The sequence below is a fragment of the uncultured Streptomyces sp. genome (assembly GCF_947488945.1).
In the GTDB taxonomy this organism is placed as follows: domain Bacteria; phylum Actinomycetota; class Actinomycetes; order Streptomycetales; family Streptomycetaceae; genus Streptomyces.
Map to the genome: position 1 here is coordinate 230687 of NZ_CANLBS010000003.1, position 56432 is coordinate 287118.

The 56432-nt window shown below is 72.2% G+C and carries 50 protein-coding genes and 1 pseudogene (2 of these 51 running past the window's edge); 30 read left to right on the plus strand and 21 right to left on the minus strand.

What is annotated here, in order from left to right:
* From Q0994_RS05435 to Q0994_RS05445, 3 genes and pseudogenes are all read left to right on the plus strand, one after another.
* Positions 1 to 153, plus strand: a pseudogene (locus tag Q0994_RS05435) (DUF2252 family protein) (it extends 1057 nt beyond the left edge of the window).
* Positions 154 to 371: 218 nt separating this feature from the next.
* Positions 372 to 1433, plus strand: a complete 1062-nt coding sequence (locus Q0994_RS05440) for a hypothetical protein (RefSeq protein WP_299529752.1) — start codon at positions 372 to 374, stop codon at positions 1431 to 1433.
* Positions 1434 to 1480: 47 nt separating this feature from the next.
* Positions 1481 to 1825 (plus strand): rhodanese-like domain-containing protein, encoded by a 345-nt coding sequence (locus tag Q0994_RS05445; RefSeq protein ID WP_299529754.1) that lies wholly within the window; start codon positions 1481 to 1483, stop codon positions 1823 to 1825.
* Between the two features lie 88 nt (positions 1826 to 1913).
* Here the strand turns inward: Q0994_RS05445 and Q0994_RS05450 are convergent, their stop codons facing one another.
* The 5 genes from Q0994_RS05450 to paaA are packed head-to-tail and all read right to left on the minus strand — an operon-like array spanning position 1914 to position 5528.
* Positions 1914 to 2987 (minus strand): 2Fe-2S iron-sulfur cluster-binding protein, encoded by a 1074-nt coding sequence (locus Q0994_RS05450; RefSeq protein WP_299529756.1) that lies wholly within the window; start codon positions 2985 to 2987, stop codon positions 1914 to 1916.
* Positions 2988 to 3488 carry a 1,2-phenylacetyl-CoA epoxidase subunit PaaD gene (gene paaD, locus Q0994_RS05455; protein WP_299529758.1) on the minus strand — a complete coding sequence of 167 codons (501 nt, stop codon included), beginning with the start codon at positions 3486 to 3488 and terminating at the stop codon, positions 2988 to 2990.
* Complete coding sequence (gene paaC / locus Q0994_RS05460; RefSeq protein ID WP_299529760.1) at positions 3482 to 4183, minus strand: 1,2-phenylacetyl-CoA epoxidase subunit PaaC; 702 nt, start codon at positions 4181 to 4183, stop codon at positions 3482 to 3484. The genes paaD and paaC overlap by 7 nt, the downstream gene beginning before the upstream one ends.
* Positions 4180 to 4470 (minus strand): 1,2-phenylacetyl-CoA epoxidase subunit PaaB, encoded by a 291-nt coding sequence (paaB, locus tag Q0994_RS05465; protein ID WP_299529763.1) that lies wholly within the window; start codon positions 4468 to 4470, stop codon positions 4180 to 4182. The genes paaC and paaB overlap by 4 nt, the downstream gene beginning before the upstream one ends.
* Complete coding sequence (paaA, locus tag Q0994_RS05470) at positions 4467 to 5528, minus strand: 1,2-phenylacetyl-CoA epoxidase subunit PaaA (protein WP_299529764.1); 1062 nt, start codon at positions 5526 to 5528, stop codon at positions 4467 to 4469. The genes paaB and paaA overlap by 4 nt, the downstream gene beginning before the upstream one ends.
* 115 nt (positions 5529 to 5643) lie before the next feature.
* Here paaA and Q0994_RS05475 point away from each other — a divergent pair, with 115 nt between their 5' ends.
* The 3 genes from Q0994_RS05475 (at position 5644) to Q0994_RS05485 (ending at position 8867) form a co-directional block, all read left to right on the plus strand.
* Entirely contained in the window at positions 5644 to 6609 is a 966-nt protein-coding gene (locus Q0994_RS05475; RefSeq protein ID WP_299529766.1) for a DUF5819 family protein, read from the plus strand.
* Positions 6610 to 6665: 56 nt separating this feature from the next.
* The gene (locus Q0994_RS05480; RefSeq protein WP_299530310.1) at positions 6666 to 7943 is read left to right on the plus strand and encodes an HTTM domain-containing protein; all 1278 of its coding nucleotides are present in this window, start codon (positions 6666 to 6668) and stop codon (positions 7941 to 7943) included.
* 147 nt (positions 7944 to 8090) lie between these two features.
* Positions 8091 to 8867: an RNA methyltransferase gene (locus tag Q0994_RS05485; RefSeq protein WP_299529769.1), complete on the plus strand. Its 777-nt coding sequence runs from the start codon at positions 8091 to 8093 to the stop codon at positions 8865 to 8867.
* A gap of 81 nt (positions 8868 to 8948) precedes the next feature.
* Here the strand turns inward: Q0994_RS05485 and paaN are convergent, their stop codons facing one another.
* Entirely contained in the window at positions 8949 to 10664 is a 1716-nt protein-coding gene (gene paaN / locus Q0994_RS05490) for a phenylacetic acid degradation protein PaaN (protein ID WP_299529770.1), read from the minus strand.
* A 124-nt stretch (positions 10665 to 10788) separates the two neighbouring features.
* Here paaN and Q0994_RS05495 point away from each other — a divergent pair, with 124 nt between their 5' ends.
* On the plus strand, positions 10789 to 11385 hold the full coding sequence (locus tag Q0994_RS05495; protein ID WP_299529771.1) for a TetR/AcrR family transcriptional regulator: 597 nt from the start codon (positions 10789 to 10791) through the stop codon (positions 11383 to 11385).
* Between the two features lie 138 nt (positions 11386 to 11523).
* Here Q0994_RS05495 and Q0994_RS05500 read toward each other — a convergent pair whose 3' ends face one another.
* A complete protein-coding gene (locus Q0994_RS05500) occupies positions 11524 to 12081 on the minus strand; it encodes an Lrp/AsnC family transcriptional regulator (RefSeq protein WP_299529772.1) in 558 nt (185 codons plus the stop codon).
* Positions 12082 to 12365: 284 nt separating this feature from the next.
* Between Q0994_RS05500 and Q0994_RS05505 the strand changes: the two genes are divergently transcribed.
* The 7 genes from Q0994_RS05505 (at position 12366) to Q0994_RS05535 (ending at position 21973) form a co-directional block, all read left to right on the plus strand.
* Positions 12366 to 13523 carry a thiamine pyrophosphate-dependent dehydrogenase E1 component subunit alpha gene (locus tag Q0994_RS05505; protein ID WP_299529774.1) on the plus strand — a complete coding sequence of 386 codons (1158 nt, stop codon included), beginning with the start codon at positions 12366 to 12368 and terminating at the stop codon, positions 13521 to 13523.
* On the plus strand, positions 13520 to 14548 hold the full coding sequence (locus Q0994_RS05510) for an alpha-ketoacid dehydrogenase subunit beta (protein WP_299529776.1): 1029 nt from the start codon (positions 13520 to 13522) through the stop codon (positions 14546 to 14548). Before Q0994_RS05505 ends, Q0994_RS05510 begins: the two co-directional genes overlap by 4 nt.
* Positions 14548 to 16167 (plus strand): dihydrolipoamide acetyltransferase family protein, encoded by a 1620-nt coding sequence (locus Q0994_RS05515; RefSeq protein WP_299529777.1) that lies wholly within the window; start codon positions 14548 to 14550, stop codon positions 16165 to 16167. The genes Q0994_RS05510 and Q0994_RS05515 overlap by 1 nt, the downstream gene beginning before the upstream one ends.
* Before the next feature lie 357 nt (positions 16168 to 16524).
* Positions 16525 to 17400 (plus strand): NTP transferase domain-containing protein, encoded by an 876-nt coding sequence (locus tag Q0994_RS05520; protein ID WP_299529779.1) that lies wholly within the window; start codon positions 16525 to 16527, stop codon positions 17398 to 17400.
* Between the two features lie 770 nt (positions 17401 to 18170).
* Complete coding sequence (locus Q0994_RS05525) at positions 18171 to 19502, plus strand: molybdopterin-binding protein (protein ID WP_299530312.1); 1332 nt, start codon at positions 18171 to 18173, stop codon at positions 19500 to 19502.
* Positions 19499 to 20614, plus strand: a complete 1116-nt coding sequence (locus Q0994_RS05530) for a TrkA family potassium uptake protein (RefSeq protein WP_299529781.1) — start codon at positions 19499 to 19501, stop codon at positions 20612 to 20614. The genes Q0994_RS05525 and Q0994_RS05530 overlap by 4 nt, the downstream gene beginning before the upstream one ends.
* 369 nt (positions 20615 to 20983) lie before the next feature.
* The gene (locus Q0994_RS05535; RefSeq protein WP_299529783.1) at positions 20984 to 21973 is read left to right on the plus strand and encodes an NAD(P)H-quinone oxidoreductase; all 990 of its coding nucleotides are present in this window, start codon (positions 20984 to 20986) and stop codon (positions 21971 to 21973) included.
* Between the two features lie 353 nt (positions 21974 to 22326).
* On the opposite strand, the gene Q0994_RS05540 is transcribed toward Q0994_RS05535, so the two are convergent.
* From Q0994_RS05540 to Q0994_RS05550, 3 genes are all read right to left on the minus strand, one after another.
* Positions 22327 to 22872, minus strand: a complete 546-nt coding sequence (locus Q0994_RS05540) for a bacterial proteasome activator family protein (protein WP_299529785.1) — start codon at positions 22870 to 22872, stop codon at positions 22327 to 22329.
* A gap of 143 nt (positions 22873 to 23015) precedes the next feature.
* Positions 23016 to 23702, minus strand: a complete 687-nt coding sequence (locus Q0994_RS05545) for a hypothetical protein (RefSeq protein WP_299529788.1) — start codon at positions 23700 to 23702, stop codon at positions 23016 to 23018.
* A gap of 456 nt (positions 23703 to 24158) precedes the next feature.
* The gene (locus tag Q0994_RS05550) at positions 24159 to 25796 is read right to left on the minus strand and encodes a protein kinase domain-containing protein (protein ID WP_299529790.1); all 1638 of its coding nucleotides are present in this window, start codon (positions 25794 to 25796) and stop codon (positions 24159 to 24161) included.
* Positions 25797 to 26192: 396 nt separating this feature from the next.
* On the opposite strand from Q0994_RS05550, the gene Q0994_RS05555 reads away from it, so the two are divergent.
* Positions 26193 to 27794, plus strand: a complete 1602-nt coding sequence (locus Q0994_RS05555; protein WP_299529792.1) for a protein kinase domain-containing protein — start codon at positions 26193 to 26195, stop codon at positions 27792 to 27794.
* A 24-nt stretch (positions 27795 to 27818) separates the two neighbouring features.
* On the opposite strand, the gene Q0994_RS05560 is transcribed toward Q0994_RS05555, so the two are convergent.
* The 3 genes from Q0994_RS05560 to Q0994_RS05570 form a co-directional block, all read right to left on the minus strand.
* On the minus strand, positions 27819 to 28832 hold the full coding sequence (locus Q0994_RS05560; protein WP_299530314.1) for a phosphotransferase: 1014 nt from the start codon (positions 28830 to 28832) through the stop codon (positions 27819 to 27821).
* Positions 28833 to 28895: 63 nt separating this feature from the next.
* Complete coding sequence (locus Q0994_RS05565) at positions 28896 to 29369, minus strand: pyridoxamine 5'-phosphate oxidase family protein (RefSeq protein ID WP_299529794.1); 474 nt, start codon at positions 29367 to 29369, stop codon at positions 28896 to 28898.
* 217 nt (positions 29370 to 29586) lie between these two features.
* Positions 29587 to 30249, minus strand: a complete 663-nt coding sequence (locus Q0994_RS05570; protein WP_299529796.1) for a response regulator transcription factor — start codon at positions 30247 to 30249, stop codon at positions 29587 to 29589.
* Between the two features lie 359 nt (positions 30250 to 30608).
* Between Q0994_RS05570 and pdhA the strand changes: the two genes are divergently transcribed.
* From pdhA to Q0994_RS05595, 5 genes are all read left to right on the plus strand, one after another.
* Positions 30609 to 31757 (plus strand): pyruvate dehydrogenase (acetyl-transferring) E1 component subunit alpha, encoded by a 1149-nt coding sequence (gene pdhA, locus Q0994_RS05575; RefSeq protein WP_299529798.1) that lies wholly within the window; start codon positions 30609 to 30611, stop codon positions 31755 to 31757.
* A 2-nt stretch (positions 31758 to 31759) separates the two neighbouring features.
* The gene (locus Q0994_RS05580) at positions 31760 to 32740 is read left to right on the plus strand and encodes an alpha-ketoacid dehydrogenase subunit beta (protein WP_299529800.1); all 981 of its coding nucleotides are present in this window, start codon (positions 31760 to 31762) and stop codon (positions 32738 to 32740) included.
* Between the two features lie 52 nt (positions 32741 to 32792).
* On the plus strand, positions 32793 to 34211 hold the full coding sequence (locus tag Q0994_RS05585; protein WP_299530316.1) for a dihydrolipoamide acetyltransferase family protein: 1419 nt from the start codon (positions 32793 to 32795) through the stop codon (positions 34209 to 34211).
* 247 nt (positions 34212 to 34458) lie between these two features.
* Positions 34459 to 35910, plus strand: coding sequence for a PP2C family protein-serine/threonine phosphatase (locus Q0994_RS05590; protein ID WP_299529803.1), 1452 nt, complete (start codon positions 34459 to 34461; stop codon positions 35908 to 35910).
* Positions 35907 to 36338 carry an STAS domain-containing protein gene (locus Q0994_RS05595; protein ID WP_299529805.1) on the plus strand — a complete coding sequence of 144 codons (432 nt, stop codon included), beginning with the start codon at positions 35907 to 35909 and terminating at the stop codon, positions 36336 to 36338. Before Q0994_RS05590 ends, Q0994_RS05595 begins: the two co-directional genes overlap by 4 nt.
* 10 nt (positions 36339 to 36348) lie before the next feature.
* On the opposite strand, the gene Q0994_RS05600 is transcribed toward Q0994_RS05595, so the two are convergent.
* A complete protein-coding gene (locus Q0994_RS05600; RefSeq protein WP_299529807.1) occupies positions 36349 to 36792 on the minus strand; it encodes an ATP-binding protein in 444 nt (147 codons plus the stop codon).
* 233 nt (positions 36793 to 37025) lie between these two features.
* Between Q0994_RS05600 and Q0994_RS05605 the strand changes: the two genes are divergently transcribed.
* Positions 37026 to 37907 carry a helix-turn-helix transcriptional regulator gene (locus Q0994_RS05605; RefSeq protein WP_299529809.1) on the plus strand — a complete coding sequence of 294 codons (882 nt, stop codon included), beginning with the start codon at positions 37026 to 37028 and terminating at the stop codon, positions 37905 to 37907.
* A 5-nt stretch (positions 37908 to 37912) separates the two neighbouring features.
* Positions 37913 to 38101 carry a DUF397 domain-containing protein gene (locus tag Q0994_RS05610; RefSeq protein WP_299529811.1) on the plus strand — a complete coding sequence of 63 codons (189 nt, stop codon included), beginning with the start codon at positions 37913 to 37915 and terminating at the stop codon, positions 38099 to 38101.
* A 76-nt stretch (positions 38102 to 38177) separates the two neighbouring features.
* Here Q0994_RS05610 and Q0994_RS05615 read toward each other — a convergent pair whose 3' ends face one another.
* Both Q0994_RS05615 and Q0994_RS05620 read right to left on the minus strand, forming a co-directional pair.
* A complete protein-coding gene (locus Q0994_RS05615; RefSeq protein ID WP_299529813.1) occupies positions 38178 to 40190 on the minus strand; it encodes a PA14 domain-containing protein in 2013 nt (670 codons plus the stop codon).
* Between the two features lie 151 nt (positions 40191 to 40341).
* Positions 40342 to 41238: a D-alanyl-D-alanine carboxypeptidase family protein gene (locus tag Q0994_RS05620; RefSeq protein WP_299529815.1), complete on the minus strand. Its 897-nt coding sequence runs from the start codon at positions 41236 to 41238 to the stop codon at positions 40342 to 40344.
* A gap of 338 nt (positions 41239 to 41576) precedes the next feature.
* Here Q0994_RS05620 and Q0994_RS05625 point away from each other — a divergent pair, with 338 nt between their 5' ends.
* Both Q0994_RS05625 and Q0994_RS05630 read left to right on the plus strand, forming a co-directional pair.
* Positions 41577 to 42266, plus strand: coding sequence for a GntR family transcriptional regulator (locus Q0994_RS05625; RefSeq protein WP_299529817.1), 690 nt, complete (start codon positions 41577 to 41579; stop codon positions 42264 to 42266).
* Positions 42263 to 43573, plus strand: a complete 1311-nt coding sequence (locus Q0994_RS05630) for a nitrate/nitrite transporter (protein ID WP_299529819.1) — start codon at positions 42263 to 42265, stop codon at positions 43571 to 43573. Before Q0994_RS05625 ends, Q0994_RS05630 begins: the two co-directional genes overlap by 4 nt.
* A gap of 132 nt (positions 43574 to 43705) precedes the next feature.
* Here the strand turns inward: Q0994_RS05630 and Q0994_RS05635 are convergent, their stop codons facing one another.
* Positions 43706 to 44530, minus strand: coding sequence for a maleylpyruvate isomerase family mycothiol-dependent enzyme (locus Q0994_RS05635; protein WP_299529821.1), 825 nt, complete (start codon positions 44528 to 44530; stop codon positions 43706 to 43708).
* 211 nt (positions 44531 to 44741) lie between these two features.
* Here Q0994_RS05635 and Q0994_RS05640 point away from each other — a divergent pair, with 211 nt between their 5' ends.
* The gene (locus Q0994_RS05640; RefSeq protein WP_299529823.1) at positions 44742 to 45518 is read left to right on the plus strand and encodes a carbon-nitrogen family hydrolase; all 777 of its coding nucleotides are present in this window, start codon (positions 44742 to 44744) and stop codon (positions 45516 to 45518) included.
* 97 nt (positions 45519 to 45615) lie between these two features.
* On the opposite strand, the gene Q0994_RS05645 is transcribed toward Q0994_RS05640, so the two are convergent.
* Entirely contained in the window at positions 45616 to 46107 is a 492-nt protein-coding gene (locus tag Q0994_RS05645) for an LURP-one-related/scramblase family protein (RefSeq protein ID WP_299529825.1), read from the minus strand.
* 360 nt (positions 46108 to 46467) lie between these two features.
* Between Q0994_RS05645 and Q0994_RS05650 the strand changes: the two genes are divergently transcribed.
* Positions 46468 to 47937: a hypothetical protein gene (locus Q0994_RS05650; RefSeq protein WP_299529827.1), complete on the plus strand. Its 1470-nt coding sequence runs from the start codon at positions 46468 to 46470 to the stop codon at positions 47935 to 47937.
* Between the two features lie 59 nt (positions 47938 to 47996).
* Positions 47997 to 49841, plus strand: a complete 1845-nt coding sequence (locus tag Q0994_RS05655; protein ID WP_299529829.1) for an NHL domain-containing thioredoxin family protein — start codon at positions 47997 to 47999, stop codon at positions 49839 to 49841.
* Between the two features lie 127 nt (positions 49842 to 49968).
* Here the strand turns inward: Q0994_RS05655 and Q0994_RS05660 are convergent, their stop codons facing one another.
* The 3 genes from Q0994_RS05660 to Q0994_RS05670 all read right to left on the minus strand — a co-directional run bounded on the left by Q0994_RS05660 (position 49969) and on the right by Q0994_RS05670 (position 53621).
* Positions 49969 to 50193: a DUF6458 family protein gene (locus Q0994_RS05660; RefSeq protein ID WP_299529831.1), complete on the minus strand. Its 225-nt coding sequence runs from the start codon at positions 50191 to 50193 to the stop codon at positions 49969 to 49971.
* Positions 50194 to 50341: 148 nt separating this feature from the next.
* Positions 50342 to 51637 (minus strand): M18 family aminopeptidase, encoded by a 1296-nt coding sequence (locus Q0994_RS05665; RefSeq protein WP_299529833.1) that lies wholly within the window; start codon positions 51635 to 51637, stop codon positions 50342 to 50344.
* Positions 51638 to 51794: 157 nt separating this feature from the next.
* Entirely contained in the window at positions 51795 to 53621 is a 1827-nt protein-coding gene (locus tag Q0994_RS05670; RefSeq protein ID WP_299529835.1) for an acyl-CoA dehydrogenase, read from the minus strand.
* Positions 53622 to 53788: 167 nt separating this feature from the next.
* Between Q0994_RS05670 and Q0994_RS05675 the strand changes: the two genes are divergently transcribed.
* From Q0994_RS05675 to Q0994_RS05685, 3 genes are all read left to right on the plus strand, one after another.
* Positions 53789 to 54238 carry an SseB family protein gene (locus tag Q0994_RS05675; protein WP_299529837.1) on the plus strand — a complete coding sequence of 150 codons (450 nt, stop codon included), beginning with the start codon at positions 53789 to 53791 and terminating at the stop codon, positions 54236 to 54238.
* A gap of 242 nt (positions 54239 to 54480) precedes the next feature.
* On the plus strand, positions 54481 to 55437 hold the full coding sequence (locus tag Q0994_RS05680; protein WP_299529839.1) for a pirin family protein: 957 nt from the start codon (positions 54481 to 54483) through the stop codon (positions 55435 to 55437).
* A 114-nt stretch (positions 55438 to 55551) separates the two neighbouring features.
* Positions 55552 to 56432, plus strand: the 5' portion of a protein-coding gene (locus Q0994_RS05685; RefSeq protein WP_299529841.1) for an AI-2E family transporter. The gene runs 235 nt beyond the window's last position; only the first 881 of its 1116 coding nucleotides appear in the window; its start codon is at positions 55552 to 55554; its stop codon lies beyond the right edge, outside the window.

A 56432-nucleotide genomic window follows, 5' to 3' on the forward strand; every position in this document is an offset into this window, starting at 1 on the left:
CGGCTGCTCTCGGGGTACTGCGGCAAGACCGATGAACTGGACGAGGCGGTGGCCGAGTTCGCCGTCGGCTACGCGGACCGCACGGAGGCCGACCACGCCGCACTGCTCACCGCCATCGGGGCGGGACGGGTGGCGGCCGAGCTGGGGGTGTGACCGGCGCCGCTGGTCGGTCGCGCGTGCCGGCCGGGGGCACGGGGCGGCGGGCGGTCGGTCACGCGTGCCGGGGGCACGGGGTGGCGGGCGGTCGGTCACGCCGGGCGGGGGGCACGGGGCGGCGGGTGGCCGGTCGCGCCGGGCGGGCGCGCCGCCGGGGAGGGCCGAGGGGCCGCCGCGCGTCGTCAGGGCCGTCTGCGGGGCCATACGCTGGGCGGGTGACCGACGAAGCCGCCGAGGTGCCGACCACTCGGAACGACGAAGACCGGCAGTCCGCCGACCTGCCCCGGGCCCCGCGCGACGCCACGCCTCCCGACGCCATGCCTGCCGATGCCATGCCTGCCGATGCCACGCTCGCGGACGGTGCGTTGGCCGGTGCCGTGTTCGCCGGTCAGGGCGCAGGGGAGAGGCCCGGGCAGGAGGGGGCCGTGCAGGAGGAGTCTGTGCAGGAGGAGTCCGCACGGGCCCACGCCGACGCGCAGACGGATGGTTCCGCTGGTTCCGCGCCCCGGCCCGAGGCACGGCTTGCCAGGGCCGTGCAGGCCGCCGAACAGGCGTTGATCGAGTTCGAGATCGCCGTCGAGACGTTCCGCGTCGAGGTCGACAACTTCTCCCGGCTGCACCACCAGAAGCTGGGCCCGATGTACGCGCGGCTGGACGAACTGGACGCGCAGATCGCAGAGGCGCGGGCTGCCAGGACGGGTGATCCCGAGGACCTGCGCAAGGCGCGCGACGCCCGTGCGGCCGTCATGCCGATGCCGGGCGTGGAGGAACTCTTCCACGACTGGATGGATTCGGACGGGCTCTACCCCGAGGCGGTGGCCATGCTCACCGACCAGCCGGTGCGCCCGCCGAAGCGGATCAGGCCGAGCGAGGAGGCGCGCAAGCTCTACCGCGAGCTGGCCCGCAGGGCACACCCGGATCTGGCTCAGGACGAGGTGGAGCGGGAGCGCCGGGAGGCGTTCATCACCCGCGTCAACGGGGCCTACGGCCGGGGAGACGTGGATCTGCTCCGGGAGCTCGCCGAGGAGTGGGCGGCCGGGCCGGTGACCCCGCCGGTGCTGCTGAGCGAGAGCGAGGAGCTCTATGCCCGGCTGGAGTGGCTGAGCCGCCGCAAGGAGTTGCTGACGGTGCTCGCGCAGGAGCTGGAGGAGAGTGCGATCGGCTCGATGCTGCGGATGGCCCCGGACGACCCGGACCAGTTGCTGGTGGACATCGCGGAGCAGCTCCTCGGCGAGGTGTCGCGCCGCGAGGCCGAGCTGGCGGAGCTCGTGCAGTAGCGTTTCGGACGAAGGTGTCGCATCCCGTACGAGAGAAGGCCTGACCCATGAACTACGCCCCGCTGCCCTCGGTGGACGTCGCGGCGGTGCCGTCGGACGGCCTCGTGCTGGATGTCCGGGAGAACGACGAGTGGGCCGCCGGACACGTCGAGGGTGCGCTGCACGTACCGATGAGCGACTTCGTCGGCCGGTTCGGCGAGGTCGCCGAGGCGGCCGAGGCCGGCCGTCGGGTGCATGTGATGTGCCGGGTCGGCGGCCGGTCGGCGCAGGTCACCCAGTACCTCGTTCAGCAGGGCGTCGACGCGGTGAACATCGAGGGCGGGATGCTCGCCTGGGACGGTGCCGGTCGTCCGATGGTGACCGAGAGCGGAAGCGCTCCCTTCGTTCTCTGAAGCGGCCCGCAGACCGCAGCGTCCTGTTCGGGACCGCGCCCGCAGGGCCCGCCCCGCCCCGTCCAGGCCCGGCGGCCGTCCGGGCCCGTCAGCGGTCGAAGTCCAGCTCGACCTCCGGGGTCAGGGGATGGGACTGGCAGGCGAGTACGAAGCCGGCCGAGGTCTCGTCGGGTTCCAGGGCGAAATTGCGGTCCATCCGCACCTCGCCCCGGACGAGGAACGCCCGGCAGGTGCCGCACACACCGCCCTTGCAGGCGTACGGCGCGTCCGAGCGACCGCGCAGCACCGTTTCCAGCAAGGGTTCGCCGCTTCTGACCGGCCAGCTTCCGGAGCGCCCGTGGAGGGTGGCGGTGAGCTTGCTCCGCTCGCCGTCCGTCCCGGCAGGGCGGACCACGGGGGTGGACGACGGACCGTCGTCCACGTGGTCCACGTGGAAGATCTCCTGGTGGACATGGGACCGCTCGACCCCGAGCGCCCGCAGCGCGGAGGCGGAGTCGCGCACCAGGCCGTAAGGGCCGCAGAGGTACCAGTCGGCCACGTCGGCGACCGGTACGAGCATCGGCAGCAGGCCGAGAAGGCGCTCGCGGTCCAGCCGCCCCGAGGGCAGGCCTGCGGTCTGCTCCTCGCGGGAGAGGGCCGTCACCAGTCGGAACCGGTCCGGGAACCGGTCCTTCAGGTCCGCCACCTCGTCGAGGAACATGGTGGACGCGGCGGTGCGGTCGCTGCGGATCAGGCAGAACGTCGCCGAGGGCTCGCGGGTCAGCAGGCTCGTCGCCATCGACAGGACGGGTGTGATGCCGCTGCCGCCGACGATCGCCGCGAAGTGCCCGGGGCGCGGGGCGAGGGTGAAACGGCCCGCCGGAGGCATGGCCTCCACCTCGTCACCGACCGCCAGTTCGGTGAGGGCGTACGTGGAGAAGGCGCCGCCCTCGATGGCGCGGATGCCGATGGTCAGCTCCGGTTCCCCGGGGGCACGGACCGCCGGTGAGCAGAGGGAGTAGGAGCGCCGGATCTCCCGGCCGCCCACGGTGTAGCGGACGTTGAGGTGCTGGCCCGGAGTGTGCCGGAAGGTTTCGCGCAGCTCCGGCGGCACGTCGAAGGTGACGGCCACGGCGTCGTCGGTGATCCGTTCCGTCGCGCGGACCCGGAGCGGGTGGAACATTTAGAGCTCCTTGAAGTGGTCGAACGGCTCCCGGCACGAGACGCACCGGCGCAGCGCCTTGCAAGCGGTGGAGGAGAAGCGGCTGAGCAGTTCGGTGTCGGTGGACCCGCAGTGCGGGCAGCGCACGGCGAGCGTCAGCGGCACGGGCCCGGAGCGATCCTCAGCACCGGGGCGCGGCGGTGCTATGCCGGACGCGGCGAGTTTGCGCTGGCCCTCGTCCGTGATGTCGTCCGTCGACCAGGCGGGCGCGAGCACGGTGACCACCGAGACCTTGGTCATGCCGTGGTCGAGGAGGACCCGCTCGATGTCGTCGGTCATCGTCCCGATCGCGGGACAGCCCGTGTAGGTCGGGGTGAGCCGCACCGTCACGCTCGTCGGCCCGTCCATCCGTATCCCCCGCAGGACACCCAGCTCTTCCAAGGTGAGGACGGGTAGTTCCGGGTCGGGCACCGCGCCCGCGACGGCGCGCAGCCGTTCCTCCAGTGCCGTCGTGGTCACCATGTCGCCCCCGGGTGGCTGCGGTGCAGGTGCTGCATTTCGGCGATCATGCGGCCGAAGGGCTCGGTGTGGATGCCCTGCCGACCCGCTCCGGCGGTCCAGGCCCCTTCCCTGGGACCCGTCGGCAGGTCCAGGGCCGCCCGCCCCATCACTCCGGTGACGGTGGCGAGCCAACTACGGTGCATCGCCTCCCAGTCGACGTCGACGCCTTCGACGGGCCGGAACATCTCTCCGGTGTACTTCCAGAGCTCCTGGAGGCCGCGCTCCATGCGGGCATGGCTTTCGTCAGTGCCGTCGCCGAGCCGGACCGTCCACTGCTCCGCGTGGTCCTGGTGGTACGCGACCTCCTTGACCGCCTTGGCGGCAAGATCCGCGAACGGGCCGGAGCCGCCCGCCAACTGCTCGTACAGCAGGCGCTGGTAGACCGAGAAGTAGAGCTGCCGGGCGATGGTGCGGGCGAAGTCGCCGTTCTCCTGCTCGACCAACTGGAGGTTGCGGAAGGCCCGTTCCTCACGGAGATAGGCCAGCTCGTCCTCGTCGCCGGTGAGGGACAGCAGGACGCGGGCCTGGCCGAGCAGGTCGAGTGCGATGTTGGCGAGCGCCACCTCCTCCTCCAGGACCGGGGCGTGTCCCGCCCACTCCCCCAGCCGGTGCGAAAGCACCAGCGCGTCGTCGCCGAGGGCGAGGGCCGCGTTCACAGGTGCTCCACCCCTTCGGGGATCTCGTAGAACGTCGGGTGGCGGTAGGGCTTGTCACCCGACGGGGCGAAGAAGGAGTCCTTCTCGTCCGGGGAGGAGGCGGTGATCGCCGTGGACGGGACGACCCAGAGCGAAACCCCTTCGGCCCGGCGGGTGTAGAGGTCCCGGGCGTTGCGCAGGGCCATCTCGGCGTCCGGGGCGTGCAGGCTGCCGGCATGGGTGTGGGACAGCCCGCGGCGGGCGCGCACGAACACCTCCCAGAGGGGCCAGTCCGTCGAGCTGCTCATGCCGTCGCCTCCTGAGCTGGTGCGGCCGAAGGGGCCGGTCGGTGGGTGTCCGTCGGCCGGGGCGGCTCGGAGTCCTGTCCCGGCCGGTGCTTGGCGGCGTGGGCGGCGGCGGCGTCGCGCACCCACGCGCCCTCCTCGTGGGCCCTGCGGCGACGGGCGAGGCGTTCTTCGTTGCACGGGCCGTTGCCCTTGAGGACCTGCTCGAACTCGGTCCAGTCGATGGCGCCGAAGTCGTGCCGGCCCCGCTCCTCGTTCCACCGCAGCTCGGGATCGGGGAGGGTGAGGCCGAGCGAACGGGCCTGGGGGACGCAGATGTCCACGAAGCGCTGACGCAGTTCGTCGTTGGAGTGGCGCTTGATCTTCCAGGCCATCGACTGCTCGGAGTGGGAGGAGGCGTCGTCCGGGGGGCCGAACATCATCAGTGAGGGCCACCACCAGCGGTTCACCGCGTCCTGCGCCATCTCGTGCTGGGCCGGGGTACCGCGGCTGAGGGCCAGCAGGGATTCGTACCCCTGGCGCTGGTGGAAGGACTCCTCCTTGCAGATCCGCACCATCGCGCGGGCGTAGGGGCCGTAGGAGCAGCGGCAGAGCGGCACCTGGTTGGTGATGGCGGCACCGTCCACGAGCCAGCCGATGGCGCCCACGTCGGCCCACGTCAGTGTCGGGTAGTTGAAGATCGAGGAGTACCGCTGGCGGCCCGCGTGCAGCTTGTCGAGCATCTCCTCGCGGCTGGTGCCCAGGGTCTCGGCCGCGCTGTAGAGGTAGAGCCCGTGGCCGGCCTCGTCCTGCACCTTGGCGAGCAGGATGGCCTTGCGGCGGAGCGAGGGGGCGCGGGTGATCCAGTTTGCCTCCGGCTGCATGCCGATGATCTCCGAGTGCGCGTGCTGGGCCATCTGGCGGACCAGGGTGGCCCGGTACGCGTCCGGCATCCAGTCGCGTGGCTCGATCCGCTCATCGGCCCGGACGGCGGCGTCGAAGGCCTCGGCGAGGGCCGGATCCGCGTCCGCCGGCGTCTGTGCCGGGCTCTGCCACTTCCGACCTGCGGCTACTGCGGTCATGCCCGCCTCCGTCCCGACCGATCGTTCGGTCCATCGGGTTCAATGGTCGGTCGGCGGCCCGTAGGGTGTCAACCCTGTGGATAACTGAGTGGCGAGCGACGGTGGGCGGGGCGGCATGGAATCGGACCACGGGGGACGTACCGGCGGCGCGGGCGGCGGCCGGCCGGAGGCGGTGGACGGACCGGCCGGACAGGCCCCGGGCGGCGGCCTGGGGCCGCACCCGCGGACGGAGGACAGCGGCATATCCGTGCCCCCCGCCGGGCCGGGACGGCAGGGCGCTGACGGGCCGGAACGGGACGGCGTACGGAGCGACGGCAGCGTACGGACCGACGGCACGGGGCCCCGGACCGGAACGGAACCGGAGGCCGACACCGCCCCCGGTGCCCGGCCGGAACCGGAGCAGATGCGTCCCGAGGGGATCGCCGGTCTGTCGCTTCCGTACCGCGTCGTCGCCGCGGCGGCGCTGGCGCTCGTGGGACTGTTCACGGTCGGGCATCTGGCGGTGGTCTTCCTGCACGTCGCCCCCTCGAACACGGTCACCAAGCAGCACGGCGAGGCGATCGAGGACTGGGTCTATCCGGAGTTCGAGCAGAACTGGAAGTTGTTCGCGCCGAACCCGCTGCAGCAGAACATCTCCGTCCACGTGCGGGCGGAGGTCGCCGGGGCGGACGGCCGCCGGACCACCCGTTGGATGAGCCTGTCCGCGGAGGACGGCGACGTGATCCGCGGCAGCCTGCTGCCCAGCCACACCCGGCAGAACGAGCTGCGGCGCGCCTGGGACTTCTTCGTCAACTACCACGGTGACGAGAACAAGGCGAAGACGGTGCGCGGCCGTCTGTCCGAGCAGTACGTACGACGCATCGCGATGCTCCGGCTCGGTGAGCGCGACTACGGCGGGACGATCGAACGGATACAGGTGCGGTCCATGTCGCGCACCGTGGCGGCGCCGTCGTGGAGCACGGAGAAGAGCGACACCGCGCCGCAGTACCAGGAGTACCCGTGGTGGACCGTGACCCCCGAGGACCTTCCGCGGGACGGCGGGACGGCGGGCCCGGGGCTCGGCGAGGAGGCGGACAAGTGAGCGGCACACCCTCCCCGGAGCGGATCGAGGAGACCACCGGGCGCAGCGGGAACCCCGTGCGAAACCGGGGAGCGGACGGCGCGGGGCCTCTCGCTCGCGGTCTCCGGCGCGTCACCGCGTCGCCTCTCGGCCCCTACCAGGCGGCGGTGGTGCGGATCGGTTTCGCCGCCACCTACCTGCTCTTCCTGCTGCGCGAACTGCCGCATCGGCACGAGCTCTACGGGCCGGACAGCCCGTGGAGCTGGGACATGGCCCGCCAACTACTGGACAACAACGGCGCCTTCACCGTGCTCATGTGGTCCGACGGCTCCGCCTGGTTCGAGACCGTGTACGCGATCACACTGCTGTCGGCCCTCGGCCTGCTGCTCGGCTGGCGCACCCGGGCGACGTCCGTGGTGTTCATGGCCGGTGTCCTCTCGGTCCAGAACCGCAGCGTCTTCATGGGCGACGGCGGCGACAACGTCGTGCACATCATGGCCATCTACCTGGTACTGACACGCTGCGCGCAGGTCTGGTCGCTGGACGCCCGCAGGCACTCCCGCGCCGCCGCGCACCGGGCCGACGGCGGCGCGTCCGCGCCGGACGTGGCGGGGCCCGTGCTGTGGGCGCTCCTCGGGATCGCTCTCGTCCACGGCAGTGCGACGGACGGACTGGGTGCGACCTGGTGGCTGCCCACTCTGTTCTGGACCCTCTGGCTGGGCAACGGCCTGTGGTGGACGGTCGACCGCCGTGCGCGGCGCGGCGAGGCGCGCTCGCTGCTCGACGTGATCGCCAACCTGGCGCACAACGCCGCGCTGCTCGTGATCATGGTCGAGGTCTGTCTGATCTACGCGACGGCGGGCTGGTACAAGATCCAGGGGTCGCGCTGGCAGGACGGTACCGCGCTGTATTACCCGCTCAAGCTCGACTACTTCACGCCGTGGCCCGGCCTTTCCGACCTGCTGGCGTCCAACGGACTGATGGTGATGGTGCTGACCTACGGAACGGTCATCGTCCAGGTCGCCTTCCCCTTCACCCTGTTCAACCGGCGCGTCAAGAACGTCCTGCTCGTCGTGATGATGTGCGAGCACGCCGGCATCGCGGTCTTGCTGGGCCTTCCCTTCTTCTCCATGGCGATGATCGCCGCCGACGCCGTCTTCCTTCCGACGGTCTTCCTGGTGTGGCTGGGCACCCGGGCCGCGACCGGGCGCGACCGGGTCATCAGCCGGTTCCACAGCCCGCACACCGGGCACGTGCCCGGCCCGCGCGACCCCGGCGGGCAGGCCCCACGCGACCTCGGCGGGCAGGCCCAGGAGGGGCTGACCGGCGGCGGAGGGCGCACGTCCGTCGGCTGAGGCAGGCGTGGGGGCGTGCAGGCGTGGGGGGCGTGCGGGTCCGGAGCAGGCGGAATCGGCCCGTGCCGCCCCTGCCGGCCCGTACCGGTTCCGGAGCCGGGGGCACGGGGGGACGGCCGGGGCTCGATGCCCCTTTAGGCTGGGACGATGAAGGACGTGGACCCCGCGACACTGGTGCGGCTGTGGAACGAGGAAGCACCCGGCGCCGTCGTGCTGGACGGGTTCCACGCCTTGAAGCACGCACTCCGCTTCGGCGCCGAGGTGCGGCTCGTGGCCACCAGCGACAAGCAGGCCCTGCTGGCGCTCGCGGCCGAACTCGCCGGCGACGTCACCGCGGCGGTCGGCGCGGCGGCCGCCGAGGTGCCCGTCGAGACGCTGCGGACGCTGGTTCCCAAGGTGCACCCCACCCGTGTGGTGGCGCTGGCCGTGCGCCGGGCCGCCACGGAGAATCTGGGCTCCCTGGCCCGGATGCCCCGGCGTTCCCCCGTGGTGGTCCTGGACAATCCGCGGAATCTGGGGAACGTCGGCGCCGTCGTCCGACTGGCCGCCGGGTTCGGGGCGACCGGGGTGGTGACGACCGGCGACCTGGATCCCTGGCACCCGAACGTGGTCCGTGCGGGGGCCGGGCTGCACTTCGCCACCGCCGTCGAACGTCTCGCGGTGCCCGACCTGCCTCCGGGCCCGCTCTACGCCCTGGACCCGGAGGGCGAGGACCTGCGTTCCGTCCGGCTGCCGGATGACGCGCTGCTCGCTTTCGGGTCGGAGCGGCACGGGCTCTCCGACGAACTGCGCGCCCGTGCCACCCGCCTGTTGTCGCTGCCGATGCGTCCCCAGGTGTCGAGCTACAACTTGGCGACCAGTGTGGCGATGACGCTGTTCCACTGGGCTGGCCAGGCCGGTGCGACGGCGCCGGCGGAGTCCTGAGGCCGGGCAGCCCCGCGCGGGGCTGTCGTGCCGCCTCGGGTCCCGGCGGGCGGCTCCTTCGGCGGCGGGGCCTCGCGCCGGTCAGTCGGCGGGCCGGCGCACCTCCACCGTGCGGAACCGGTCGGCGACGAAGGCGCCGTCGCACAGGGCCGCGTTCGCGGCCGGATTCCCGCCCGAGCCGTGGAAGTCGGAGAACGCGGCCGTCTGGTTGACGTAGACCCCGCCGGTGAGGTTCAGCGAGAGTTGCGCGGACTCCTCCATGCAGACCTCCTCGATCGCCCGCTCCACCGCCGGGGACGTCGTGTACGCGCCGACCGTCATTGCGCCCTTCTCCCGGATCGTGCGCCGCAGCAGGGCGAGCGCGTCGTCCGTGGAGCCGACCGCCACCGCGTACGAGACCGGGCCGAAGCACTCGGAGAGGTACGCGGGTTCCGCGTCGGAGTCGTCGAGCGGCTTGGTGGCGTCGAGTCTGACGATGAGCGGCGTGCGCACCACCGCGTCGGGAAATTCAGGATGGGCCACCGGCCGGGAGGCCAGTGCGACGTCGCCGGCCTCGCCGGCCGCCTCCAGCCGCGCCTTCACCTCGGGGTTGACCAGCGCGCCCAGCAGGGCGGCCGCGCGGCCGTCGTCGCCGAGGAGGCCGGCCACCGCCGCCGCGAGGTCGTCGGTGACCTCGTCGTACGACTTCGGGCCGTCGTCGGTGGTGATGCCGTCCCGCGGGATCAGCAGATTCTGCGGAGTGGTGCACATCTGGCCGCTGTAGAGGGACAGGGAGAAGGCCAGGTTGGCGAGCATGCCGCGGTAGTCGTCGGTGGAATCCACGACGACGGTGTTGACGCCCGCCTTCTCGGTGTGGACGCGGGCCTGCCGGGCGTTCGCCTCCAGCCAGTCGCCGAACGCGGTGGAGCCGGTGTAGTCGATGATCCGGACCTCCGGGCGGAGGGCCAGGGTCTTCGCCGACCCCTCGCCGGGCCGCTCGGCCGCGAGCGCCACCAGGTTCGGGTCGAATCCGGCCTCGGCCAGCACGTCGCGTGCCACCCGGACCGTGAGGGCCAGCGGCAGTACGGCCCGGGGGTGCGGCTTGACGAGGACGGGGTTGCCGGTAGCCAGCGAGGCGAAGAGGCCGGGATAGCTGTTCCAGGTGGGGAAGGTGTTGCAGCCGATCAGCAGGGAGACACCCCGGCCGACGGGCACGAAGGTCTTGTGGAGCCGCAGCGGGTCGCGGGAGCCCTGCGGCTTGGACCAGTCCGCGGCGAGCGGAGTCCTGGTCTGCTCCTCGTAGGCGTACGCGACGGCTTCCAGGCCCCGGCCCTGGGCGTGCGGCCCGCCCGCCTGGAAGGCCATCAGGAACGCCTGGCCGCTGGTGTGCATGACGGCGTGGGCGAACTCGTGGGTGCGGGCGGAGATCCGGGCCAGGATCTCCAGGCACACCAGTGCCCTCGTCCCGGCGCCGGCGTCCCGCCAGGCGGGCGTCGCCGCACGCATCGCGGGCAGCAGCACGTCGGGGTCGGCGTGCGGATAGGTGACGCCCAGCGCGGGGCCGTACGGGGAAGTCTCGCCGCCCACCCAGTCGTCGGTGCCCGGCTGGCCCAGGTCGAACCTCCCGCCCAGTACGGCGTCGAACGCCGCCTTGCCCTCGGCCGCCCCCAGACTGCCCGGTGCGCCGCCGTCCCCGTACGCCTTCGGGTGTTCCGGGTGCGGGGACCAGTAGGCGCGGGTGCGGATCGCTTCGAGGGCCTTGTCGAGGGTGGCCCGATGTGTCTCGGACAGCTTCTGCGGGGTGAGCTCGGCGGCCATGGCGGACCAACTCCTCATCGAGCCGGGCAAGGACGGGCGGACGGAGCTAGAGTAACCGAACGATCGGTCGGGGCAAGGGGGTCCGGGGCCGCCTGTGGACAACCGATGGGGGAGGATCGCTCTCATGACCACGGCCAAGCGGGACGCGTACACGCCGGAGACGTTGCTGGCGGTCGCCGTCCGTGTCTTCAACGAGCGCGGTTACGACGGCACGTCGATGGAACACCTCTCCCGGGCGGCGGGCATCTCCAAGTCGTCCATCTACCACCATGTGGCGGGCAAGGAGGAACTGCTCCGCCGTGCGGTGAGCCGGGCGCTGGACGGGCTCTTCGGCATCCTGGACGAGCCGGGCGCAGCGACCGGGCGGGCCATCGAGCGGGTCGAGTACGTCACCCGCCGAACGGTCGAGGTGCTGACGACCGAGCTGCCGCACGTCACCCTGCTGCTGCGGGTCCGGGGCAACACCAGGACGGAGCGCTGGGCGCTGGAGCGGCGGCGGGAGTTCGACCAGCGGGTGTCCGACCTGCTGAAGGACGCGGTCGCGGAAGGCGACCTGCGGGCCGACGTGGACATACGGCTGGCGACCCGGCTGCTTTTCGGCATGGTGAACTCGATCGTGGAGTGGTACCGGCCGCAGCCCGGCGGGTCTCCGGACGGCGACCAGCTCGCGGAGACCGTCGTCAGGCTGGCCCTCGACGGGATGCGGGCACCGGGCCGCTGACCGGTCGGACGCACCGCATGGGCCGGCAAGCGCCGGTAAGCGTCGGCAGGAAACAATCCGCATCGGTACGGGCCGAAGCTGCCGGGCCCGCCCCGGAGGCCGGGCGCGCGCGGGGCGCCCCGGTTGCGTGCGGCCGGTTCAGCGCGCCCGGTCGGACGGAGGCGCGCCGGGCGCTCCCTGCTCGGCGGCCGGCTCGAAGGGCGTCGGCCCGTGCCGGCCCAGTTCCGTCTCCTCGAAGACCAGCAGCGTCCGCGTGGAGAGCACCTCGGGAATCGCCTGGATCCGGGTGAGGACCAGTTCGCGCAGTGCACGGTTGTCCTCCGTGTGCACCAGCAGCAGCACGTCGAAGTCGCCGCTCACCAGCGCGATGTGGGTGGCGCCGGGCAGCGCCTCCAACTCCTCGCGCACCGTGCGCCACGAGTTCTGCACGATCTTGAGGGTGATGTAGGCGGAGGCCCCCTGGCCGGCCCGTTCGTGGTCGATCCGGGCGCTGAACCCCCTGATCACCCCGTCCTCGACGAGCCGGTTGATGCGCGCGTACGCGTTGGCGCGCGACACGTGGACCTGCTCGGCCACGGACCTTATCGACGCCCGGCCGTTGGCCCGCAGCAGCGCGAGGATCTCCCGGTCTACGGCGTCCAGCGGCCGCGGCGGGGCGGGCGGGCCGGGATCCCCGGCCATTCGTTCAACTGTCATGTCCCCGCGCCTTCCTCCGTTGGACGACCTGCTTCCATCCCAGGCTGTGGATATCCGTTTGTCCACAGGCTCGGGGGGCCTGTAGCCAAAATGCATCCACGACCGAACAATCGGTAGGGGAGGCGCGCCGCCCCGCCGGGGTCGTCGGCCGGTGACGGCCGGCTCCGGCAGCCCTCGCACGTCCGCCGTTGCACCGTGACTTTTGTTCCGCTTCGTCTGTCCGCTCGTCCACGTGTGGCGAAAGTTCCCTTTCCTTTCGACCCTGATGCCAGGAGGTGCCTCTCATGACCGTCCAAGAGCTGCCCGGCACGACCGCCTACCGGCCCGTGCCGCCCCCGGCGTGGAAGCCGCTCACCGATCCCTCGCCGCTGCTGCCGGACCGGGAGCCGTTCCGGGTGCTGGGTACGCCCGCCGCGGCCGGGGTGGAGGCCGCGCTGCTCGTGCGGATCCACGCCGAGCTGGTGCGAGGACGGCGGTTCAACACCCAGGCCACCGCGCTGACCAAGCAGGGAAGGCTCGCCGTCTATCCGTCGAGCACGGGCCAGGAAGCGTGTGAGGTGGCTGCGGCACTGGTCTTGGAGCAGCGCGACTGGCTCTTCCCGAGCTATCGCGACACCCTGGCGGCGGTCGCCCGGGGACTCGACCCGGTGGAGGCGCTGACCCTGCTGCGCGGGGACCGGCACAGCGGGTACGACCCGCGCGAGCACCGTGTGGCGCCGCTGTGTACCCCGCTCGCCACCCAATTGCCGCATGCCGTCGGACTGGCTCACGCCGCGCGGCTGAAGGGGGACGACGTCGTCGCGCTCGCCCTGGTGGGAGACGGCGGGACCAGCGAGGGCGATTTCCACGAGGCGCTGAACTTCGCCGCCGTGTGGCGGGCCCCCGTGGTGTTCCTCGTGCAGAACAACGGCTTCGCGATCTCGGTGCCGCTGGCGAAGCAGAGCGCCGCGCCGTCCCTCGCGCACAAGGGCGTGGGGTACGGCGTCCCCGGGCGCCTGGTCGACGGGAACGACGCCCTCGCCGTCCATCAGGTGCTGGGCGAGGCGGTGGCACGGGCCAGGCGGGGCGACGGGCCGACGCTGGTGGAAGCCGTCACGTACCGGATGGAGGCGCACACCAACGCGGACGACGCCACCCGGTACCGCTCGGACAGCGAGGTGCTCGCCTGGCGCGACCATGATCCGATCCGGCTGGTGGAGGACGAGATGACGCGTCGGGGTCTGCTGGACGAGGAGACCGCGGGACGGGCGCGGGACGCGGCGGAGCGGATGGCGGCCGGGCTGCGCGAGCGGATGAACACCGACCCGGCCCTGGACCCGGCGGGACTCTTCTCCCACGTGTTCTCCGGGCCCACCTCTCAACTGGCGGAGCAGGAAGCTCGGTTGCGCGCCGAGCTGGCAGCGGAGCGCGACGAGGCCGACGGCGCGGAGGCGGGACGATGACGACGGCGGCGACGGAGGCCCCGGCGGTACGGAGGGCGAAGCCGGCCACCATGGCACAGGCCCTCGGCCGCGCGTTGCGCGACGCGATGGCCGAGGACCCTTCGGTCCATGTGCTCGGTGAGGACGTGGGCACGCTCGGAGGGGTCTTCCGGATCACCGACGGTCTGGCGAAGGAGTTCGGCGACGACCGCTGCACGGACACGCCGCTGGCGGAGGCGGGCATCCTGGGAGCGGCCGTGGGGATGGCCATGTACGGTCTGCGGCCCGTCGTGGAGATGCAGTTCGACGCCTTCGCCTACCCGGCCTTCGAGCAGTTGGCCAGCCATGTGGCGAAGATGCGGAACCGGACGGGCGGCGCGATGCCGATGCCGCTGACGGTGCGTATCCCGTACGGCGGCGGCATCGGGGGCGTCGAGCATCACAGTGACTCCTCGGAGGCCTACTACATGGCCACGCCGGGACTGCATGTCGTCACCCCCGCGACGGTCGAGGACGCGTACGGCCTGCTGCGGGCGTCCATCGCCTCGGACGATCCGGTGGTGTTCCTGGAGCCGAAGCGCCTCTACTGGTCGAAGTCCGACTGGTCGCCCGAGGAGCCCGCGCCGGTGGAGCCGATCGGCCGGGCGGTGGTCCGGCGGCCTGGCCGGAGCGCGACCCTGATCACCTACGGCCCCTCGCTGCCGGTCTGCATGGAGGCCGCCGAGGCGGCGGTGGCGGAGGGATGGGACCTGGAGGTCGTCGATCTGCGGTCGCTGGTCCCGTTCGACGACGGGACGGTGGCCGCGTCCGTGCGGCGCACCGGACGTGCCGTGGTCGTCCACGAGTCGACCGGCTTCGGCGGCCCCGGCGGGGAGATCGCCGCCCGGATCAGCGAACGCTGCTTCCACCATCTGGAGGCTCCGGTGCTGCGGGTCACCGGCTTCGACATCCCGTACCCGCCGCCGATGCTGGAGCGGCACCATCTGCCGGGAGTGGACCGGGTGCTGGACGCGGTCGCCCGGCTCCAGTGGGAGGCGAGGAGCTGATGCCCCAGGTGCTGGAGTTCAGGTTGCCGGACCTCGGTGAGGGGCTCACCGAGGCAGAGATCGTCCGCTGGCTGGTGGAGGTCGGCGAGGTGGTGGCCGTCGACCAGCCGGTCGTGGAGGTGGAGACCGCAAAGGCCGTGGTGGAGGTGCCCTGTCCCTACGGCGGGGTGGTGACCGCCCGGTTCGGCGAGGCGGGTGCGGAGCTGCCGGTGGGGGCGCCCCTGCTGACGGTCGCCGTCGCCCCGTCCGAGGACGTGGGCCCGCCCGTCCCGGCGCGGACGGCCGCCACGGGCGGAAGCGGGCAGGACGGCGGCCGGCCGGCTGCGGATACGGAGGCCGACGCCGCTTCGGAGGGGTCGGGGAACGTCCTCGTGGGATACGGAACGGGCGCTCCGGCCGCCCGGCGCCGGCGGGTCAGGCCGGACCTGATGCCCCTGACACCGGCCAACGCGAACGCGAACGCGGACGGGGACGTGGATGCGGACGCGAAGGGGGGCGCGGCGCGGGGCGCTCTCCGCGCCGAGGTCGCGGAGGCGGCGGGGCGGCACGCGCCGGGCGCGCTCCAGGAGGGCCGGGGCGCGACGGCACCGAAGACCGGGCACCCGACCGCCCGGGCTTCGCAAGGCCCCGTGGCGGTGGTCTCCCCGCTGGTGCGCCGGCTGGCCCGGCAGCACGATCTTGACCTGCGGACGCTGTCCGGCTCGGGTCCGGACGGGCTGATCCTCCGGGCCGACGTGGAACGGGCCATCCGGATGGCGACGGCGGTGGGCGGGCCGGAGATCACCGGCGTGCCGGGCGTCTTGGCACCCGAACCGGTGTCCCCGCAGCACCGGTCGCTCTCCTCCCCACACCGGGCGGTGTCCCCGGAACATCGCTCGGCGTCCCCGGAGCACCGGCCGGCGGACACGGCCGGACGGGGAAATGGTGCCGTCGGGGAGCGGATCGCGTTGCGCGGGGTGCGTGGCGCCGTCGCGGAGAAGCTGACACGCAGCCGCAGCGAGATTCCTGATGCCACCTGCTGGGTGGACGCGGACGCCACCGAGTTCATGGCGGTGCGGGCGGCGATGAACCGGACCGACGGGCCCAAAGTGTCGGTGCTCGCGCTGCTGGCCCGGATCTGCACGGCCGCCCTGGGCCTCCACCCCGAGTTGAACTCGACCGTCGACACGACGGCCCGCGAGATCGTCCGGCTGCCGGGCGTGAACCTTGGCTTCGCGGCCCAGACGCCCCGCGGGCTGGTCGTTCCGGTGGTCCGGGACGCACACCTGAAGAACGCCGAGTCGATCGGTGCCGAACTTGCCCGGCTGACGGAGGCGGCACGGACCGGAACGCTGACCCCGGCCGAGCTGACCGGGGGCACGTTCACGCTGAACAACTACGGCGTGTTCGGCGTGGACGGCTCGACGCCCATCATCAACCATCCCGAGGCAGCCATGCTCGGCGTCGGCCGGATCATTCCGAAGCCCTGGGTGCACGAGGGTGAGGTGGCGGTCCGTCAGGTGGTGCAGCTTTCGCTCACCTTCGACCACCGGGTTTGCGACGGTGGGACCGCCGGGGGCTTCCTCCGGTACGTGGCCGACTGCGTGGAACAGCCGGCGGTACTGCTCCGCACGTTGTGACGGCGGGGGCGAACCGGGCCGGGGTGAAGGGCGGACCGGGGGCGGACCAGACCGGACCGGGAGTGTGCCGGCTCGGCGGGAGCGTGCCGCACGGGCAGGCGGGCCGGGGCGTGACCGGGCGTCGGAGCGTGGGCAGGGCGTCGGCCGGGACCGGCTCGTTCGGGAAGGCGCCCTTTCCGAAGATGCCTTGCCGGGCTGTGCGGGCGCCGCGGCGGGTCGCGCCGTGCCGTGACGGGGCGTGCGGCACCTTGACGGTGTCGTCGCGCCCGACTCCGTCCCGCGCTGGCCGGGGGCGGGCGCCAGATGTGTCCGCCCCCGGCCCGACCCCGCAGGGACGGGTCGGCCCATACTCGACGCATGACCGCCTATGACGCCATCGTCCTCGCCGGAGGGTCCGCGAAGCGGCTCGGGGGAGCGGACAAGCCGGGGACGCGGGTTGGCGGCCGTTCGCTGCTCGACCGCGTCCTCGCCGCCTGTGCCGGAGCCCGCGCCACTGTTGTGGTGGCCGGGGCACGGTCCACATACCGTCCGGTGACCTGGGCCCGTGAGACACCGGTGGGCGGCGGACCCGTCGCGGCCCTCGACGCCGGACTCCGCAAGACCACCGAGGCGTTGGTCCTGGTGGTATCGGCCGACCTGCCGTTCCTTGGGGCCGACACCGTGGCGGCGCTGGTCGGCGCAGCGGACGGGAGCGGCCGGGACGGAGCCCTGTGTGTCGATCCGGACGGACGCGAACAGCCCCTGGTCGCCGTCTACCGCACCGAGCCGTTGCGCCGGGAACTCGGCCTGCTCGCTTCCGAGCACGGCGGTCTCTCCGGCCTGCCGCTTCGACTCCTGACGTCCGAGTTGGATCTGGCTCGTGTCGGGACGGACGCTCTCGCGTCCTTCGACTGCGACACTTGGGCGGACATCGAAGTGGCGAGGGCACGTATCAGGGAGCATGGGGCCGTGCTGGACGAATGGATCACCGCAGTAAAGAACGAACTCGGCATCGAACTCGACGTGGACACGAGCGTGCTGCTCGATCTCGCGCGCGATGCCGCCCACGGGGTGGCGAGGCCCGCCGCCCCGCTCACCACGTTTCTGGTCGGCTATGCCGCCGCGCGAGCGAGTGAGGGCGCGAGCCCCGAAGCAGCGGCCGAGGCGGTGGCCGAGGCCTCCCGCAAGGCGGTCGCGCTGGCGTTGCGGTGGGAGAAAGAGTCGGGGGAGTCCAAGGGGACGTCCACTCCATGACTCCGCGGCGGGACGAGACCGAGGTTCCCCTGTCGACCGACGCCCCTCCCGGCCCCGGCCCCGGGTCCGTCGGTGCTGGTGCTGGTGTCGGCACGGGTGACGACGATCGTACGGTCGCCGGTCCTGTCTCCGACCTCGGCTCGGGTCTCGGCACGAACCTCGGCTCGGGTCTCGGCACGGGCCGGGCGCACGAGCGGGAGGCTGCCCGGTTGCGTGCCGAGGCGGAGGAAGAGCTGGCCGTCGCGCAGGCGTTGGCCCTGGTCGCCCCTCTTGATCTGGCCGGACCCCTGGGCGTCCGCAGCGAGCTCCCCCGGACGGTCGCCGGGTGCGCGGCGGTGCCCGACGCCGGTCCCCACGGCGGGCATCCGGAACGTGCGACCGCCCGGTCCGGGCCCTCGAACCAAGCCGCACACCAGACCGCGCACCTGCCGCATGACTCGCGCGACCCGAAGACAGTCCGCCCCGAAGCGCCCCACCCGGACGCATCCCACCTGGAGACGTCCGACCCGGGGACGTCCGATCCGGGCGCGCTGCACCCGGCCATCCCGTACCCGGACGTACCGTGCCGCGACGTTCCGGCCCCAGAAGCCTCCCGTCAGCGTCCCCACCACCCCGCTCCAGCGCCGGTGGAGCCCGGCCCGACTGGCCCCACCGGCCGTCTCGCCGCCGGAACCCCCGTCCCCGCCGTACTGGACACCCGTATCGGGCCGGCTTCTCCCACCGATCCCGTGGTCACCGCGGCGGCCTCTCCCACCGACCCGCCCGAAGAGGTGGCCTCGCCCTCCGTGAACCCATCGCACCATGCCAGTCACGCCAGTCACGGCAGTCGTGCCAGTCGTGCCAGTCAAGGCAGTCACGGCAGGCACGGCCATCGCGGGGATGCGATGCCCTGGGACCGGGCACGGGCCGTCGCGGAGCGGGCCGGGCGAGGTGGGCCGACGGCTGCGGTACGGCTGACACTTGACCGGTCACTGGGGCACGTCCTCGCCGAAGGACTCGGTGCGCTCACCGATCTTCCGTCGTTCGACACGTCCGCCATGGACGGCTGGGTCGTGGCGGGGCCGGGCCCCTGGCGCGTCCGCACGGGCGCCGGGCTGCTGGCGGGCCGGGAAGCGCCGGAGCGGCTGCCGGACGGTGAGGCGGTACGGATCGCCACCGGCGCCCGGATTCCGGCCGAGGGCACGGCGGTCCTCCGGAGCGAACACGCCCGAGTCGAGCGGGGAACCCTGCACGCGCAGAAGACGGTGGTGCAGGGCCAGGACATCCGGCCGCGCGCCCAGGAGTGCCGTACCGGGGACCAACTGCTGCCCGCCGGGACGGTGGTGACCCCTGCGGTGCTGGGGCTGGCGGCGGCCGCAGGATACGACGCGCTGGCGGTGGTACCCCGTCCGCGCGTGGAAGTCTTCATCCTCGGCGACGAGTTGCTGACCACCGGACTTCCCCACGACGGGCTCATCCGGGACGCGCTGGGCCCCATGCTCGGCCCCTGGCTCCGGGCCATGGGCGCCGAAGTGGGTGAGCCGGCCAGGCTCGGGGACGACGCCGACCGGCTGCGGGAGGCCGTCAGCGGCTCCGACGCCGACCTGATCGTCACCACCGGCGGCACTGCGGCCGGGCCCGTCGACCATGTGCACCCGGTGCTGGCCGGCCTCGGTGCGGAGCTACTGGTCGACGGTGTCGCCGTACGGCCTGGGCATCCGATGCTGTTGGCCCGGATCGCGGTCGGCGGACCCTGGCTCGCGGGACTGCCGGGCAATCCGTTGGCCGCCGTCTCCGGTCTGCTCACGCTGGCCGGGCCGGTTCTCGGCGGGCTGGCGGGACGTCAGCAGCCTTTGCCTTACCGGGCGCTCGTTCGGGACGACGTGCAAGGCCACCCGACGGACACCCGACTCGTCCCCGTCGTCCACCGTGCCGGGCCCGGTGGTGCGAGGGACCACGTGGTCCCTCTGCACTACAACGGCCCCGCCATGCTCCGGGGCATCGCCGCCGCTGACGGGCTGGCCGTCGTGCCGCCGGGCGGGGTACGGTCCGGCACCGAGGTGGAGATCCTCGATCTACCGTGGGCCCCGGCGACGCCGTGGACTGAAGGGTGTTTCACGTGAAACTTCCCGGCCACGACGCGATGGCCAGGCGGGCGGACGAACATGTCGCCCCCACCCGCGTCATGCTTCCGCGCAGGATGGTGGACGGACCGGCCCGGCAGGTCGCCAAGCGGTTGATGATGGCCCTGCTGGTGCTGGCCGTCACTGTCGTCATCGTCTGGATCGACCGTGCGGGCTACAACGACAACGCCGACGGCGAGGTCGATCTGCTCGACGCCGTCTACTACGCCACGGTCACCCTCTCCACCACCGGTTACGGCGACATCACCCCGTACAGCGACGGTGCGCGGCTGGTCAACGTGGTGCTGGTGACGCCGCTGCGGGTCCTCTTCCTCATCATCCTGGTCGGTACGACCCTCGAAGTCCTCACGGAACGGACCCGCGAGGACTTTCGGCTGAAGCGTTGGAGATCCAACTTGCGTGACCACACGATCGTCGTCGGCTTCGGGACGAAGGGCCGTTCGGCCATCCAGACCCTGTGTGCCACCGGCCTGAGGAAGGACCAGATCGTCATCATCGACCCTGCGGGGAAGGTGATCGAGGCGGCCAACGCCGAGGGCTTCACCGGGGTGCTGGGCGACGCGACGCGCAGCGAGGTACTGCTGCGGGCCGAGCTCCAGAAGGCACGTCAGATCATCATCGCCACCCAGCGGGACGACACCGCGGTCCTGGTCGCGCTGACGGCACGCCAGCTCAACCGGGGGGCGAAGATCGTCGCCGCCGTCCGGGAGGAGGAGAACGCCCCGCTGCTCCGCCAGTCCGGTGCCGACGCGGTCATCACCAGCGCGAGCGCCGCAGGCCGGCTGTTGGGCCTCTCCGTGCTGAGTCCCAGCGCGGGCACCGTGATGGAGGACCTGATCCAGCAGGGTAGCGGTCTCGATCTCATCGAACGCCCGGTGATAAAGGCCGAGGTGGGCAAGGGCGTGCGCGAGACCGACGACCTGGTGGTGAGCGTCGTCCGCGGCCACCGGCTGATCGGTTACGACGACCCGGCGGCAAGCCCGCTGCAGCTCACCGACCGTGTGATCACGATCGTGCGCGCCTCCCCCCGCCCGAGCCCGCCCACCAACCTCCAGCCCCCGCACGGCCAAGGCGGCGGGCGGGGCCACTGACCTGCCGGGCCCCTGACTCGCCGGGATCACTGACCAGCCGCGTTGCCGACCAGCCGCGTTACCGACCGGCCGGGACTTCCGGGGCCGTCGCCCGGGACGGGCCTCCGGTACCCCCGGGACCGGCCTCCGGTACCCCCGGGCGGACTCGGCGCCCCCAGCACCGTCAGTGGCGGCCCCGGCACCCAGCCCGGCCCCGGCACCCGGCTCCGTCACTCAGGACCTCCTGACGCCAGGTCCCGCACCCGCCCAGGCCCGCACCCTGCCGACCGCCCCCGCCCCGCCGTCCCGCTCCCCCGCCCGCGCTCTTCCTTCCCCACCCGCGCTCCTCCCTCCCCGGTCCCGGCGGCGGAACGGAGTAGCCTCGCCGCCATGTATGCGATCACGATCCCCGAACCCGGTGGCCCCGAGGCGCTCGTCTGGGCAGAGGTCCCCGATCCCGTACCCGGCGAAGGCGAAGTACTCGTCGACGTGGTGTCCAGCGCCGTCAACCGCGCCGACGTCCTCCAACGCCAGGGCTTCTACAACCCTCCGCCCGGCGCCTCCCCGTACCCCGGCCTCGAATGTGCGGGCCGGGTCTCCGCGATCGGCCCCGGCGTGACCGGCTGGGCGGTCGGTGACGAGGTCTGCGCGCTGCTCGCCGGCGGCGGATACGCGGAGAAGGTCGCGGTCCCCTCCGGCCAGCTGCTGCCCGTGCCCGAGGGGGTCGACCCCGCGGTGGCGGCGGCGCTTCCCGAAGTGACGGCCACGGTCTGGTCCAACGTCTTCATGGTGGCCCATCTGCGTCCTGGCGAGACCCTGCTGGTGCACGGCGGGTCCAGTGGCATCGGCACGATGGCCATCCAGCTCGCCAAGGCGATCGGGGCCCGGGTGGCGGTGACGGCTGGCGGTCCCGAGAAGCTGGCGCGCTGTGCGGAGCTGGGCGCGGACATCCTGATCGACTACCGCGAGCAGGACTTCGTCGAAGAGGTGCGCAAGGCGACCGACGGGGCCGGAGCGGACGTCATTCTCGACATCGTCGGGGCGAAGTACCTGGAGCGGAACGTGGAGGCACTGGCCGTCAACGGACGCCTGGCGATCATCGGGCTCCAGGGCGGCGTCAAGGCCGAGCTGAACCTCGGTGTCCTGCTCAACAAGCGGGCCGCCGTCACCGCCACCTCGCTGCGCGGGCGCCCGCTGGCGGAGAAGGCGTCGATCGTGGCGGCGGTACGCGAGCACGTGTGGCCGCTGATCGCCGACGGTACGGTCCGCCCCATCGTGGACCGGACCCTGCCGATGTCGGAGGCCGCCGAAGCGCACCGGGTGCTGGAGTCCAGCACGCACATCGGCAAGGTCCTGCTGACCACCCCGGCGGCCGACTGACACTGCGTACCGGCGCCGCCTGGACCGGTACAGGCGGCCCGGCGCAGACATATCGGCATCGGCGGCCACGCGGAAGAGGCCCGCCCCGCACGCATGAGGTGCGGCACGAGCCCCTTCCCGTGAGCAGGGGGCCCTCTGCGGGCCGCGCCGGAACCGGCTCACCGGCACTCCCGGACCCGTACCACCGGGACCGGCCGGTGGGTCGGCCGTGCCGCCACGACGGCCGCCGGCGGACCGGGCGTGCCACCGGGACCGGCGGGTCAGCCGGCGCTTCATGTCCGTCCTACAGCTCCAGCCCTACAGCTCCGGCCCTACGGCTCCGGCCCTACAGCTCCGGCCCTGTCGCTCCGGTCCTACAGGTACGGCCCCGAGCGCAGCGGGCCGTGCGGGTCGGCGCCGCCTTCCTCCTCCTGGCCGGAGCCGGGCGGCAGCGCGCGTCGCATCTGTTCGAGCTGGGCGCGGGCGGCCATCTGCTGGGCGAACAGCGCCGTCTGGATGCCGTGGAAGAGGCCCTCCAGCCAGCCCACCAGCTGTGCCTGGGCGATCCGCAGCTCCGCCTCGGACGGAATCGAGTCCTCGGTGAAGGGGAGCGACAGCCGCTCCAGCTCCTCCACCAGCTCCGGGGCGAGTCCGTCCTCCAGCTCCTTCACGGAACCGGCGTGGATCTCCTTGAGCCGGACGCGGCTCGCCTCGTCGAGAGGAGCCGCCCTGACCTCCTCCAGGAGCTGCTTGATCATGCTGCCGATGCGCATGACCTTGGCGGGTTGTTCGACCATTTCCGTCACCGGGACCTCGCGCGACTCGTCGTCACCGGTTCCGCCACCGATGGCCATCCCGTCCTGTCCCACGACGAGGACTTGGGGGTGCTCCTGCGACCGGTCATTCCTCGGCATCTCCATAACGTCATTGTCTCGCACGTCGGCCTCGTACCGAGGTGGTGCCCCCGAAGTCGGGTGATCCACCGCGCGGATCAGGTCGAAAATCCCGCTCTGCGCCGAAAAGGGGGCCCGCCCGGAACGGACGCGGCTCATCGCCGGGCTTCTCAGCCGGCCCGGCGCAGCCGGAAGGCCAGGAAGGCCAGGCCGAGGCCCACCAGGGAGATCCCCACACCGAGCGACGCGTCGCGCAGTTGTGCGGCGGCGGGGCCGGACAGTGCTTTCGGCGGGGCCGTGGTGACGGCGTCCTCGGTCGCGTCGGACGGCGTGGCGGCGACCCGCGCGTCGTCGGGTTCCTCGAACTCCTCCGGCTCCTCCTCGGCGTCGTTCGAGGCCCGTTCCAGCGCGGCGGCGGCCCGTGCGAGTTCCTGCGGGCTCAGCGACCGCCCCGGCCGGGGCCGGCCCTGCGCGGCTTCCCGCCCGGCCAGCGGAGGCGTGGAGGACCCGGCCTCGGCCGGTCCGGCACCGGGCGTGCCGCTCGCTTCCGCGTCGTCCGACGGGGCCGACGGGACGGCGGCGGGACGTGCCGCCGAGGAGGGACCGGCGGCCGGTGCGGACGACGGAGGCGCGGAGGGAGAAAGCGCCGGGTGCGAGGAAGGTCTGGCGGGCGGCGTGGTCGGGGCCCCGGACGGATCGGAGTCGTCCGGGGGCGGTGCGCCGGGTGTGCGGGACGGTTCCGGAGGCTCGCCGGGCGCCGAAGGCGTGCCGGGAGCGGGTGTGGCGGAGGAGGCCGGAGCCCCGTCGGGGGCCGGGGCCGCCTGTGCGGTGCCGGGGAGTCCCAGCGCCGTACCCATGAGCACGACCGTGCAGGCCAGGCGGCCCGGTGCCGAACGCCACCCTGAGGGCGGCCGTGACGGCGGCGCGGGGCGGAGTGCTGGAACCATGCGATCAGCGTCACACGCAGCGAAATATCCGGCATCCGCTACGGGCCCCGGGCGTCACGTACGGGGGAACCGGGGCGCAAACCGCCACGCCCCCGGCCGGAAGGCCGTACACGGCTCCCGCGCTGTCCAGAACCTCCCGCGCGACCCTGGTGCCGTCCGTCCGGACCTCGGGCGCGACGTCAGTGCCCCCAGTTCCCGGCCCCGATACGCCGTACCGTCCAGGATTCCGCGTGTCCCGGAAGCGGCGACCCGTCCGGCGCACCCTGAAGCATGCGCCCGCCGGCCCGTCGGCCCGTGCGCCGTGCGCGCCCGGCAAGACCGCAGACGCGCGCCCGGCGAAGCCGCACAAGACGGCCGCCGGGACGCTCAGGCCGGGTCGCCCGTGGACACCCGGAGCTCGAAGTGCGCGCCTTCTTCGTCGATCGCCGCGCCCTCGGACGGGAACTGGTTGACGACCTGGTCCTCGGCGTAGGTGTTGCCCGGCTCCTCGACGACCTTGATCGTCCAGCCCGCCGCGTCCGCGCACGCCTTCGCGGACAGGATGTCCTTGTACCGGAAGTCGGGCGCCGAGACCTTCTCCGGGTCCCGGACGTCCTCCATGGCGTCCGTGCACTCGTCGGTCTCCATGGTGCGGTTGCGCTCGGGCGCCTTGTGCTCGCCCGCCACGCCCGCCGACTCGCTCGTCCCCGGATCCGGGTCCTTGCCCTCGTCGCCCGTGCCGCCGCCCTGCGACGCGATCACCGCGATGAGACCGCCGATCGCGAGCAGCGCCACCACGATCGAGCTGACGAGCACCGGCATGTTGCGCTTCGGACCGCCGCCGGACCCGGAACCCGTTCCGCCGGCGTGCGTGGTGCCGGCGTACGGCGGCGGGGTCGGGTGCCCCATCGGGGCCGGGGAGGGGTAGCCCGTGGACTGCTGCGGATAGCCGTACCCCTGGGCCGGGGACGGGGTGGCGTACGGGCCGGGCTGCGGGTGCTGCGGCTGGTAGGGCGTCTGGACGCCGTACGGGGACGGGCCCGTCTGCGCGGCCTGGTCGACCGGGGGGAACACGGCGGAGGCGACGCCGGAACCGCTGTTGGCCGGGCCGCTGCCGCCGACGATCACCGGGGAGCCGCCGGTTCCGGGAGCGTTCAGGACGCGGGCGATCTCGTCGCGCATGGCGGCGGCGCTCGGGAACCGCTCGTTCGGGTTCTTCTTCAGCGCGCGGGCCACGAGCGCGTCCATCGCCGGGGTGACCGCCCGGTTGATGCTGGAGGGCACCGGCGGCGCCTCCTGGACGTGCGCGTACGCGATCGCCAGGGGTGAGTCCGCGTCGAACGGGAGCCGGCCGGTGAGGAGCTGGAAGAGCATGATGCCGACCGAGTAGAGGTCGGACCGGGCGTCCACGCCGCGTCCGAGCGCCTGCTCGGGGGAGAGGTACTGCGGGGTGCCGACGACCATGCCGGTCTGGGTCATCGAGGTGACCCCGGACTGCATGGCGCGGGCGATACCGAAGTCCATGACCTTGACGACGCCGCGCTTGGTCATCATGACGTTGCCGGGTTTGATGTCGCGGTGCACCAGGCCCATCTCGTGGCTGGTGTCCAGGGCCGCCAGCACGTCGGCGGTGACCTTCAGCGCCTTCTCGGCCGGCATCGCGCCGTACTGGCGGGTGTCCTCGCGCAGCACGGACCCGAGCGGCCGGCCCTCGACGTACTCCATGACGATGTAGGGCATCAGCGCACCGCCGAGCTCGTCCTCGCCGGTGTCGAAGACCGAGACGATGTTGGTGTGCTGGAGCTTCGCGACGGCCTGCGCCTCGCGGCGGAACCGCTCGCGGAAGGACTGCTCGCGGCCGAGCTCGGTGTGGAGCGTCTTGATCGCGACGAGGCGGTCCAGGGCGGAGTCGTACGCCAGGTAGACGGACGCCATGCCGCCCTCGCCCAGCAGATCGCGGAGCTGGTAGCGGCCGCCGGCGACGGAGCCGCCCGCGTAGCGCCCCTGTGTGCCGTCCTGGCTCATGACTGCTCCCCCTCGGCGTGCGGCGGACGCGCACCCGTCCCGTCTCGCGGAGATCCGTCTCGTGCGGAGATCCAACGAGGGATCCGGCCTGAAGATCCCGTAAGTACGCGCCAAGTCTGCCCGAGGGGTACGTCACGTCAAGCCGGGTGCCCGTTCCGTGACCGTACGCACAAGAAGCGTCTCGGAAGCGTTACAGGGCGCGGGTCCGATTTGCCCGGACGGCACGCCGAACGCTTGGATGGTCGGTCGCTTCGGGAACCGGCGGTGGTGGCGGAAGCTGTAGCGTGGCGTGGCAACGCAGTGCGGCCCCCACCAGTTGGACGGGCCGCGCCGGGCAGAGACCCAGGCACCCGTGAGGACCCGCGGACGCGCGGACAGATACGACGGCGAGGACTGATGGCACCCGATTCCGAAGCAAACGGCGGCGGAGTCTCGGATGGCACCGACTCCTGGGGCGTCGGCGGCGTCGTCGGAGACGGGCGTTACCGGATGACCCACCGCCTCGGCCGAGGCGGTATGGCGGAGGTGTACGCGGCCGAGGACGTCCGGCTCGGACGGACGGTCGCGGTGAAGCTGCTGCGTTCCGACCTCGCCGAGGACCCGGTCTCCAAGGCCCGGTTCACGCGCGAGGCGCAGTCGGTGGCGGGACTCAACCACCACGCGATCGTGGCGGTGTACGACTCCGGCGAGGACGTCGTGGGGGGTCAGACCGTCCCCTACATCGTCATGGAACTGGTCGAGGGCCGCACCATCCGCGACCTGCTGATCAGCGCGGAGGCGCCGCCGCCCGAGCAGGCGCTCATCATCGTCTCCGGGGTGCTGGAGGCGCTGGCCTACTCGCACCAGCACGGCATCGTGCACCGCGACATCAAGCCGGCCAACGTGATCATCACCGACTCCGGTGCGGTCAAGGTCATGGACTTCGGCATCGCGCGTGCCCTGCACGGCGCGCAGTCCACGATGACGCAGACCGGCATGGTCATGGGCACGCCGCAGTACCTCTCGCCGGAACAGGCGCTCGGCAAGGCGGTCGATCACCGCTCCGACCTCTACGCGACCGGCTGCCTGCTCTACGAACTGCTGGCGCTGCGGCCCCCGTTCACCGGTGAGACGCCGCTCTCCGTGGTGTACCAGCACGTCCAGGACATCCCGGTGCCGCCGTCCGAGGCGGCGCAGTCGGTGCCGCCGGAGCTTGACGGTCTGGTGATGCGTTCGCTCGCCAAGGACCCGGACGACCGGTTCCAGAGCGCCGAGGAGATGCGCGGGCTGGTCCAGTACAGCCTGCAGATGCTCCAGGTGCAGGGCGGCCACAACGGCACGTGGAACACCGGCCCGGTGATGCCGCACGAGTCGGGCGGCACCCCGGCACTCGGCGTCGCGGGGGCCACCAAGGCCATGTCGGCCTACCCCTCGCACGGGGACACCTCGCAGGGCCCGATCCTGCCGCCGATGAACCCGAACGACGGGGGCTACGACGGCGGCGGTTCGCGGGGCGGCGGCCGGGGCAAGACGTGGCTGTTCGTCGCGCTCGCGCTGGTCGCGGTGGTGGCCGGCGTCGCGTTCGCGCTCAGCGCCGCGAACAACGACGACGCCAAGCACAAGGCCCCGGTCTCGCCCTCCACGTCCAGTTCGCCGTCGCCCTCGAAGTCCTCTCAGAAGCCGTCCGAGAGTCCTTCGGACGAGTCGTACGACCCCGACTCGTCGTCGGGCGGAGACTCGGACTGGAGCGAGGAGCCGAGCTACACGCCCTCCGTGACGCCGACCCGTCCGTCCTACACCCCGTCACCGTCCGCGTCCTCGCAGGACACCGGCACGAGCGGGGGCACCACGACCGACGGCGGTTCGACCGGCGGCGAGGAGACCGAGGAGCCCACGGACCCGGCGACGGATCCGGCCACGTCGGACGGCGGTACGGGCGACGGCGGCAGCACCAGCGAGGGCACCGGGCTCATCGAGGGCAGCACGGCCGGTGCCGACGCCGGCGCCACAGCCGGGTGACGGAGCGCCGCCACCGGGGGCGCGTCACCCCGTGAACGCCTCGGACACCGCGTCGTAGGCGCGGGTCCACCACACCGCCAGGGCCGACACCGCAGGGAACTGCGGGTCGGCCCTGCGGTCGTTCAGGCCGTAACGCCAGCGAAGTATCCAGAAGTCGTTGAGCCGTTCCCACCACACCCGGTGGACCGCCGCGGCCACCTCGGCGGCGCTCGCGCCCGCCGCCCGCCGGTACGCGCGCGCGTACGCCCGCACCTTCCCCAGCTCCAGCTTTCCGGCCGGCTGTACGAAGAAGATCACCGCGGCCCGGACCGCCTCCTCCGCGCGGGGCTGTACGCCGAGCCGGTCCCAGTCGACGATCGCCACCGGGTCCTTGTCGCGGTAGAGCAGGTTGAGCGGGTGGAAGTCCCCGTGCACCCAGCCGTTGGCGGAGCCCTCCGGGGTCGGCGGGCGGCGGTGGGCGTGCTGTTCCAGCAGGGCCCGTCGCTCGACCAGGCGGTGCACGGCGAGTTCGTCGAAGGCGTCCAGCGGGGTGTCCCGGGGGCGCAGGCCGCGGGCGGCGTCGAGGAGTTCGTCGATCAGCGCGAAGGTGTCGGCGGGATCGGGACTGCCGTGCGCCCGCCGGGACCGGCCGCCGCCGGACGGCATCACCTCCTCCAGGCCGGTGTGCACGGCCCCCAGCAGCGCCCCGAGCCGCCGGGACTCGGCGAGCGTGAGTTCGGCGCCGACCCGGTGCAGTCCGTCGATCCAGGGGTGGAGGGCGTAGCGGCGGCCGTCGATGACGGTGACGGTGTCGCCGTCCGCGTCCGTCAGCGGCGGGGCCACGGGGACGCCGAGGGACTGGAGCCGCTGGGTCGCCCGGTGCTGGCGGACGATCGCGGCGTGGTCGCCGCTGGTGTCGTCGAGGTGCTGTTTGTCCAGGTGGTGCTTGAGGAAGAACGAGCCGCGCGTGGTGGAGACGCGGTATCCGTGGTTCAGCAGGCCTTTGGTGAGCGGCTCGCAGGCGAGCGGCTCACCGGCCTCGGGATAGCGGCGTAACACCTCGCCGACCGGAGGGCGGGGCGGGAGGGTTACATATGAGCGCGGCACTTACCAAATGGTAGATTACGCGACCTGGCGTATTTCCGGACTTGCGTCGAAGCCCATGGTGTGCAAAGAGACGAAGTGCGGGCGCAGCCGGAGGTAGGCCGGATCGAAGGGTTCGCCGTTCACCTCGACGGGTTCCGGGCCGAAGAGGGCGAGCTGGGCGGCGTCGGGACGCAGGAGTTCGGCGGTCCCGGTGAACTGCACCGACCACAGGCCGGCGCCCTCGCGTGCCCGGCACCCGCCGGGGAGCGGGACGGCGGGGCCGAATCCGGCGCAGGGCGCGTTGAGGTTGTCGGCGCCGTACGCCACGACGGAGCCGTCGCAGGACTCGTGGTGGCCGAATCCCTTGTGCAGCCGCAGGACGACGGTGCCGTCGCCGCTCACGACGTGGCGCGCCGCCACCAGGAAGGGCAGCGCGCGCATGCTGGTCGCCAGCCGGCCGTACGGGACGTTGCCGAGCAGGCCGATCGCCAGTTCTTCGTCGGGGGACATGCATCCACTCTCGGCCACGCCGGAAGCCGGCCGTTAGAGGCGGCGGCCCCGGTGGCCGGGGGACCAAAGTCACCGGGGCGGAGTCACCGGGTCGGAGTCACCGGGCCGGCGACCGGCTCGCGCCCCCGGACGCTTCGGCTCGCGCTCCGGCTGCCCCGGCTCGCACCCCGTCTCCCTTGCGGAAGGCTGCTCGGCCCCGGCGTTCCGGGGTGCGGCGTCAGCGGCGCTCTTCGGCCTGGATGCGCGCCACGTACGCGGCGGCCTGCGAGCGGCGCTCCATGCCCAGCTTGGAGAGCAGACTGGAGACGTAGTTCTTGATCGTCTTCTCGGCGAGGTGGAGACGCTCGCCGATGACCCGGTTGGTGAGGCCCTCGCCGATCAGGTCGAGGATCTTGCGCTCCTGCTCGGTGAGCTTGGCGAGCTTGTCGTCGCCCTTGCCGTCCTTGCCCTCGCGCAGCCGCTCCAGCACCCGCGCGGTGGCGACCGGGTCGAGCAGCGACTTGCCGGCGGCCACGTCGCGGACCGCGTTCAGCAGTTCGTTGCCCCGGATCGCCTTGAGGACGTACCCGGAGGCGCCGGCCATGATCGCGTCGAAGAGCGCCTCGTCGTCGGCGTACGAGGTCAGCATCAGGCACTTGATGTTCTCGTCGCGGGAGCGGATCTCCCGGCACACCTCCACCCCGCTGCCGTCGGGCAGGCGCACGTCGAGGACCGCCACGTCGGGGCGGGTCGCCGGGACGCGCACCAGCGCGTCGGCCGCCGTCCCGGCCTCACCGACCACTTCGATGTCGTCCTCCATGGACAGCAGCTCGTGGACGCCCCGTCGGACGACCTCGTGGTCGTCCAGGAGAAATACAGTGATTTTTCCTTCTTCGCGCACCTTCGCAGTCTCACACACCCGCTTGTTGATCGCCCTTCCCCGCGCTCTTCCCTGCGCCGTTCGGCCGGGATAACGTGCCGTTGTTCCGGCGGGCTGTGAAGCTGTGACCAGTGCTGTGACCAGCGCGTGTTCGCGGTTTTCGCGATTTACTTGGAAATCCAAGCAAAATCGCAGGTCAAAGAGGGTTTCGCAGATGTAGTGGGCACTGGGTAACGTGCCTATGACAGGACGCTCGCCGGGGCACCTGTCACGCCTGTCTCCGGCCGAGCGGCACCCACCCCGTGCACGGGTCGGAACACAGGCGAGCCGCACTGGTTCCCGGCAGACCCCGGGGGCCGGACCGACGGAGGAGCACGCACGTGACCGTGGAGAGCACTGCCGCGCGCAAACCGCGACGCAGCAGCAAGCGGACCAGCGCCGCGAAGACGCCACAGAGTTCCGAGCCCCAGCTCGTGCAACTGCTGACGCCCGAGGGTGAGCGCGTCGAGCACCCCGACTACCGGATCGACCTGAGCGCCGACGAGCTGCGCGCGCTGTACCGGGACATGGTCCTCACCCGCCGGTTCGACGCCGAGGCCACCGCGCTCCAGCGTCAGGGCGAGCTCGGCCTGTGGGCGTCGCTGCTGGGTCAGGAGGCCGCGCAGATCGGCTCCGGACGGGCGCTGCGCGACGACGACTACGTCTTCCCGACCTACCGCGAGCACGGCGTCGCCTGGTGCCGCGGGGTCGACCCGACCAACCTGCTCGGGATGTTCCGCGGTGTGAACCACGGCGGCTGGGACCCGAACAGCAACAACTTCCACCTGTACACGATCGTCATCGGCTCGCAGACCCTGCACGCCACCGGCTACGCCATGGGCGTCGCCAAGGACGGCGCGGACTCCGCCGTGATCGCGTACTTCGGCGACGGCGCCTCCAGCCAGGGCGACGTGGCGGAGTCGTTCACCTTCGCCGCGGTCTACAACGCGCCGGTGGTGTTCTTCTGCCAGAACAACCAATGGGCGATCTCCGAGCCGACCGAGCGCCAGACGCGGGTCCCGCTCTACCAGCGCGCCCAGGGCTACGGCTTCCCGGGCGTCCGGGTCGACGGCAACGACGTGCTGGCCTGCCTCGCGGTCACCAAGGACGCGCTGGAGCGCGCCCGCCGCGGCGAGGGCCCCAGCCTGGTGGAGGCGTTCACCTACCGGATGGGCGCGCACACCACCTCCGACGACCCGACGAAGTACCGGGCCGACGAGGAGCGGGCGGCGTGGGAGGCGAAGGACCCGATCCTGCGGCTGCGCACCTACCTGGAGAAGCAGGAGTTCGCCGACGCCGCCTTCTTCGCCGCGCTCGACGAGGAGAGCGAGAGCCTCGGCAAGCGGGTCCGTGAGGCGGTGCGGGCCATGCCCGACCCCGCCCCGCTGGCCATGTTCGAGCACGCCTACGTCGACGGGTCGCCGCTCGTCGACGAGGAGCGGGCCCAGTTCGTCGCCTACCAGGCATCGTTCGCCGAGGAGGGCAACTAGCCATGGCCGTGGAAAAGATGTCGATCGCGAAGGCGATCAACGAGTCCCTGCGGCGCGCCCTCGACGCCGATCCGAAGGTCCTGGTCATGGGGGAGGACGTCGGCAAGCTCGGTGGCGTCTTCCGGGTCACCGACGGACTCCAGAAGGACTTCGGCGAGGGCCGGGTCATCGACACCCCGCTCGCCGAGTCCGGGATCGTCGGCACCGCGATCGGCATGGCCCTGCGCGGCTACCGCCCGATCGTGGAGATCCAGTTCGACGGATTCGTCTTCCCCGCGTACGACCAGATCGTCACGCAGCTCGCCAAGATGCACGCCCGCTCGCTCGGCACCATCAAGCTGCCGGTCGTCGTCCGCATCCCCTACGGCGGCGGCATCGGCGCGGTCGAGCACCACAGTGAGTCCCCGGAGGCGCTCTTCGCGCACGTCGCGGGGCTGAAGATCGTCTCGCCGTCCCACGCCCACGACGCCTACTGGATGATGCAGCAGGCCGTCCAGAGCGACGACCCGGTCATCTTCTTCGAGCCGAAGCGCCGCTACTGGGACAAGGCCGAGGTCGACACCGAGTCGATCCCCGGCCCGCTGCACGGCGCGGCCCGCGTCCGTGAGGGCTCCGACCTGACGCTCGTCGCCTACGGCCCGATGGTGAAGGTCTGCCTGGAGGCCGCCGCCGCGGCGCAGGAGGAGGGCAAGTCGGTCGAGGTCCTGGACCTGCGGTCGATGTCCCCGATCGACTTCGACGCCATCCAGGCGAGCGCCGAGAAGACCGGCCGCCTGGTCGTGGTCCACGAGGCGCCGGTGTTCTACGGCTCCGGCGCGGAGATCGCGGCCCGCATCACCGAGCGGTGCTTCTACCATCTCGAAGCGCCCGTGCTGCGCGTCGGCGGCTACCACGTGCCGTACCCGCCGGCCCGTATCGAGGACGAGTACCTGCCGGGTCTCGACCGGGTGCTCGACGCCGTCGACCGCTCGCTGGCGTACTGAGGAGAGGGCCGTGACCGTGACCGATACGCCTGTTCGCTTCCGTGAGTTCAAGATGCCCGACGTGGGCGAGGGACTCACCGAGGCGGAGATCCTCAAGTGGTACGTCCAGCCCGGTGACACCGTCACCGACGGCCAGGTGGTGTGCGAGGTCGAGACCGCCAAGGCGGCCGTCGAACTGCCCATCCCGTTCGACGGGGTGGTGAAGGAACTGCGGTTCCCCGAGGGCACGACCGTCGACGTCGGCCAGGTCATCATCGCCGTCGACGTGGCCGGCGGCCCGGACGCCGACGCCGGGGCGGCCCCGGCGCAGGAGACGGTCGCCGACGAGCCGACGGGCCGGCAGCCCGTCCTGGTGGGCTACGGGGTCGCCGAGTCCTCCACCAAGCGGCGCGCCCGCAAGGCCCCGGCCACGCCGGCCGCCGAACCCGCGGCCGCGCCGGCCGTGGAGCCCCCACCGGCCGTTCCGGCCCCCGACCCGGCCCCCGCGCCCGTGCTGAACGGCCACGGGACGGCGGCGAACGGCACCCGGCCGCTCGCCAAGCCGCCGGTGCGCAAGCTCGCCAAGGACCTCGGCATCGACCTGGCGTCGGTGACGCCGACCGGCCCGGACGGCGTCATCACCCGGGAGGACGTCCACGCGGCCGTCGCCCCGGCCTCCGCGCCCGCGGGCGTGGCCGTGGTGCCCGAGCCGGTGGCGGCCGGGGCCGCCGCGCCCGCGGGGACGGCCGAGGAGGCCCCGGCGGCGGAGCGGTCCGCGGCGGAGCAGGGCGCGCGGGAGACCCGTATCCCCGTCAAGGGCGTACGGAAGGCCATCGCGCAGGCCATGGTGGGCAGCGCGTTCACCGCGCCGCACGTGACCGAGTTCGTCACGGTCGACGTCACGCGGACGATGAAGCTGGTGGCGGAGCTCAAGGAGGACAAGGAGATGGTGGGGCTGCGGGTCAATCCGCTGCTCGTCGTCGCCAAGGCCCTCCTGGTCGCGATCAAGCGGAACCCCGGTGTCAACGCGAGCTGGGACGAGGCCGCCCAGGAGATCGTCCAGAAGCACTACGTCAACCTGGGCATTGCCGCGGCCACCCCGCGCGGGCTGATCGTGCCGAACATCAAGGACGCGCAGGACAAGACCCTGCCGCAGCTCGCCCGTGCCCTGGGCGACCTGGTGGCCACCGCCCGCGAGGGGAAGACGACCCCGGCCGCCATGGCGGGGGGCACGGTGACCATCACCAACGTCGGCGTCTTCGGCGTCGACACCGGCACCCCGATCCTCAACCCGGGCGAGTCCGCGATCCTGGCGATCGGCGCCATCAAGCTCCAGCCGTGGGTCCACAAGGGCAAGGTGAAGCCCCGGCAGGTCACCACGCTCGCACTTTCGTTCGACCACCGCCTGGTCGACGGTGAGCTGGGCTCCAAGGTTCTGGCGGACGTCGCCGCGATCCTGGAGCAGCCGAAGCGGCTGATCACCTGGGCCTGACGGCTCCGGCAGGGTGACGGACGCAGTACGAGAAGGGCCCGTGCGCCGACGCACGGGCCCTTCCGTGCGTCGGGGACGGAGCCCGGACTGTCCGCTCTTCGCCCGTTCCGGTGGATATCGCACGGGCATGGATTTGCGCCGACCGGCAAGAAGTCGTGGACGAACGGTGTGGGCGCCGCCCGCTGCCGAGGCCGGAATGCGAGGACCGGCCGCCTGGACCCTTCCTCGCGGGGAGCAGGGCCGAGCGATGCCCGTTGCGACGACGCCTCCGGGCGACCGGCGGCCGGGACGTTCCGGCGCGGTCGACACCGAGGCCGCCCGGCTCTCCGCCGTGCGGAGCTACGACATCCTCGACACGCCCCCCGAGGGCGCCTTCGACCGGGTCGCGTCGGTCGCCGCCCGGCTCTTCGACGTGCCCATGGCGAGTGTGACGTTCGTCGACGCGGATCGGGTCTGGTTCAAGGCGTCCCACGGCCTGGACGGCATCCGGGAGATCCCGCGCGAGTCCGGGCTCTGCGCGTCCGCGATCCTCGGCGAAGGCGTCCTGATCGTCCCCGACACCCTCGCCGACCCCAGCGCCCGTGACAACCCCCTGGTCACGGGAGCTCCGGGCGCGCGCTTCTACGCGGCCGCGCCGATCGTCACCGCCGACGGCCACCGCGTGGGCACGGTCAACGTCATGGACACCGTGCCACGGCAGATCACCGAGTCCGACGCGGCGACCCTGACCGATCTCGCGGCGATGGTGCTGGACGCGCTGGAACTGCGGCTGACCGGTGCGCGGCTGCTGCGGGCCGAACGGGAGCGGCGGAGATCACTGGAGCGGGAGCGCGACCACGCCGACCGCCACACCGAGGCGCTCACCGTCTTCGCCACCACCCTCCAGCGGACGCTGCTGCCGCCGGCCCTGCCCACCGTTCCCGGGCTCGAACTCGCCTGCCACTACCAGACCGCCTCTCCGCGCGACGTCGGCGGCGACTTCTACGACGTGTTCCCGCTCGGCGAGGGGCGGTGGGCGTTCTTCCTCGGGGACGTCTGCGGCAAGGGCGCGGAGGCCGCCGTGGTGACCTCGCTGGCCAGGTACACCCTCCGGGAGGCGGCACAGCACCACCGCGAGCCGACCGACGTGCTCGACGCGCTCAACAGCGCGCTGCTGCTGGACCCGTCGATCGGGAGCCGCTACTGCACCTGCGTCTTCGGCACCCTGGAGGCGGTTCCGGAGGGCGGCTTCGCGGTCACGCTCGCCATGGGCGGTCACCCGCCGGTCTTCCACGTGCGGTGCGGCGACGACGGCGCGGTGACGGCGGAGAGCGTGCGACCGGCGGGCGGGATGCTCGTGGGGGCGCTCGAAGGGGCCCACTTCGCCTCCCTCGACCTGCGCCTGGCACCGGGCGACGGCCTGCTGCTCTACACGGACGGTCTCACCGAGGCGCAGCTCGCCGACGGCACCATGCTCGGCGAGGACGGCGTTGCCGGGCACCTCACCGAGCGGGCGTCCTCGGACGCCGACAGCATGGTCGCGGACGCGGTGGAGCTGATCGCGGGGCTCCCCGGCGGTGCGAGCGACGACGTGGCCCTCCTGGCGCTGTCCGTGCCGCACGAGCCGGACGCCCCTCCCTTCGCGGTGTCGCTGCGCACGGTCCCCGTGCCCGCCCCCCGCGACGCAGAACCCCCCGTCCGTCAGGAGAACCGCCCGTGACCGCCGGCCTCATCCACCTCGCGCCCACCCACCTCACCGGCCCGCTCGCCGTACTCGCGGTCGGCGGCGAGATCGACCTGGAGACGGCTCCGGCGCTGCGCGACGAAGCGCTGGTCCTGATACGCGAGGGACACACCCAGCTCGTCCTGGACCTGGGCGAGGTCTTCTTCTGCGACTCCTCCGGCCTGAACGCCCTCATCGGCATCCTGCGGTGCGCCAAGGCGGCCGGCGGCTCGCTGACCCTGGCCGCCGTGCCCGACCGGGTGACCCGGATGCTCGCCGTCACCGGGGTCGCCGCGGTCATCGCCTCGTACCCGGACGCGGACGCGGCGATGACCGCGCTCGGGCTCCCCCCGGCCCCGGCCCCGGCCTCGGAGCCGGTGCCGTCTCCGGAGTCGGCGCCGGAGCCGTCCCGGGAGCCGATCTGACGCGCTGCGCTCAGACGGGGGCCGGGAGGTTCCTGCGGAGGTTCAGCTCCGCGAAGACCGCCTTGCCCACCGTGCACTGCTCCACGCCCCAGTCGTCGGCGATCCGGTCGACGATGATCAGGCCGCGTCCGTAGGGATCGTCCGGAGCGATCCGCCGCAGATGGGGCAGCCGCTCCCCGCGCGGATCGGTGACCTCGATGCGCAGGAGGGCCGCGGTGAGCATGAGGTGCACCCGGATCAAGCGGCCCCTGACCGCGCCGTGCAGCAGCGCGTTGGTCGTCAACTCGCTGACCAGCAGCCCGGCGTCGGCGGCCGACAGAGGATGCCCCCACTGCCCGACCAGCCGCGCGGCACGCTGCCGGGCCATGGTCACGCTGTGCGCGGTCGGGGTGTAGCTGACCCGGTCCTCGCGGAGCAACTGCGGCGGTACACGCCGGGGTTCGGTTGCGGTCATGGACGCACGCCTCCTGGATGTGGGCGGTGGCGATGTCGCGCGTGCGTCTGCGTGCGGGCAGGGCAGGCCGGTGCACTTCCGCCGGATGATTCCGCTGTGCAAGCGGGGTGAGACAGACGGTAGTGGTGTCGATGTGCGGGCAGCAAGCTGTTCGGGCAGAAAATTCTCTGCCCTAGTTGGTGTTCGATGGGGAGGGGTCTCAGACTGGGGCGATTCAGTGGGAGGGGTACGTCGTGGCAGGTAACAGTCCGGACCGGGGACGCACGGTTTCGACCGTGCTCGGGCGCCGTCTCGGCGGTGAGCTGTTGCGACTGCGGGAGGCACGCTCGTTGCGGCAATCGCACGCCGCTGAGGCGCTGACGGCTTCGGTCGCCAAGGTGGCCAAGATCGAACGGGGCCTGGTGCCGATACGGGACCCCGATGTCCGGGCTCTCTGCCACCTCTACGGAGAAGTCGATCCCGTCGTGGTCGGAAGGCTTCTGGCTGTCGCCAAGGCTGACCGTGAGAGGCGGAAGGCGAGCGGATGGTGGAACCAGTACCCCGGACTCGAGTCCATGGCGGAGTACGTGGCTCTGGAGGACATCGCCACGGCGCTCCGCACCTGGCAGCTCGCGATCGTGCCCGGCCTGTTGCAGACACCGGACTACGCGAGGGCGCTTGCCGTGGGCAACGGCTCTTGGAAGGATCCTGACGAGATCGAACCCTTCGTCGAGTCCCGCATGGCCCGTCAGGCCCGGTTGGGCGGGGACAACCCGCTCGAACTGTGGGCAGTCGTGCACGAAGGGGCTCTGCGCCAACTGGTCGGCGGACAGCAGGTGATGCGTGAACAGCTCGGCCACCTCATCGAGATGAGCCGTCAGCCGAACGTCAAGCTGCAGGTCATGCCCTACATCGCAGGTGCCCATCCAGGCATGACCAGCGCCTTCACCATCGTCTCGTTCGCCGAGCCGGGAGCGTTGGACGTGGTGCACATGGACACCACGTCCTCGACGCTCTGGCTGGAGAGCGATGACGACGCTGATCGTCACCAGACTCTGTTCGACCGCATGACGCGTCTCGCGTTGGCTCAGCGCAGCTCGGCCGGACTCATCCACGAGATCGTCAAGGAGCTGTAGGCCGCATGCCTGGATACGAGTTCGTCAGGTCCAGCTACAGCGGGGGCAACGCGGGTCAGGAATGCGTCGAGGTCGCCCGCAACATCCCCGGTGCCGTCGCTCTCCGCGACTCCAAGCGCTCCTCCGGCCCCGTCCTCGTCGTCACCCCCGCCGCCTGGGAGGCGTTCCGGGCGGGTGTGTGCGAGCAGGGCTGAGGGCACGCGAAGGGCGGCACGGTGGAGGTCCACCGTGCCGCCCCTTTTCCGTCGCGGGTGCGTCCCGCCGACCGGACTACGCCGGCGGCAGCACCGCGTACGCCGTGCCGGGGACGGACTCGGCGCCGTCTTCGTACACGGCGGTCACGCGGTAGAAGTGCGTGGTGCCCGCCGTCGCCGTGGCGTCGGTGTACGAGGTGGTGTCGGAGGAGGCGATCCGCTCGTACGCGGAGGTGGCCGGGTTCCAGCGGTGGACCAGGTAGCCGGTGGCGCCGGGCGCGGCGTTCCAGGACAGGGCTGCCCCGCCGCCGTCGGACCGGTCCGCGGTCACCGTGAGCGGGGAGCCCTCCGGGGTCCCGACGGTGGGCGTCAGGTCCCGTTCGGTGACGACCACGACGGGATTGGCCTCCGGGTCCCGCATGCTGTTGTTGCCCGAGGTGTCCTGCACGTCGACGAAGTAGCAGCGCTCCTCGCCGTCCGGCAGCCGGACGTCACGGTAGGAGCCGGCGGCGGGCCCCACGTACTCGGACGAGACCGCGTAGCAGACCGAGGTGCCCTCCTCCTCGTCGGTGACCAGCTCGCCGATCAGGACCCGCTGACGTGCGATGTCGGGTTCGGAGCCGTTCTTCCAGCGGAGCTCGACACCGTAGTCCGTGGCCTCGGCGGTGAGATCGGTGACGGGGGCCGGCGGGGTGTAGTCCTCGGCGGCCGTGGTGGCGGTGACGGCCGGGGTGGCGACCGACTCCTTGGCCGCGCCGTCGTACGCCTTCACGACGTAGTGGTACGTCGTCCCCGACCGGATGGACCGGTCGGTGCAGGTGTATCCGGTCCGGCCGTCCGCGGCGGGGGCGGGGACCGGGGTGCAGGCCGCGGGAGCCGTCGTGGTGTTCACCGGCAGGGTCTCGGAGCGGTAGACGCGGTAGCCGGCGACGCGGCCGTCCTGGGCTTCCTTGTACCAGCTCAGCGTGACCGCCGATGCGGCCGGTGCCGCGGTGAGTCCGTGCGGCGCCGCGACCAGCCGGTGGGCGAGGGCGGCGCGGTCGGTGGCGGAGGTGTACGCGGAGGTGCGTCCCGCCCCGTCCACCGCGGCGATCCGGTACTGCCAGTCGGCCGAGCGGGCGACGGCGGTGTCCGTGTAACCGGTGCCGGTCACATAGCGGTTGCTCGTCGCTCCGGAGGGGCCGGTGCCCGCCAGGCGGTACCGGGTCGCTCCCGTGACGGCCTTCCAGGCCAGCTTGATCCCGGTGTCCGTGCCGGTCGCCGTGAAGCCGGCCGGAGTCGTCATCGCGGGGGCGGTCACCGGGGCGTCGACGCTGCCGGTGGAGGTGTTGCCCGCCTTGTCGTAGGCGCGGACCTCGAAGTAGTAGGTCTTGCCGGCCTCCGGGGTGAGGCCCGCCCAGGAGGTCGCCGTGGTCGTCTTCACCAGGGTGTAGGCGGTGGTGTCCTTCAGCCGGCGGTAGACCCGGTAACCGGCCAGGTCCATCTCCCTGTTGGCCGTCCAGCTCATCTTCGCCTGGGCGGTGGCGGTGTCCAGCGCGAGCTTCACGCCGGTCGGCTGGAGCGGCTTGACCTTGTCGACCGTCTTGGAGGTGCGGGGCGCGTATCCGAAGACGACCTTCGCGGTGCCCGTCCAGTTGACGTAGTCGACGCGCAGGGTGTGCTTGCCGGACGGGATCGTCAGGTTGACCGACTTCGACACCGTGGCGGAGCCGTTCTTCCAGACGTCGATCTTCCGCTTGCCGTCGAGGTAGACGCGGACGCCGTCGATGGCGGAGGCGGACAGGGCGAAGGGACCGCCGGAGCCGAAGTCGCGGGTCACCGACCAGCGGACGCCGAAGTTGTCCGAGGGGATGCCGGAGACCGGGGCGCCGGTCCAGGTCTGGCTGATCGCGTTGTCGCAGTCCGTCTTCTTCGAGGTGCCGGAGAAGGCGGTGTTGGCGAAGAACTGCCGCGTGAAGTTCGGCGACGAGCAGGCCGCCGTGGCTGCTGCGGCCGGAGCGGCCGTGGCCACGGTGAGCAGCGAGCAGGAGGTGGCGGCGACCGACAGCGCGGCGACGGAACGCAGTCGCGCGCGGGACGGGATGGTCACGGGGCGGGGCGACCTTTCGGGGAACAGGAACAGGAACGGGGACGGGGCGGGTGACAGCGGTCGGGGCCGTGGCGGCGGGGACCGCCGCACGGCGAGAGTCCGGGAGGGGCCCCGCGGTGCGGAGCCCCTCCCGGCGTGCGACGTACGGGTGTTACTTCTTGAAGCCGTAGTCGATGATCTTCTTCATGTCCGACGTGCGGGTGGTCTCCGAGGTGGAGGCGAGCACCGCGCCGATGATCGTCTTGCCGTTGCGGGTGGCGGCGAAGACCAGGCAGTACTTGGCGACGCTGCCGGAGCCGGTCTTGACCCCGATGGCGCCGCTGTAGCTGCTGAGCATCTTGTTGGTGTTGGTCCACGCCATGTTGCGGGCGCCGCCGGACTTGGTGACGACCTTCTGCGTCGTCGACTTGGTCTTGACGACGGTGCGGAAGGTGGAGTTCTTCATCGCGCTGGACGCGATCTTCGTCAGGTCGCGCGGGGTCGAGTAGTTCGATCCGTTGCTTATGCCGTCGAACGAGTCGAAGTGCGTGTTCTTCAGGCCGAGCGACTTCGCCGAGGCGTTCATCTTGGCGATGAACGACTTGGTGCGGGCCGCGCGGGTCGTGCCGGACCCGAACTTGTCGGCCAGCGCGTACGCCGCGTCGCAGCCGGACGGCAGCATCAGGCCGTACAGGAGCTGGCGGACGGTCACCTTGTCGCCGACGATCAGCCGGGCGGAGGAGGCGCCCTTGGCGACGATGTAGTCGCTGTACGCCTTCTGGATGGTGACCTTGCTGTCCAGGTTCAGGTTCTTCTGCTCCAGGACCACCTTGGCCGTCATGATCTTGGTGGTGGAGCCGGTGGCGCGGCGGGTGTCCGCCGCCTTGGCGTACAGACTCTTGGCCGTGCCGTTGTTCATGACGAAGCCGCCCTTGGCGGCGATCGTGGGCGTTGCGACGGCGGCCTGGGCGGTGGAGCCGAGCGCTCCGCCCGCGATGACGGCACCCGCCGTCAGGGAGACCACGGTGGCGACCGAGGCCCGGCGTATTCCCGAAATGCCGTAGATCAACGTAAACGCTCCAAATGCCACTGGAATGCGGCCACATGGGTGCCGCTCGGTGGTGAGACTCCTGAGACGTCCGGATGGATGTGCGCGAGACGGGACGAATTACGGAGACGGGGCGAGCGGGCCCGGCGGGGCGGCCGCGCAGCCGGCCGCAGGGGCCCGGCGGACCCCGGAGCGCGGGTGCCCCTGACGGGCGGCGGGACTCCCGGACGTGGGGCGGCCTTGCGGGTGCATGGCCGAAAAGGGGTGCTCGGCGGGCCTTGTGGCGCGAAATCGCCGCCCGACCGTCCGGATCCCGGACCGCAGGGACAATGCGTCCATGTTGTATCTATGCTGTGCGCATGCCTGCCGCACCCCCTGCCGCCGCCGCGACGCCGCCCGCCCGCACCGCCCCGAAACCGCCGCCCGCCGCCGAGCGGGTCTACGCGCACGTGAAGGAGGCGGTCCTCGACCGCCGCTACGAGGGCGGCACCCTGCTGACCGAGGGCGACCTCGCCGAAGCAGTGGGGGTGTCGCGGACCCCGGTGCGCGAGGCGCTGCTCCGGCTGGAGGTGGAGGGGCTGATCAAGCTCTATCCCAAGAAGGGCGCCCTCGTCCTCGCCGTCTCCGCCCAGGAGATCGCGGACGTGGTCGAGACCCGGTTGCTGGTCGAGGAGTTCGCCGCGCGCAAGGCGGTGCCGGCCTCGCCCCGGCTGATCGCCCGGCTCGAAGAGCTGCTGGAGAAGCAGCGCACTCTCGCCGAGGAAGGCGACCTGGCGGCGGTCTCCGTCGCCGACCGCTGCTTCCACGCGGAGATCGTCCGGGACGCCGGCAACCAGATCCTCTCCCGCCTCTACGACCAGCTCCGCGACCGGCAACTCCGCATGGGCGTCGCCGTGATGGAGGCCCACCCGGGCAGGATCGAGGCCAACATCACCGAGCACGCCGAACTGCTGGACGCGATCCGCTCCGGCGACGCGGAGGCGGCGGCCCAGGTCGTACGGCGCCACGTCGGCCGGGTCAGGGTGCTGGTGCGGGGTGAGGACCGATGAGCTCCGGCATCTCGCCCACCCTGGCCCTGCCCGGCGACCCGCCCGGTGGCAGCCGTGCCGTCCGGATCTGGGGCATCGGCGTCGCGGTCTACTTCGTCGCGATCATCTTCCGCACCAGCCTGGGGGTCGCGGGGCTCGACGCCGCCGACCGGTTCGACGTCAACGCCTCGGCCCTGTCGACCTTCTCCATCCTCCAGCTCCTCGTCTACGCCGGCATGCAGATACCCGTCGGACTGATGGTCGACCGGCTCGGCACCAAGAAGGTCCTCACCATCGGGGCCGTCCTGTTCACCCTCGGCCAGCTCGGCTTCGCGCTCTCCCCCTCCTACGGGACGGCGCTGGCCTCCCGGGCCCTGCTGGGATGCGGCGACGCGATGACGTTCATCAGCGTGCTGCGGCTCGGCACCCGTTGGTTCCCCGCCCGGCGCGGCCCCATGATCAGCCAGATCGCCGCTCTCTTCGGGATGGCCGGCAACCTGGTCTCGACCCTCTTCATCGCGCGGGCGCTGCACGGCCTCGGCTGGACCACGACCTTCGCGGGCAGCGCGCTGGCCGGCGTCGTGGTGCTGGTCCTGCTGCTGCTCTTCCTCAAGGACCACCCGGAGGGCCACGCCCCGCCGCCCGCCGAGCACGCCGGGGCCGCCTACGTCCGCAAGCAGATCGCGGCCTCCTGGCGGGAGCCCGGCACCCGGCTCGGGCTGTGGGTGCACTTCACCACCCAGTTCCCCGCGATGGTGTTCCTGCTGCTGTGGGGGCTGCCGTTCCTGGTGGAGTCCCAGGGGCTCAGCCGGGAGGCCGCCGGCACCCTGCTCACCCTCGTGGTGCTCTCCAACATGGCGGTGGGCCTGGTCTACGGGCAGGTCATCGCCCGCAGCCACGCGGCCCGCGCCCCGCTGGCACTCGGCACCGTGGCGCTGACCGCGCTGCTCTGGGCCTCGACGATCTTCTACCCCGGCGCCCACGCGCCGATGTGGCTGCTCGTCGTGCTGTGCGTGGTCCTCGGCGCCTGCGGCCCGGCCTCGATGATCGGCTTCGACTTCGCCCGGCCCGCCAACCCGCCGGAGCGGCAGGGCACCGCCTCCGGCATCGTGAACATGGGCGGCTTCGTCGCCTCGATGACCACGCTGTTCCTGATCGGCGTCCTGCTGGACGCGACCGGCCAGGACTACCGCGTCGCCTTCGCCTCGGTCTTCTTCCTGGAGGCGCTCGGCGTCGTACAGATCCTGCGCCTGCGGGGGAGGGCGGCGGCCAGGGAACGCGAGCACCACGTGGTCAGCAGGGTCGAAGCGGTGCACGTGCCGGTGTGAGCCGGGCGGCACCGCCCCGTACGCTCCGTGTTCCACGTGAAACATCGCGTGACGCGTCGGCCGGGCGCCCCGTCGCGCACGGTCCGGGGCGGACCGGTCCGGGACGGGCGCCGCCGGGTGTGGGCCGCGTGGCTACGGGGTGACGGCGAAGTGGTGCAGGATCGCGGCGGCCAGGTCCTCGTCGCCCTCGACCTTGAGGCGGTCGGCCACCGCCGAGGGGCGTACCCGGCCGCAGGCGAGCCGGTAGTACGTCTCCCAGTCCATCGCCAGGGTCACGGCGGGGCCCAGCGAGGGGGAGCCGTCGATCGAGCCCCGGCCCTCCGCGTCGACCCGCACGGTCCGCAGGAACTCCAGCGGGCCGTGCACGTCGAGGACGATCGCCGAGTTGGCCGGGGCTCCGGCGTCCTTGGCGACCACCTTGGGCAGACGCGCGAGCAGCGTGTCGCGGGCGACGAGGGCGCCGGGGGAGTCCAGGTTGCCGGGGTGGCCGAGCGCGGTGCGCAGGTCCTGCTCGTGCACCCAGACGTCGAAGGCGCGCAGGTGCAGCGCCAGGTCGAGGGTCTGCTCGGTGCCGAGCGGCGCCCGGACCATCGTCTCGGGGGCGCGCGACTCGTTGCGCAGCTGCCGGGCGCGGCGGATGACCGTGTACTCCAGCTCGGACGTCATCTCGGGCGCGGTGTGGTGGCGCCGGACGTCGACCTGCATCTCCATGTAGCGCTGGATGTCGTTCTGCACGTGGTAGAGGTCGCGCGGCAGCGAGTGGATCGGGCGGGGGTCGCCGAGCTGTTCGCACTCCATGCCGATGACGTGCGAGACGATGTCGCGGACCGACCAGCCGGGGCACGGCGTACGGCGGTTCCACTCCCCCTCCGCGAGTGGGGTGACCAGCTCCGTTATCGACTCGATGGAGTGGGTCCAGGCGTCGGCGTAGGTCTGCAGGCTGGGATGGACGGTCACGGGACCCCTCGTGCGGTTCTGCGGTACATGGGCTGAGAGCGGGAGTTGCCGGCGGGTGGGCCGGTGGCTGACGACGCTGTCGGGCGAGCTGCGTGGGAGGTTCGTTCCTTCGGAAAGGTCCAAGTTACGCTGCGAGCAGGCACCCCGGCAGTGCTTTCGTGTGACGATCGTAGGCCGGTGTGGACAGCTCGATTGCCAGGACGGTGGTAGTGTGCACGCCTCGCTGATCCAGATCGCGGTAAACCCGGACGAATCCGTCAATTCTCGTAGGGAGCGCGCGGCTTCACTGGTCGTCGCGCAGCGGGGGACGGCCGATCTGGTGGTGCTGCCCGAGCTCTGGCCGGTCGGCGCCTTCGCCTACACCGCCTTCGAGGACGGGGCCGAACCCCTCGAAGGACCCACCCACCGCGCGATGGCGGAGGCCGCCGCGGCGGCCGGGGTGTGGCTGCACGCCGGATCCATCGTGGAGCGCGGCGAGGACGGCGACCTGTACAACACCGCCCTCGTCTTCGACCCGCGCGGCGAGCGGGTCGCGGCCTACCGGAAGATCCACCGCTTCGGGTTCGACAAGGGCGAGGCGGTCCTGATGAGCGCGGGCGACACCCTGGTGACCGTGCCGCTGCCGGAGACCACACTGGGCCTCGCCACCTGCTACGACCTGCGCTTCCCCGAGCTGTTCCGGGGGCTGGTGGACGCCGGCGCCGAGACCCTGGTGGTCTCGGCGGGCTGGCCGGAGCGCCGCCGGGGCCACTGGACGCTGCTGGCCCGTGCCCGCGCCGTGGAGAACCAGGCGTACGTGCTCGCCGTGGGCACCGCCGGTACGCATGCCGACGTCCCGCAGGCCGCCCACAGCATCGTGGTCGATCCCTGGGGCGAGGTGCTGGCCGAGGCGGGCGCGGCCGAGGAGGTGCTGACCGTGGAGTTCGACCCGGCGAAGGTGGCACGGACCCGTGAGCAGTTCCCGGCCCTCAAGGACCGCAGGCTCTGAGGCCGCGCGGCGTCAGAGCCCGCGGCCGGTCCGCCCCCGTGGTCATTCCGTGGGCGGGGCCCGCACCGGCGGTTCCTGAGCGGGCGGCCCGGCGGAGTCAGTCCTCCCCCTCCTTCTCGGCGAGGACGACCACGCACATCGCCACCGCGACGAGCAGCGCCGCGTCCGCGTCCTCGCGGACGATGTCGATGCCGTAGGTGTCCCGCAGCGTCAGCCGGCGCCGGGAGATCCGGGCCAGCAGTTCGCCGTCGTAGTCGACGGCGAACTCGCGGTCGAGGATCTTGCCGCTGACGTCCAGTTCGGTGCCGTCCACCAGCGTGACCCGGTAGTGGTTGCGCAGCAGGGACAGCCGCTTCCGCTTGACCCGGGCCAGCTCCTCGCCCTCCCGCTCGATGATCATCGTGTCGCGGAGGCTGAGCAGTTTCTGCCGCAGTTCGATCACCACCCGGCCGTGCGCGTCCTTCAGTTCGAAGGTGTCGCGCACGCGCATGGCCTTGCCGTCCACCAGGAAGACCTTGCGGCCCTCGGTGTCCTCGATCCAGTAGTCGTCGCCGATCGCGAACAGGCGTTCCCGCACGAGAAGTCTCATGGACGACAGGTTCCCCGAGCCGCTCCCCCGACGCCCGCACGACGCGACGGACGGCCCGGACCGGCAAGCGACGGACGGCCCGGACCGGCAAGCGGCGAACGGCCGGACCGGGAAGTGGTGAACGGCCGGACCGGCAAGCGACGGACGGCCCGGACCGGCAAGCGGCGAACGGCCCGGACCGGGAGGCGGCGGTCGGCCGCACGCGGAGGTGTACGCGGGACGCACGGGACCCCGCGAGACCGCCCGGCTCCGCTTCACAGGGTTTTCATGCTCCGTGCATGGAGTGCGGCCCGCCCCGGCGTGACGATGATCCGGTTCTCGCGCCACCAGGCGGAGCCGTCGTCCAGGAGGAGTCCCCCCATGCCCCCCACCCCTCGCCGCGCCGTCGCGCGCCGGCTCCTCCCCGCCGCCACCGCCTGGGTGGTCGGCGCCCTGCTGGTGGCCGGGACTCCGGCCGATGCCGCGTCCGGCTCCCCGTACACCCCCGTGCCGCCGGCCCATCCGTACGCCGGTCCGGTCGGCACCGCGACCATGCACGGCGACACCGGCTCCTCCGACACCACCCCGCTGGCGGGTCCGGGCGCCGGAAGCCTCTCCTCCGCCAGGACCGGGCTGTTCTCCGCCTGCCCGACGATCCTCGTCGGCGCGGACGGCTACCCGGTGGCCCTGTGCACGCCGATCCTCGGCCAGGTGCCGACCGTGCACCTGCTGGACCCGGACACCGGCGCCTCGCTCACCTCCCTCGCCCTCACCAAGGGGTCGCTGCTCGGCGGCGTCTACGCCTACATCGACCAGGACGACCGGCTCGTCGTGGTGGACGGGAGCCGCTCCCTGCTGCGGATCGGACACCACCGCGACGCCGCCGGCGCCTGGCGGCTGAGCGTCGACAGCAGCCTCTCGCTCGCCGCCGCGGTCCCCGCCGACGACGCCGTCACCGGACTCTCGCCCGACTGGCGCGGACGCGTCTGGTTCGCCACCGGCGGGGGCGTGGTGGGCACCGCCGACGACACCACCGGGACGGTCCGCACCCTGGCGCTGCCCGCCGGGGAGAGGATCGCCAACAGCATCTCGACCGCCCCGCAGGGGACCGCGGTCACCACCACCCACGCCACCTACCTGCTCACCGCGGCGGCCGACGGAACCCCGAAGACCGTCTGGCGGCAGGCGTACGACCGGGGGCAGGCGCGCAAGCCGGGCCTGTTGAGCTGGGGCAGCGGTTCCACCCCCACCTTCTTCGGGCCCACGGACGGCACCGACTACGTGACGATCGTGGACAACGCCGACTCCACCGTCCGGCTGCACGTCTACCGCACCTCGGACGGCGCCACCGTCTGCTCGGTACCGGTGCTGGTCGCGGCAGGCGGCCCCGGCAGCGAGAACTCGCCGGTCGGGGCGGGCCGCAGCGTCTTCGTCGCCGGCACCTACGGCTACCCCTACCCGGCCGTGCCCGACGGCGCGGGCGCCAGTGTGCCCGCCTCGGCGGACTTCGCGGGCGGTCTCACCCGGATCGACGTCCGGGCCGACGGCAGCGGCTGCGACCCGGTCTGGGACAACGCCCTGCGCTCGGCCGCCGTGCCCAAGCTGTCCACCGCGGACGGCAGGCTCCGCACCGTGCTGCGCGACCCGGTCATACCGGGGACCAGGGGGACCAGCCTGCTGGACCCGTACCGGTACGCGGAGATCGACCCCGCCACCGGCAAGGTGACCCGGTCCAAGCTGGTCGGCGTCGGTTCCCTCTACGACACCCTTCAGATGGCAGGCACCGTCGCCCCGGACGGCTCCTACCTCCAGGGCACCGTCACCGGAGTGCTGCGGATCACGGCGGACTGACCGTGCCCCGCACGGCCCTGAGCAGGGGTTCGTCGCGCCCGGGTGGCACCCTTGGACCCATGAACGATGCTGCCCCGGCGCCCACCCCCGCGCCCCGCCGTGCCCGTGTACGAGCCCCCGAGCTGATCGGCAAGGGCGGCTGGCTGAACACGGGCGACCGGTCGTACACCCTCGCCGACCTGCGCGGCCGGATCGTGATTCTCGACTTCTGGACCTTCTGCTGCGTGAACTGCCTGCACGTCCTGGACGAGCTGCGCGAACTGGAGGAGAAGCACCGCGACACCGTGGTGATCATCGGCGTGCACTCGCCGAAGTTCGTGCACGAGGCGGAGCACCAGGCCGTCGTGGACGCGGTCGAGCGCTACGAGGTGCACCACCCGGTCCTCGACGACCCCGAGCTGGCGACCTGGAAGCAGTACGCCGTCCGGGCCTGGCCGACGCTGGTGGTGGTGGATCCGGAGGGGTACGTCGTCGCCCAGCACGCGGGCGAGGGGCACGCCCACGCCATCGAGAAGCTGGTCGGCGAGCTGGAGGCGGAGCACGCCGCCAAGGGCACCCTGCGGCGCGGCGACGGCCCGTACGTCGCCCCCGAGCCGGTCGCCACGCACCTGCGGTTCCCGGGCAAGGCACTGCTGCTGCCGGACGGCGGCTTCCTGGTCTCCGACACCACCCGGCACCGGCTGGTCGAGCTGGACGCCGACGGCGAGACGGTCCGGCGGAGCTTCGGGGCCGGCGAGCGGGGCTTCGCGGACGGCGGCCCCCAGGAGGCCCGGTTCAGCGAGCCGCAGGGGCTCGTGGCGCTGCCGGACGGCCGGATCGCCGTCGCGGACACGGTGAACCACGCGATCCGCGCCCTGGACCCGGAGACCGGCCTCACCACGACCCTCGCGGGCACCGGCCGCCAGTGGTGGCAGGGCGGCCCGGTCTCCGGCCCGGCGTGCGAGGTGGACCTGTCCTCCCCGTGGGACGTCGCCTGGTTCGGCGACCGGCTCTGGATCGCCATGGCCGGCGTCCACCAGCTCTGGGCGTACGACCCGGCCGACGGCACGGTCGCCGTCGCGGCGGGCACCACCAACGAAGGGCTGCTCGACGGCCCGGCGGCCGAGGCCTGGTTCGCCCAGCCGTCCGGCCTCGCCGTCTCCGCCGACGGAGAGCGGCTGTGGCTGGCCGACTCGGAGTCCTCCGCGCTGCGGTACGTGGACCGGGACGGCCGGGTCCGCACGGCGGTGGGCACCGGCCTCTTCGACTTCGGCCACCGCGACGGCGCGGCCGGGCAGGCGCTGTTCCAGCATCCGCTGGGCGTCACCGCGCTGCCCGACGGGTCCGTGGCGGTCTGCGACACGTACAACCACGCGCTGCGCCGGTACGACCCGGCGACCGACGAGGTGACCACGCTCGCCACCGACCTGCGCGAGCCGAGCGACGCGGTGCTGGTCGACGGCGACCTGGTGGTCGTGGAGTCGGCCCGGCACCGGCTGACCCGGCTGCGGCTGCCCGAGGAGGCGGTGCGGGTCGCGGACCGGGCGCACCGCACGCAGCGCGCCGCCACCGAGGTGGCGCCGGGCGCGCTCCGGCTCGACGTGGTGTTCCAGGCGCCCGCCGGCCAGAAGCTGGACGTCCGCTACGGCCCGTCCACCCGGCTGCTGGTCTCCTCGACCCCGCCGGAGCTGCTGGCCGAGGGGGCGGGGCAGGGCACCGACCTGGGCCGTGACCTGGTGCTGGCCGACGGCGTCACCGAGGGCGTGCTGCACGTGTCCGCGATGGCGGCGTCCTGCGACGACGACCCGGCCAACGAGTACCCGGCCTGCCACGTGCACCAGCAGGACTGGGGCGTGCCGGTGCGGGTGGCGCCGGACGGCGCTTCGCGGCTGCCGCTGGTCCTCGCCGGGATGGACGAGGGCTGACCGGCGGGCCGGACGGCGCTTCGCGCACCGAACGGCCCGATGAACTTGAAAGGCCCTGACGGGCGCCGGATCTCGACCGGTGCTCGTCAGGGCCTTCTCGCGTGGATCGGGTCGCGTGTCGCTACGTTCACGGGTAGCGGCGCTCCTCCTCCGGAATGACCGTGGTCGTGGTGGGCGGCACGATCATGCGGCGGCGCCGCGCGATGCTCACGTACACGAAGACCCCGATCAGGCCGACGAGCATCATGATCCAGCCGACCAGGTCGACATTGACCGAGTCCATCTGCCAATCGGTGGCGAACGCGAGTATCGCGCCGATTCCGATGAGGGCGATGCAGCCGCCGAGTCCCATGGGTTCCGCCTCCTCGAAGACCCGGTGACTCCGGGCCCGTGTACGGATCGGGTACCCGGGTCCGCGCGGAGCATGTCCCCCGTGTTCCAAGGGGTTTCGGCCCGACGCCGGGTCAGCGGGCGTCGGGCCGGGCGGGGTTGGCGGTGGCTCAGCCGGCCAGGAACGCGGCGAGGGCCCCGGCGAGCAGGTGCGGGTCGTCGGCGCCGCACAGCTCGCGGGCGCTGTGCATCGACAGGATGGCCACGCCGATGTCCACGGTCTTGATGCCGTGCCGGGCGGCGGTGATCGGGCCGATCGTGGTGCCGCAGGGCATGGAGTTGTTGGAGACGAACGTCTGCCACGGCACCCCGGCCCGCTCGCAGGCGGCGGCGAACACGGACCGGCCGCCGCCGTCGGTGGCGTACCGCATGTTGACGTTGACCTTGAGGATCGGACCGCCGTTGACCACCGGGTGGTGGGTCGGGTCGTGGCGCTCGGCGTAGTTGGGGTGCACGGCGTGGCCGGTGTCGGAGGAGAGGCAGACGGTCCCGGCGAAGGCGCGGGCGCGGTCCTCGAAGGTGCCGCCGCGGGCGAAGACCGAGCGTTCCAGCACGGTGCCGAGGAGCGGGCCGTCGGCGCCGGTGTCGGACTGGGAGCCGTTCTCCTCGTGGTCGAACGCGGCGAGCACCGGGATGTACGGCAGGTCCGCGTCCGGCTGCGCGGCGACGGCGGTCAGCGCGGCGGTGCCGGCGTGCACGGAGAGCAGGTTGTCCATGCGGGGGCCGGCGACCAGCTCACGGTCGCGGCCGAGGTAGGCGGGCTTCTCCACGGCGTGCGCCATCAGGTCCCAGCCGGTGACGTCCTCGGGGTCGACTCCGGCCTCGTCGGCGACGAAGCGGATCAGGTCGCCCTCCTCGACGCGGCCGAGACCCCAGATCGGCTGCATGTGCTTCTGCCGGTCCAGCTTGAGGCCGTCGTTGGCCGAGCGGTCCAGGTGGACGGCGAGCTGCGGCACCCGCAGCAGCGGGCGGTCGACGCTGACCAGCACGTCGGTGCCGTCGCGCAGGGAGAGCCGGCCGGCGATGCCGAGGTCCCGGTCGAGCCAGGTGTTGAGGAGCGTGCCGCCGTAGATCTCGACGGCGACCTGCCGCCAGCCGTGCGCACCGGTGTCGGGCAGCGGCTTGACGCGCAGGTTGGGGGAGTCGGTGTGGGCGCCGACGATGCGGAACGGGGTGTGCGCGGCGGCGCCCTCGGGGACGTACCAGGCCACGATCGCGCCGCCGCGCAGGACGTACTTGCCGCCGCTGGTGCCGTCCCAGGCCGCGGTCTCCTCGACCTGACGGAACCCTGCCTTCTCCAGACGGGCGGCCGCGTTGGCGACGGCATGGTAGGGCGACGGGCTCGCCGCCAGGAAGGACATCAGGTCGTCGGTGAGCCCGCGGTCGAAGCGGAGGGGAGCACTCATGCTCTTCACTGTATCGACGGCGTGCGGGCACGATTCACCCTCGTCCTGCGGAACGGCCGCGAACGAGGACGGCCCGCCCCCCGTGCGTGTCGGGGGGCGGGCCGTGCCGGACCGGTGCGCGCCGTCCGCGCGGTGGCGCGGGCGGGCCAGGGCCTGACTAGAAGGCGGCTTCGTCCAGCTCCATGAGGGAGCCGTCGACGTGCTCCGCGAGCGCGCGCTCGGCGGAGACGCCGGGCAGGACGTTGGCGGCGAAGAACTTCGCGGCCGCGATCTTGCCCTGGTAGAAGGCGACGTCCTTGCCGGTGGCGGTGGGCAGCTTCTCGGCGGCCACGGCGGCGCCCTTGAGGAGCAGGTAGCCGACGACGACGTCGCCGGAGACCATCAGCAGGCGGGTGGTGTTGAGGCCCACCTTGTAGATGCTCTTCACGTCCTCGCCGGTGGCGGTGAGGTCGGTGATCATCGTGCCGACGATCGCCTCCAGGTCCACCGCGGCCTTGGCGAGCGAGTCGAGCGAACCCGCGAGCTCGTCGTTGCCCTGGGCCTCGGCGAGGAACTTCTTGATCTCCTCGGAGAGGGTGTTGAGCGAGGCGCCCTGGTCGCGGACGATCTTCCGGAAGAAGAAGTCCTGGCCCTGGATGGCGGTGGTGCCCTCGTAGAGGGTGTCGATCTTGGCGTCCCGGATGTACTGCTCGATCGGGTACTCCTGGAGGTACCCGGAGCCGCCGAAGGTCTGGAGCGACTGCGCGAGCTGCTCGTAGGAGCGCTCCGAGCCGTAGCCCTTGACGATCGGGAGCAGCAGGTCGTTGAGGCCGTTGAGCGCCTTGGCGTCCTCGCCGGCCGCCTCCTTGACCTGGATCGCGTCCTGGACGGAGGCGGTGTAGAGCACCAGCGAGCGCATGCCCTCGGCGTACGCCTTCTGCGTCATCAGCGAGCGGCGCACGTCGGGGTGGTGCGTGATGGTGACCTTGGGGGCGGTCTTGTCCATGAACTGCGACAGGTCCGAGCCCTGGACGCGCTCCTTGGCGTACTCCAGCGCGTTGAGGTAGCCGGTCGAGAGCGTCGCGATGGCCTTCGTGCCGACCATCATGCGGGCGAACTCGATGATCATGAACATCTGGCGGATGCCGTCGTGCTTGTCGCCGATCAGCCAGCCCTTGGCGGGGTGCTGGTCGCCGAAGGTCATCTCGCAGGTGTTGGAGGCCTTGAGGCCCATCTTGTGCTCGACGTTGGTGGCGTAGACGCCGTTGCGCTCGCCCAGCTCGCCGGTCTCCCAGTCGAAGTGGTACTTCGGGACGAGGAAGAGCGACAGGCCCTTGGTGCCCGGTCCGGCACCCTCGGGGCGGGCCAGCACGTAGTGGAGGATGTTCTCGGACATGTCGTGCTCGCCCGAGGTGATGAAGCGCTTGACGCCCTCGATGTGCCAGGAGCCGTCCTCCTGCTGGACGGCCTTGGTGCGACCGGCGCCGACGTCCGAACCGGCGTCCGGCTCGGTGAGCACCATGGTCGAGCCCCACTGCTTCTCGACCGCGATCTCGGCGACCTTCTTCTGCGCCTCGTTGCCCTCGGTGAAGAGGATGCCGGCGAAGGCCGGGCCGGAGGAGTACATCCAGACGGCCGGGTTGGCGCCGAGCAGCAGCTCCGCGTAGCTCCAGATCAGGGAGCGCGGGGAGGTGGTGCCGCCGATCTCCTCGGGCAGGCCCAGGCGCCAGTACTCGGAGTCCATGAAGGCCTGGTACGACTTCTTGAAGCTCTCCGGGACCGGTGCGGTGTTGGTCTCCGGGTCGAAGACCGGCGGATTGCGGTCGGCGTCGGAGAAGGACGCGGCGAGCTCGTTCTCGGCGAGGCGGGCGACCTCGTCGAGGATGCTCTTCGCGGTCTCGACGTCCATCTCCGCGAACGGACCGGTGCCGTACAGCTTGTCGCGGCCGAGCACCTCGAAGAGGTTGAACTCGATGTCGCGGAGATTCGACTTGTAGTGCCCCATGGGAAGGCTCCGTAATCAATAGCAGTGGCGCGCAGCGCCCCGGGGTGTGACGCGGGTCGGGCGACGGGTCGGCCGGAGTGTGTCACCGGTCTCCATCGATGATGCTACCCGTCAGTAATAAGGCGCAACCCCTCAACCCGGAGATGTGTCCGATTACTCTTTGCCGCATGTACGGCTACGACCAGACCCCGGGCGCGCAGCAGTCGATGGGCCAGATGGGCGGCGGCTACGGCGAGCAGCCGCTGTACCCCGAGCCCTCGCCGCCGTCCCTGGCGGACGCGGTGCGGGCCTTCACCACCGGCTCGATGGCCGCCGAGGACTTCCAGCAGATCTTCGCCACGTCGAAGGTCTACTGCCCGCGCGGCGACACCCCCGGTTTCCTCGCGCTCCACAACACCCAGCAGCCGGTGATCCCCATGTTCACCACGCTGAAGGAGCTCCGGCGCTACGCCGGCAAGGAGTCGAAGTACTTCGTGATCACCGGGGCCGAGGTGATCGATCTGCTGCCGACGGGCTACGGCTTCGTGCTGGACATGGAGGGCGAGCACCGGATGGTCTTCGACGCCAAGGCGGTCGAGCAGATGGTCGACTTCGCGATGCGCCGGATGTACGGCTGATCCGCTCCCGCCCGGCGGCGGCGCGGCCCTGAAGGCCCGCGCCGCGCGCTGCCCGTCCCCCCTCGCCGCCCCGTCCGTCGCCGTGCACCCGGCCCGTGCCGCGCGCTGCGGTACGGGCCGTTCTGTGCGCGTTCGCCCACCTCCGCCACCACGCTCCGCGCGGACGGGAATGCTCCACGCCTTGCAAGATGTTCACTGTTCAACTAAATTGAAGTCAGAACACTCGCCCGGAGGTGGCTCAGATGCCCGCAGTGACCGTAGAGAACCCGCTGACCCTGCCCAAGGTGGCCGCCTCGGGCGACGCCGTCTCCCGTCCGGTGCTCGCGGTCACGACCGCGCCGTCCGGCTTCGAGGGAGAGGGCTTCCCGGTGCGCCGCGCGTTCGCCGGGATCAACTACAAGCACCTCGACCCGTTCATCATGATGGACCAGATGGGTGAGGTGGAGTACGCGGCCGGTGAGCCGAAGGGGACCCCCTGGCACCCGCACCGCGGCTTCGAGACCGTCACGTACCTGATCGACGGCAGCTTCATCCACCAGGACTCCAACGGTGGCGGCGGCACCATCGAGAACGGCGACACCCAGTGGATGACCGCCGGGTCCGGCCTGCTGCACATCGAGGCGCCGCCGGAGTCGCTGGTCCAGTCCGGCGGTCTGTTCCACGGCCTCCAGCTCTGGGTCAACCTGCCCAAGGCCGACAAGATGATGAACCCCCGCTACCAGGACATCCGCGGCGGACAGGTCCAGCTCCTCGCCTCCCCCGACGGCGGCGCGCTGCTCCGGGTCATCGCGGGCGAACTGGACGGCCACGAGGGCCCCGGCATCACCCACACGCCGATCACGATGATCCACGCCACCGTCCGTCCGGGCGCCGAGGTGACCCTGCCGTGGCGCGAGGACTTCAACGGTCTGGCGTACGTGCTGGCCGGGCGCGGTTCCGTCGGCGCCGAGCGCCGGCCGGTCCACACGGGCCAGACCGCGGTCTTCGGCGCCGGTTCCTCGGTGACCGTACGGGCGGACGAGCGCCAGGACGGGAACACCCCGGACCTGGAGGTCGTGCTCCTCGGCGGCCGTCCGATCCGCGAGCCGATGGCGCACTACGGGCCGTTCGTCATGAACACCCAGGCCGAACTGAAGCAGGCCTTCGAGGACTTCCAGGCCGGCCGGCTCGGCTCGGTCCCGGCGGTCCACGGCATGTGAGCACGCGCCCGCCGCTCCACCCGACGGCCCGTCCCCGCACCGCGGGTGACGGGCCGTCACCCGTACGCCACCGATCTCGGGACACCCCGACGGTCCCGTGATCGGGTGGGCAGGGTGCCGAACCCGAAGCCCCTCCTCCCCGAAGCGGCCCGGCGGACCGCCGCGTGGTGCGGCGTCCTGCTCCTCGTCGTCGGCGTCGCCGCGGTCGCCGTCTGGCTGGTCGTCACCCTGAAGACCGCCGTCACCCCCGTGCTGCTGGCCCTGCTGGGCACCGCCCTGCTCGGCCCGGTGTACCGGTGGCTGGCGGCCCGCGGGCTCAACAGGTCGCTGGCCGCGGGGCTGACGTGCGCCGCCCTGGTGGCGGTGGTGGGCGGCGCCGGCTACATCGTCGTCACCGCGCTCATCGACACCGGCGACGAGATCGTCGCCTCTCTCAAGGACGCCGGCCAGTGGGTCGTGGACCACTTCGACATCGGGGGCGCCACCCGCGTCGACGACCTCGCCGACAACGCCAAGAAGCTGGTGGAGAAGTTCGGCGCCACTGCCGCCGGGGGGCTGCTCACCGGGATCAGCCTGGTCGGCTCCCTCGTCGCCACCGGCGTCCTCGCGCTGCTGCTCACCTTCTTCTTCCTCCGCGACTCCTACCGGGCGGCGCACCTGGCGCACACCCTCGCCCCGCGCGGCACCGGAGACCTGGTCGAGGCGATGGGACGACGCGCCTTCGAGGCGGTCGAGGGGTTCATGCGGGGCACCACCTTCATCGCGCTGATCGACGCCGTGTGCATCACCGTGGGGCTGCTGATCCTGCGGGTGCCGGGGGCGGTGGGGCTCGGCGCGCTGGTCTTCGTCGGCGCCTACATCCCCTACCTCGGAGCGTTCCTGTCCGGCGCGGTCGCGGTCCTCGTCGCGCTCGCCGACCGGGGGCTGGTGATCGCCCTGTGGGTGCTGGGCGTCGTCCTGGCGGTCCAGGTGCTGGAGGGACACGTGCTCCAGCC

Coding starts and splice junctions, on each gene's coding strand:
- Q0994_RS05660 (WP_299529831.1), bottom strand. CDS start 50,193: ATGGGACTCGGCGGCTGCATCGCCCTCATCGGAATCGGCGCGATACTC.
- Q0994_RS05670 (WP_299529835.1), bottom strand. CDS start 53,621: ATGGGGCACTACAAGTCGAATCTCCGCGACATCGAGTTCAACCTCTTC.
- Q0994_RS05500 (WP_299529772.1), bottom strand. CDS start 12,081: ATGACAGTTGAACGAATGGCCGGGGATCCCGGCCCGCCCGCCCCGCCG.
- Q0994_RS05580 (WP_299529800.1), top strand. CDS start 31,760: ATGGCCGTGGAAAAGATGTCGATCGCGAAGGCGATCAACGAGTCCCTG.
- Q0994_RS05535 (WP_299529783.1), top strand. CDS start 20,984: ATGTATGCGATCACGATCCCCGAACCCGGTGGCCCCGAGGCGCTCGTC.
- Q0994_RS05625 (WP_299529817.1), top strand. CDS start 41,577: ATGCCTGCCGCACCCCCTGCCGCCGCCGCGACGCCGCCCGCCCGCACC.
- Q0994_RS05550 (WP_299529790.1), bottom strand. CDS start 25,796: ATGAGCCAGGACGGCACACAGGGGCGCTACGCGGGCGGCTCCGTCGCC.
- Q0994_RS05555 (WP_299529792.1), top strand. CDS start 26,193: ATGGCACCCGATTCCGAAGCAAACGGCGGCGGAGTCTCGGATGGCACC.
- Q0994_RS05655 (WP_299529829.1), top strand. CDS start 47,997: ATGAACGATGCTGCCCCGGCGCCCACCCCCGCGCCCCGCCGTGCCCGT.
- Q0994_RS05600 (WP_299529807.1), bottom strand. CDS start 36,792: ATGACCGCAACCGAACCCCGGCGTGTACCGCCGCAGTTGCTCCGCGAG.
- paaB (WP_299529763.1), bottom strand. CDS start 4,470: ATGAGCAGCTCGACGGACTGGCCCCTCTGGGAGGTGTTCGTGCGCGCC.
- Q0994_RS05520 (WP_299529779.1), top strand. CDS start 16,525: ATGACCGCCTATGACGCCATCGTCCTCGCCGGAGGGTCCGCGAAGCGG.
- paaN (WP_299529770.1), bottom strand. CDS start 10,664: ATGGCCGCCGAGCTCACCCCGCAGAAGCTGTCCGAGACACATCGGGCC.
- Q0994_RS05545 (WP_299529788.1), bottom strand. CDS start 23,702: ATGGGTACGGCGCTGGGACTCCCCGGCACCGCACAGGCGGCCCCGGCC.
- Q0994_RS05645 (WP_299529825.1), bottom strand. CDS start 46,107: ATGAGACTTCTCGTGCGGGAACGCCTGTTCGCGATCGGCGACGACTAC.
- Q0994_RS05585 (WP_299530316.1), top strand. CDS start 32,793: ATGCCCGACGTGGGCGAGGGACTCACCGAGGCGGAGATCCTCAAGTGG.
- paaA (WP_299529764.1), bottom strand. CDS start 5,528: ATGACCGCAGTAGCCGCAGGTCGGAAGTGGCAGAGCCCGGCACAGACG.
- Q0994_RS05675 (WP_299529837.1), top strand. CDS start 53,789: ATGTACGGCTACGACCAGACCCCGGGCGCGCAGCAGTCGATGGGCCAG.
- Q0994_RS05665 (WP_299529833.1), bottom strand. CDS start 51,637: ATGAGTGCTCCCCTCCGCTTCGACCGCGGGCTCACCGACGACCTGATG.
- Q0994_RS05540 (WP_299529785.1), bottom strand. CDS start 22,872: ATGGAGATGCCGAGGAATGACCGGTCGCAGGAGCACCCCCAAGTCCTC.
- Q0994_RS05515 (WP_299529777.1), top strand. CDS start 14,548: ATGCCCCAGGTGCTGGAGTTCAGGTTGCCGGACCTCGGTGAGGGGCTC.
- Q0994_RS05680 (WP_299529839.1), top strand. CDS start 54,481: ATGCCCGCAGTGACCGTAGAGAACCCGCTGACCCTGCCCAAGGTGGCC.
- Q0994_RS05630 (WP_299529819.1), top strand. CDS start 42,263: ATGAGCTCCGGCATCTCGCCCACCCTGGCCCTGCCCGGCGACCCGCCC.
- Q0994_RS05565 (WP_299529794.1), bottom strand. CDS start 29,369: ATGTCCCCCGACGAAGAACTGGCGATCGGCCTGCTCGGCAACGTCCCG.
- paaD (WP_299529758.1), bottom strand. CDS start 3,488: ATGGTGACCACGACGGCACTGGAGGAACGGCTGCGCGCCGTCGCGGGC.
- Q0994_RS05510 (WP_299529776.1), top strand. CDS start 13,520: ATGACGACGGCGGCGACGGAGGCCCCGGCGGTACGGAGGGCGAAGCCG.
- Q0994_RS05505 (WP_299529774.1), top strand. CDS start 12,366: ATGACCGTCCAAGAGCTGCCCGGCACGACCGCCTACCGGCCCGTGCCG.
- Q0994_RS05495 (WP_299529771.1), top strand. CDS start 10,789: ATGACCACGGCCAAGCGGGACGCGTACACGCCGGAGACGTTGCTGGCG.
- Q0994_RS05445 (WP_299529754.1), top strand. CDS start 1,481: ATGAACTACGCCCCGCTGCCCTCGGTGGACGTCGCGGCGGTGCCGTCG.
- Q0994_RS05610 (WP_299529811.1), top strand. CDS start 37,913: ATGCCTGGATACGAGTTCGTCAGGTCCAGCTACAGCGGGGGCAACGCG.
- Q0994_RS05485 (WP_299529769.1), top strand. CDS start 8,091: ATGAAGGACGTGGACCCCGCGACACTGGTGCGGCTGTGGAACGAGGAA.
- Q0994_RS05475 (WP_299529766.1), top strand. CDS start 5,644: ATGGAATCGGACCACGGGGGACGTACCGGCGGCGCGGGCGGCGGCCGG.
- Q0994_RS05450 (WP_299529756.1), bottom strand. CDS start 2,987: ATGTTCCACCCGCTCCGGGTCCGCGCGACGGAACGGATCACCGACGAC.
- Q0994_RS05590 (WP_299529803.1), top strand. CDS start 34,459: ATGCCCGTTGCGACGACGCCTCCGGGCGACCGGCGGCCGGGACGTTCC.
- Q0994_RS05650 (WP_299529827.1), top strand. CDS start 46,468: ATGCCCCCCACCCCTCGCCGCGCCGTCGCGCGCCGGCTCCTCCCCGCC.